This window comes from Frankia sp. CpI1-P, assembly GCF_001421075.1.
Lineage (GTDB): Bacteria > Actinomycetota > Actinomycetes > Frankiales > Frankiaceae > Frankia > Frankia torreyi.
The window spans coordinates 55,402-112,595 of sequence record NZ_LJJX01000016.1 but is presented as its reverse complement, the minus strand read 5'-3'; the positions used below and the strand labels follow the sequence as shown (position 1 = coordinate 112,595).

The 57,194-nt window shown below is 72.7% G+C and carries 36 protein-coding genes and 38 pseudogenes (2 of these 74 only partly in view); 40 read left to right on the top strand and 34 right to left on the bottom strand.

What is annotated here, in order from left to right; translation table 11 throughout:
* From FF86_RS13310 to FF86_RS13295, 7 genes and pseudogenes are all read left to right on the top strand, one after another.
* Positions 1-1,190 carry the 3' portion of an FAD-binding protein gene (locus tag FF86_RS13310; protein WP_255354331.1) on the top strand. It extends 667 nt beyond the left edge of the window, so only the last 1,190 of its 1,857 coding nucleotides appear in the window; the start codon falls outside the window, past its left edge; the stop codon is at positions 1,188-1,190.
* Positions 1,187-1,823 (top strand): annotated as a pseudogene (locus FF86_RS47655) (thiamine pyrophosphate-dependent dehydrogenase E1 component subunit alpha); the annotation flags it as partial. The gene FF86_RS13310 and the pseudogene FF86_RS47655, both read left to right, overlap by 4 nt.
* A gap of 1 nt (position 1,824) precedes the next feature.
* On the top strand, positions 1,825-2,215 hold a 391-nt coding region (locus tag FF86_RS47650), incomplete at its 5' end, for a thiamine pyrophosphate-dependent enzyme (protein WP_242418694.1).
* Positions 2,212-2,294 (top strand): annotated as a pseudogene (locus tag FF86_RS62310) (hypothetical protein); the annotation flags it as partial. The gene FF86_RS47650 and the pseudogene FF86_RS62310, both read left to right, overlap by 4 nt.
* Before the next feature lie 7 nt (positions 2,295-2,301).
* A pseudogene (locus tag FF86_RS47645) lies at positions 2,302-2,347 on the top strand (hypothetical protein); the annotation flags it as partial.
* Position 2,348: 1 nt separating this feature from the next.
* Positions 2,349-3,222 (top strand): alpha-ketoacid dehydrogenase subunit beta (locus tag FF86_RS13300; RefSeq protein ID WP_242418693.1); only part of this gene is annotated, 874 nt, incomplete at its 5' end.
* A 131-nt stretch (positions 3,223-3,353) separates the two neighbouring features.
* The gene (locus FF86_RS13295) at positions 3,354-3,584 is read left to right on the top strand and encodes a lipoyl domain-containing protein (RefSeq protein ID WP_044884991.1); all 231 of its coding nucleotides are present in this window, start codon (positions 3,354-3,356) and stop codon (positions 3,582-3,584) included.
* A gap of 472 nt (positions 3,585-4,056) precedes the next feature.
* Here FF86_RS13295 and FF86_RS47635 read toward each other — a convergent pair.
* Both FF86_RS47635 and FF86_RS47630 read right to left on the bottom strand, forming a co-directional pair.
* Positions 4,057-4,448 (bottom strand): annotated as a pseudogene (locus FF86_RS47635) (SDR family oxidoreductase); the annotation flags it as partial.
* Between the two features lies 1 nt (position 4,449).
* A partial coding sequence (locus FF86_RS47630) for an SDR family oxidoreductase (RefSeq protein ID WP_242418692.1) occupies positions 4,450-4,884 on the bottom strand: 435 nt, incomplete at its 3' end.
* A gap of 461 nt (positions 4,885-5,345) precedes the next feature.
* Between FF86_RS47630 and FF86_RS13285 the strand changes: the two genes are divergently transcribed.
* On the top strand, positions 5,346-5,579 hold a 234-nt coding region (locus FF86_RS13285), incomplete at its 5' end, for a hypothetical protein (protein WP_396229860.1).
* A gap of 38 nt (positions 5,580-5,617) precedes the next feature.
* Here the strand turns inward: FF86_RS13285 and FF86_RS66085 are convergent.
* Positions 5,618-5,797: pseudogene (locus tag FF86_RS66085) on the bottom strand (dehydrogenase); the annotation flags it as partial.
* Position 5,798: 1 nt separating this feature from the next.
* Here FF86_RS66085 and FF86_RS35715 point away from each other — a divergent pair.
* Positions 5,799-6,083: pseudogene (locus FF86_RS35715) on the top strand (hypothetical protein); the annotation flags it as partial.
* A gap of 64 nt (positions 6,084-6,147) precedes the next feature.
* On the opposite strand, the gene FF86_RS13270 reads toward FF86_RS35715, so the two are convergent.
* The 5 genes and pseudogenes from FF86_RS13270 to FF86_RS13260 all read right to left on the bottom strand — a co-directional run.
* The gene (locus FF86_RS13270) at positions 6,148-6,597 is read right to left on the bottom strand and encodes an SRPBCC family protein (RefSeq protein WP_052681053.1); all 450 of its coding nucleotides are present in this window, start codon (positions 6,595-6,597) and stop codon (positions 6,148-6,150) included.
* Positions 6,598-6,672: 75 nt separating this feature from the next.
* Positions 6,673-7,472: pseudogene (locus tag FF86_RS47625) on the bottom strand (NAD(P)/FAD-dependent oxidoreductase); the annotation flags it as partial.
* A gap of 1 nt (position 7,473) precedes the next feature.
* Positions 7,474-7,841: pseudogene (locus FF86_RS47620) on the bottom strand (NAD(P)/FAD-dependent oxidoreductase); the annotation flags it as partial.
* 1 nt (position 7,842) lies between these two features.
* Positions 7,843-7,923: hypothetical protein (locus FF86_RS47615; protein ID WP_242418710.1), on the bottom strand; the 81-nt coding region annotated here is incomplete at its 3' end.
* A gap of 60 nt (positions 7,924-7,983) precedes the next feature.
* A partial coding sequence (locus FF86_RS13260; protein ID WP_242418691.1) for a carotenoid oxygenase family protein occupies positions 7,984-9,615 on the bottom strand: 1,632 nt, incomplete at its 3' end.
* 2,724 nt (positions 9,616-12,339) lie between these two features.
* On the opposite strand from FF86_RS13260, the gene FF86_RS13250 reads away from it, so the two are divergent.
* Positions 12,340-14,904: a hypothetical protein gene (locus tag FF86_RS13250; RefSeq protein WP_128423292.1), complete on the top strand. Its 2,565-nt coding sequence runs from the start codon at positions 12,340-12,342 to the stop codon at positions 14,902-14,904.
* Between the two features lie 37 nt (positions 14,905-14,941).
* Here FF86_RS13250 and FF86_RS13245 read toward each other — a convergent pair whose 3' ends face one another.
* Positions 14,942-16,828, bottom strand: coding sequence for a hypothetical protein (locus FF86_RS13245; protein WP_044884983.1), 1,887 nt, complete (start codon positions 16,826-16,828; stop codon positions 14,942-14,944).
* Between the two features lie 324 nt (positions 16,829-17,152).
* Between FF86_RS13245 and FF86_RS13240 the strand changes: the two genes are divergently transcribed.
* The 5 genes and pseudogenes from FF86_RS13240 to FF86_RS13225 all read left to right on the top strand — a co-directional run bounded on the left by FF86_RS13240 (position 17,153) and on the right by FF86_RS13225 (position 20,891).
* Complete coding sequence (locus FF86_RS13240) at positions 17,153-18,754, top strand: CATRA conflict system CASPASE/TPR repeat-associated protein (protein WP_044884982.1); 1,602 nt, start codon at positions 17,153-17,155, stop codon at positions 18,752-18,754.
* Positions 18,755-18,987: 233 nt separating this feature from the next.
* A pseudogene (locus FF86_RS66080) lies at positions 18,988-19,430 on the top strand (caspase domain-containing protein); the annotation flags it as partial.
* A gap of 1 nt (position 19,431) precedes the next feature.
* A pseudogene (locus FF86_RS47610) lies at positions 19,432-19,941 on the top strand (caspase family protein); the annotation flags it as partial.
* Entirely contained in the window at positions 19,938-20,414 is a 477-nt protein-coding gene (locus FF86_RS13230) for a hypothetical protein (protein ID WP_044884980.1), read from the top strand. The pseudogene FF86_RS47610 and the gene FF86_RS13230, both read left to right, overlap by 4 nt.
* Positions 20,415-20,447: 33 nt before the next feature.
* Positions 20,448-20,891 (top strand): hypothetical protein, encoded by a 444-nt coding sequence (locus tag FF86_RS13225; protein WP_128423291.1) that lies wholly within the window; start codon positions 20,448-20,450, stop codon positions 20,889-20,891.
* Between the two features lie 337 nt (positions 20,892-21,228).
* Here FF86_RS13225 and FF86_RS13220 read toward each other — a convergent pair.
* The 4 pseudogenes from FF86_RS13220 to FF86_RS47595 all read right to left on the bottom strand — a co-directional run.
* Positions 21,229-21,810 (bottom strand): annotated as a pseudogene (locus FF86_RS13220) (hypothetical protein); the annotation flags it as partial.
* 620 nt (positions 21,811-22,430) lie between these two features.
* Positions 22,431-22,679: pseudogene (locus FF86_RS47605) on the bottom strand (3-(3-hydroxyphenyl)propionate hydroxylase); the annotation flags it as partial.
* Between the two features lies 1 nt (position 22,680).
* A pseudogene (locus FF86_RS47600) lies at positions 22,681-23,715 on the bottom strand (FAD-dependent monooxygenase); the annotation flags it as partial.
* A gap of 1 nt (position 23,716) precedes the next feature.
* Positions 23,717-23,980: pseudogene (locus tag FF86_RS47595) on the bottom strand (hypothetical protein); the annotation flags it as partial.
* Between the two features lie 213 nt (positions 23,981-24,193).
* Between FF86_RS47595 and FF86_RS13210 the strand changes: the two are divergent.
* Positions 24,194-25,009 (top strand): SDR family NAD(P)-dependent oxidoreductase, encoded by an 816-nt coding sequence (locus FF86_RS13210; protein ID WP_044884978.1) that lies wholly within the window; start codon positions 24,194-24,196, stop codon positions 25,007-25,009.
* A 51-nt stretch (positions 25,010-25,060) separates the two neighbouring features.
* Here the strand turns inward: FF86_RS13210 and FF86_RS13205 are convergent, their stop codons facing one another.
* The 6 genes and pseudogenes from FF86_RS13205 to FF86_RS62305 all read right to left on the bottom strand — a co-directional run.
* Complete coding sequence (locus tag FF86_RS13205; protein WP_044884977.1) at positions 25,061-25,462, bottom strand: thioesterase family protein; 402 nt, start codon at positions 25,460-25,462, stop codon at positions 25,061-25,063.
* 150 nt (positions 25,463-25,612) lie between these two features.
* Positions 25,613-26,341, bottom strand: coding sequence for a TetR/AcrR family transcriptional regulator (locus tag FF86_RS13200; protein ID WP_044884976.1), 729 nt, complete (start codon positions 26,339-26,341; stop codon positions 25,613-25,615).
* Positions 26,338-27,399 carry a phosphotransferase family protein gene (locus FF86_RS13195; RefSeq protein ID WP_044884975.1) on the bottom strand — a complete coding sequence of 354 codons (1,062 nt, stop codon included), beginning with the start codon at positions 27,397-27,399 and terminating at the stop codon, positions 26,338-26,340. Before FF86_RS13195 ends, FF86_RS13200 begins: the two co-directional genes overlap by 4 nt.
* Positions 27,396-28,174, bottom strand: a pseudogene (locus tag FF86_RS47590) (acyl-CoA dehydrogenase family protein); the annotation flags it as partial. The gene FF86_RS13195 and the pseudogene FF86_RS47590, both read right to left, overlap by 4 nt.
* A gap of 30 nt (positions 28,175-28,204) precedes the next feature.
* Positions 28,205-28,690 (bottom strand): annotated as a pseudogene (locus FF86_RS47580) (acyl-CoA dehydrogenase family protein); the annotation flags it as partial.
* Position 28,691: 1 nt separating this feature from the next.
* Positions 28,692-28,740 (bottom strand): annotated as a pseudogene (locus FF86_RS62305) (hypothetical protein); the annotation flags it as partial.
* A 236-nt stretch (positions 28,741-28,976) separates the two neighbouring features.
* Between FF86_RS62305 and FF86_RS13185 the strand changes: the two are divergent.
* The 5 genes and pseudogenes from FF86_RS13185 (at position 28,977) to FF86_RS13170 (ending at position 32,610) form a co-directional block, all read left to right on the top strand.
* Entirely contained in the window at positions 28,977-29,942 is a 966-nt protein-coding gene (locus tag FF86_RS13185) for an LLM class flavin-dependent oxidoreductase (RefSeq protein ID WP_242418690.1), read from the top strand.
* A 61-nt stretch (positions 29,943-30,003) separates the two neighbouring features.
* Positions 30,004-30,514 (top strand): annotated as a pseudogene (locus FF86_RS47575) (SDR family NAD(P)-dependent oxidoreductase); the annotation flags it as partial.
* A 1-nt stretch (position 30,515) separates the two neighbouring features.
* Positions 30,516-30,861: SDR family oxidoreductase (locus FF86_RS47570; protein WP_242418689.1), on the top strand; the 346-nt coding region annotated here is incomplete at its 5' end.
* A 73-nt stretch (positions 30,862-30,934) separates the two neighbouring features.
* Entirely contained in the window at positions 30,935-31,429 is a 495-nt protein-coding gene (locus tag FF86_RS13175; RefSeq protein ID WP_044884972.1) for a nuclear transport factor 2 family protein, read from the top strand.
* Positions 31,426-32,610: a cytochrome P450 gene (locus FF86_RS13170; protein WP_044884971.1), complete on the top strand. Its 1,185-nt coding sequence runs from the start codon at positions 31,426-31,428 to the stop codon at positions 32,608-32,610. Before FF86_RS13175 ends, FF86_RS13170 begins: the two co-directional genes overlap by 4 nt.
* 76 nt (positions 32,611-32,686) lie before the next feature.
* On the opposite strand, the pseudogene FF86_RS47565 reads toward FF86_RS13170, so the two are convergent.
* Positions 32,687-33,147: pseudogene (locus FF86_RS47565) on the bottom strand (ABC transporter substrate-binding protein); the annotation flags it as partial.
* A gap of 1 nt (position 33,148) precedes the next feature.
* Positions 33,149-33,769 (bottom strand): ABC transporter substrate-binding protein (locus tag FF86_RS47560; RefSeq protein ID WP_242418688.1); only part of this gene is annotated, 621 nt, incomplete at its 3' end.
* 486 nt (positions 33,770-34,255) lie between these two features.
* On the opposite strand from FF86_RS47560, the pseudogene FF86_RS13160 reads away from it, so the two are divergent.
* Positions 34,256-34,510: pseudogene (locus tag FF86_RS13160) on the top strand (nuclear transport factor 2 family protein); the annotation flags it as partial.
* Positions 34,511-34,625: 115 nt separating this feature from the next.
* Here the strand turns inward: FF86_RS13160 and FF86_RS62300 are convergent.
* From FF86_RS62300 to FF86_RS66075, 4 genes and pseudogenes are all read right to left on the bottom strand, one after another.
* A pseudogene (locus FF86_RS62300) lies at positions 34,626-34,712 on the bottom strand (hypothetical protein); the annotation flags it as partial.
* Between the two features lies 1 nt (position 34,713).
* Positions 34,714-35,594: D-alanine--D-alanine ligase (locus tag FF86_RS13155; protein WP_242418687.1), on the bottom strand; the 881-nt coding region annotated here is incomplete at its 3' end.
* 124 nt (positions 35,595-35,718) lie between these two features.
* Positions 35,719-36,849, bottom strand: a pseudogene (locus FF86_RS13150) (PLP-dependent aminotransferase family protein); the annotation flags it as partial.
* Positions 36,850-37,032: 183 nt separating this feature from the next.
* Positions 37,033-37,182 (bottom strand): annotated as a pseudogene (locus tag FF86_RS66075) (DUF1028 domain-containing protein); the annotation flags it as partial.
* Positions 37,183-37,300: 118 nt separating this feature from the next.
* On the opposite strand from FF86_RS66075, the gene FF86_RS13145 reads away from it, so the two are divergent.
* From FF86_RS13145 to FF86_RS66065, 3 genes and pseudogenes are all read left to right on the top strand, one after another.
* The coding region (locus FF86_RS13145) for a Zn-ribbon domain-containing OB-fold protein (protein WP_242418686.1) at positions 37,301-37,753 on the top strand (453 nt) is incomplete at its 5' end.
* A gap of 437 nt (positions 37,754-38,190) precedes the next feature.
* Positions 38,191-38,814 (top strand): annotated as a pseudogene (locus FF86_RS66070) (thiolase family protein); the annotation flags it as partial.
* Position 38,815: 1 nt separating this feature from the next.
* Positions 38,816-38,925, top strand: a 110-nt coding sequence (locus FF86_RS66065) for a hypothetical protein (RefSeq protein WP_396229864.1), incomplete at its 5' end; no start/stop codon positions are given.
* A gap of 37 nt (positions 38,926-38,962) precedes the next feature.
* Here the strand turns inward: FF86_RS66065 and FF86_RS13135 are convergent.
* The 4 genes and pseudogenes from FF86_RS13135 to FF86_RS13125 all read right to left on the bottom strand — a co-directional run bounded on the left by FF86_RS13135 (position 38,963) and on the right by FF86_RS13125 (position 41,802).
* Entirely contained in the window at positions 38,963-39,754 is a 792-nt protein-coding gene (locus FF86_RS13135; protein WP_044885028.1) for an SDR family NAD(P)-dependent oxidoreductase, read from the bottom strand.
* 195 nt (positions 39,755-39,949) lie between these two features.
* Positions 39,950-40,536 (bottom strand): annotated as a pseudogene (locus tag FF86_RS13130) (3-hydroxyacyl-CoA dehydrogenase family protein); the annotation flags it as partial.
* Position 40,537: 1 nt separating this feature from the next.
* Positions 40,538-40,795: 3-hydroxyacyl-CoA dehydrogenase NAD-binding domain-containing protein (locus tag FF86_RS62295; RefSeq protein ID WP_255355778.1), on the bottom strand; the 258-nt coding region annotated here is incomplete at its 3' end.
* The gene (locus tag FF86_RS13125) at positions 40,792-41,802 is read right to left on the bottom strand and encodes a hypothetical protein (RefSeq protein ID WP_055866424.1); all 1,011 of its coding nucleotides are present in this window, start codon (positions 41,800-41,802) and stop codon (positions 40,792-40,794) included. The genes FF86_RS13125 and FF86_RS62295, both read right to left, overlap by 4 nt.
* A 131-nt stretch (positions 41,803-41,933) precedes the next feature.
* Between FF86_RS13125 and FF86_RS47550 the strand changes: the two are divergent.
* Both FF86_RS47550 and FF86_RS47545 read left to right on the top strand, forming a co-directional pair.
* Positions 41,934-42,518: pseudogene (locus FF86_RS47550) on the top strand (AMP-binding protein); the annotation flags it as partial.
* A gap of 1 nt (position 42,519) precedes the next feature.
* The coding region (locus FF86_RS47545; RefSeq protein ID WP_242418685.1) for an AMP-binding protein at positions 42,520-43,616 on the top strand (1,097 nt) is incomplete at its 5' end.
* Positions 43,617-43,735: 119 nt separating this feature from the next.
* Here FF86_RS47545 and FF86_RS47540 read toward each other — a convergent pair.
* Together FF86_RS47540 and FF86_RS13115 are read right to left on the bottom strand one after the other, a co-directional pair.
* Positions 43,736-43,951: pseudogene (locus tag FF86_RS47540) on the bottom strand (zinc ribbon domain-containing protein); the annotation flags it as partial.
* Between the two features lies 1 nt (position 43,952).
* Positions 43,953-44,950 (bottom strand): annotated as a pseudogene (locus tag FF86_RS13115) (RNA-guided endonuclease InsQ/TnpB family protein); the annotation flags it as partial.
* Positions 44,951-45,045: 95 nt separating this feature from the next.
* Between FF86_RS13115 and FF86_RS13110 the strand changes: the two are divergent.
* Positions 45,046-45,663 carry a TetR/AcrR family transcriptional regulator gene (locus FF86_RS13110; protein WP_044884964.1) on the top strand — a complete coding sequence of 206 codons (618 nt, stop codon included), beginning with the start codon at positions 45,046-45,048 and terminating at the stop codon, positions 45,661-45,663.
* Between the two features lie 246 nt (positions 45,664-45,909).
* Here FF86_RS13110 and FF86_RS62290 read toward each other — a convergent pair whose 3' ends face one another.
* Complete coding sequence (locus tag FF86_RS62290) at positions 45,910-46,038, bottom strand: hypothetical protein (RefSeq protein WP_255354330.1); 129 nt, start codon at positions 46,036-46,038, stop codon at positions 45,910-45,912.
* Between FF86_RS62290 and FF86_RS66060 the strand changes: the two are divergent.
* From FF86_RS66060 to FF86_RS13080, 10 genes and pseudogenes are all read left to right on the top strand, one after another.
* A pseudogene (locus FF86_RS66060) lies at positions 46,037-46,187 on the top strand (hypothetical protein); the annotation flags it as partial. The gene FF86_RS62290 and the pseudogene FF86_RS66060 overlap by 2 nt on opposite strands.
* A 1-nt stretch (position 46,188) precedes the next feature.
* Positions 46,189-47,798, top strand: a pseudogene (locus FF86_RS13105) (ABC transporter permease); the annotation flags it as partial.
* A gap of 1 nt (position 47,799) precedes the next feature.
* Positions 47,800-48,496, top strand: a pseudogene (locus FF86_RS47535) (ABC transporter permease); the annotation flags it as partial.
* On the top strand, positions 48,493-49,245 hold the full coding sequence (locus FF86_RS13100; RefSeq protein ID WP_052681050.1) for an ABC transporter ATP-binding protein: 753 nt from the start codon (positions 48,493-48,495) through the stop codon (positions 49,243-49,245). The pseudogene FF86_RS47535 and the gene FF86_RS13100, both read left to right, overlap by 4 nt.
* Positions 49,242-50,066 carry an ABC transporter ATP-binding protein gene (locus tag FF86_RS13095; protein WP_044884963.1) on the top strand — a complete coding sequence of 275 codons (825 nt, stop codon included), beginning with the start codon at positions 49,242-49,244 and terminating at the stop codon, positions 50,064-50,066. The genes FF86_RS13100 and FF86_RS13095 overlap by 4 nt, the downstream gene beginning before the upstream one ends.
* Positions 50,063-50,505 (top strand): annotated as a pseudogene (locus FF86_RS47530) (acetyl-CoA C-acyltransferase); the annotation flags it as partial. The gene FF86_RS13095 and the pseudogene FF86_RS47530, both read left to right, overlap by 4 nt.
* Position 50,506: 1 nt before the next feature.
* Positions 50,507-51,043: pseudogene (locus FF86_RS47525) on the top strand (acetyl-CoA C-acyltransferase); the annotation flags it as partial.
* 1 nt (position 51,044) lies between these two features.
* Positions 51,045-51,298, top strand: a pseudogene (locus FF86_RS47520) (acetyl-CoA C-acyltransferase); the annotation flags it as partial.
* Between the two features lie 81 nt (positions 51,299-51,379).
* A complete protein-coding gene (locus FF86_RS13085; RefSeq protein ID WP_044884962.1) occupies positions 51,380-52,597 on the top strand; it encodes a CaiB/BaiF CoA-transferase family protein in 1,218 nt (405 codons plus the stop codon).
* 158 nt (positions 52,598-52,755) lie between these two features.
* Positions 52,756-54,059, top strand: a pseudogene (locus FF86_RS13080) (phosphotransferase family protein); the annotation flags it as partial.
* A 450-nt stretch (positions 54,060-54,509) separates the two neighbouring features.
* Here FF86_RS13080 and FF86_RS47515 read toward each other — a convergent pair.
* Together FF86_RS47515 and FF86_RS13070 are read right to left on the bottom strand one after the other, a co-directional pair.
* A pseudogene (locus FF86_RS47515) lies at positions 54,510-54,876 on the bottom strand (amidohydrolase family protein); the annotation flags it as partial.
* A 1-nt stretch (position 54,877) separates the two neighbouring features.
* Positions 54,878-55,682: amidohydrolase family protein (locus FF86_RS13070; protein WP_242418684.1), on the bottom strand; the 805-nt coding region annotated here is incomplete at its 3' end.
* 241 nt (positions 55,683-55,923) lie between these two features.
* Here FF86_RS13070 and FF86_RS47510 point away from each other — a divergent pair.
* Both FF86_RS47510 and FF86_RS47505 read left to right on the top strand, forming a co-directional pair.
* Positions 55,924-56,743 (top strand): annotated as a pseudogene (locus tag FF86_RS47510) (ABC transporter substrate-binding protein); the annotation flags it as partial.
* A 1-nt stretch (position 56,744) separates the two neighbouring features.
* Positions 56,745-57,194: pseudogene (locus tag FF86_RS47505) on the top strand (hypothetical protein) (its annotated part continues 124 nt past the right edge of the window); the annotation flags it as partial.

Sequence of the window (57,194 nt, the reverse complement as noted above, 5' to 3'; positions counted from 1 at the left end):
TGGGAGTCACGTTTCGCCCGCTCGCCGAGGCCCGCGGCCTCGTCGTGGAGAACGGCCGCGTGGTCGGCGTCGACTACGACGCGCCACCGCCGGGACGCCAACCGGGCGGATGGCACCGGACGTACACGGAGCTCGCGGCGAAGGCCCACGTGTGGAATCCGGCGCTCGGGGCCCGACTCGGCGCGGTCGGGGTCGCCGCCGCCCGCCGGCGTTCGGTGCCCCGGCGGGTCCGGGCGACCGGCGGGGTGGTGCTGACCACCGGCGGGCACGGCTTCAACCGGGAGCTCGTCGCGCGCCACGCCCCCGCCTGGGCTGGGCTGACGGCGCTCGGCACGGCCGGCGACACCGGGGCCGCCCTCGACCTCGCCGCCACGGTGGACGCCGCCACCTCGCACCTGGAGAAGATGTCCGGCTGGCGGTTCCTCTCCCCGCCCTCGGACTTCATGCGCGGGATCGCCGTGAACGACCAGGGCGACCGCTTCGCCAACGAGCAGCTCTACGGCGCGACCTTCTCGGCGCCCCTCGTCGAGGAGCAGCACGCCCGCGGCTACCTCATCGTCGACGCCGAGACGTGGCGTCGGGCCCGGGGCCAGATCCGCACGCAGTCGGCGTTCTTCCACCTCCCCCAACTGGCCTACCTGTTCGGCCCCGCCGGCCACCGGCGCGCCGCGACTCTCGGCGAGCTGGCCCGCCGGGTGGGCATCGACCCGGCTGGTCTGGACAAGACGGTCCGGGAGTACAACGACACGGCGGCGGCCGGCCTGCCGGACCGGTTCGGCAAGACCGGCGAGTTCCACCGTGCGATCGGCGACGGCCCCTACTACGCGGTGGACGTCTCGGCCCGCACGTCGTCGCTCTACCCGTTCCCGTTCATCACCCTCGGCGGCTTGGTGGTCGACGGGGACAGCGGCGCGGTTCTGCGCCGCGACGCATCGATCGTGCCCGGCCTGTACGCCGGCGGTCGGGCGGCGGTCGGCCTGTGCAGCAACAGCTACGTGTCCGGGCTCTCCCTCGCCGACGCCGTCTTCTCGGGCCGGCGCGCCGGTGCACATGCGGCGGGCAGAGCCGGCCATTTCGGTCAAGCCGTCCATTCCACGCAGTCGGGCCACTCCGCGCAAGCCGGCGGCCATTCCAGTCAAGCCGGCCGTCCCGGCCACGCCGTTCACTCCAGGCAAGGGGAGCTCACGTGAGCATCTCGGCACCCCCGGACTCCGCCGACGCGGTCGACTTCTCCGCGTCGCCGGGGATCGACGTCCAGCTCGGCCTGTTCCGCACCGCCACCCGGATCGCGCGGTTCGACGAGAAGTACCGCTCCCTGATGACCAGCGGCGCAATCGGGGGCATGTACTACTCGCCGCGCGGGCAGGAGTTCGCCGCCGCGTCCGTCGCCGCCCACCTGCGTCGCGACGACTACGTCGTCACCACCTACCGCGGGTTGCACGACCAGATCGCCAAGGGTGTGCCGCTGCGCGAGCTGTGGGCCGAGTACCTCGGCAAGGCGGCCGGCACCTGCGCGGGCAAGGGCGGCCCGATGCACGTCACCGCGCCCGAGTACGGGCTCATGGTGACCACCGGCGTCGTCGGGTCGGGCCTGCCGATAGCCAACGGGCTGGGCCTGTCGGCCCAGCTTCGCGGCACCGACCAGGTCACCGTGGTCAACTTCGGCGACGGTGCGTCCAACATCGGTGCCTTTCACGAATCGTTGAATCTGGCGTCGATCTGGCGCCTGCCCGTCATCTTCGTCTGCCAGAACAACCAGTACGCCGAATACACCCCGCTGCGCGAGGGAACGTCGGTCGACCGGATCGCGAAAAGGGCGGCCGNGTATTCCGTTCCCGGGGTCACGGTGGACGGCAACAATCCGATCGAGCTGTACAACGCCGCCGGCGCCGCGGTCGAGCGGGCCAGGTCCGGCGGCGGCCCGACGCTGCTGGAGGCGATGACCTTCCGGTTCTGCGGCCACATCATGGGCGACCAGCAGGTCTACATGCCCGCGGAGGAACTGCGGGCCGCCATCGCCGCCGACCCGCTGGTCCGCTTTCGGGCGCAGCTCGCCGTCCACGTCGGCGAGGACGAGCTCGCCGCGGTCGAACGCGCCGCCGCGGACGAGGTGGCGGACGCCTGGGAGTTCGCGCGGACCGCCGAGCTGCCCGCGGTGAGCGAACTGACCACCGACGTGTACGCGGACACCGCGCAGGACGGAGTGACGGCATGACGACCGCAGGGACGGCGACGCCCGAGACGGCCCGCACGCTCGGCATGGTGCAGGCCATCAACGAGGCCCTCGACGTCGCNCTGAGNACCGACCCGGCGGTCTTCGCGCTCGGGGAGGACATCCAGGAGCCCGNCGGCGGGGGGTTCGGCGTCCACAAGGGCCTGGGCGTGAAGCACGGCGCGCACCGGGTGCGCATGACCCCCATCTCCGAGCAGGCCATCATGGGCGCGGCCATCGGTGCGGCCATCTCGGGCCTGCGGCCGGTCGCCGAGATCATGCTGATGAACTTCGTGCACGTCTGCATGGACCAGCTCGTCAACCACGCCGCGAAGCTGCGCTACATGTCCGGCGGCCGGACCCCGGTGCCGCTGACCGTGCGCACCGCCACCGGCGCGGGCGGCGGCTTCGGCGCGCAGCACTCGGACATGCTCGAGGCCCAGCTCGTGCACGCGGCCGGGCTCAAGGTGGTGGTGCCGAGCAACCCGGCGGACGCCAAGGGCCTGCTGCTGTCTTCCATCTTCGACGACGACCCGTGCGTGTTCGTCGAGGTGACCGGGCTGTACTTCGCCGCCCGCGGCCCGGTGCCCGAGGGGGACTACCGGGTTCCGCTGGGCCAGGCGAACATCGCCCGCGCGGGCGATGACGTCACGGTGATCACCTACGGACGCCAGGTGGCCGACTGCCTGGCGGTCGCCGAGCAGCTCGCGGGCGAGGGGGTGGGAGTCGAGGTGATCGACCTGCGCACCCTGCAGCCACTCGACACCGCGACCCTGCTCGGCTCCGTCGCCCGGACCCGCCGGGCCGTGATCGTCCACGAGGCGGTGCGGCGCAACGGCTTCGGCGCCGAGCTCTCCGCGACGATCCACGCCGAGCTGTTCGGCCAGCTCGCGGCACCCGTCGTCCGGGTCACCGCGCCCGACACGCCGGTGCCCTACGCGCGGTCCCTCGAGGAGGCCTACATCCCGAGCCGGTCGCGGATCGCGGCGGCCATCCGATCCACGCTCTGACCGAGCCGGCGATCCGTGCACGGATCGGTGCCCCGGACCGTGCACGGATACCTGCACCCAACCGTGCGCCCAACCATGCGCCAAAGCAGGCACCGGCCGAGGGCCGCGAACAGTCGAAGGAGACACGCCCGGTGGCGGAGGAACTGCGCATTCCCCAGCTCGGAGTGACGATGACCGAGGGCATCATCGGCGAATGGCTCGCCGACGACGGCGCCGCCGTCGAGGCGGGCCAGCCGCTCTACGTCCTGGCGACCGACAAGACCGAGACCGAGATCGAGGCGCCCGCCGCGGGCACGCTGGAGATCCTCGGTGTGCCGGAGGAGACCTACCCGGTGGGCACCCTGGTCGGCCGCATCGAATGACCGCGGGGCACCCCTGCGCCGGATTCACGTCCGTCGTCAGACACGTCCGTCGTCAGACAGGTCCGTCGTCAGACAGGTCAGGCGTCGACACGCTCGAAGGCGGAGACGCGCCGGTTTCCGCCTGGTCCGCTGCCCGCGCACGACGACCAGCAACTGAGGTGACCGTGACAACGACGTCAGCTGCGGCCGTTGCGTCCCGAAACCCGATGCGGGTGGGCCTGCGGTGCGACATGCGGGTGCCGGCCGAGTTCGGGCGCTCGACACAGGAGCTGTACGGTGCCGCCGCGGCACCACGGTCCGGGTGACACCCGTGCCGGTGCGGCAGCCGGGGCCGCCGGTGCTTCTGGGCGGCTCGTCCCGCGCGGCGGCCCGGCGCGCGGAACACATCGCCGATGGATTCGCGCCGATCGACGCACCGCTGATCGACTGATCGCGGGGTTCCCGCCCGGCCGGGCGGGAACCCCGCCGCGGTCTACCAGGCGGGGTGCAGCTCGCGGGCCCGGCAGAGGTCCTGGGCCTCGATCGTCGTGCCCAGCAGGGAGTCGGCGTCGGGGCTGTCCAGCAGCCAGCGCACGGTCGCGCCGATCGCCGAGGGGGGAGCGGCCCCGACGAGTTCCCGGCCGTAGTCGCGTACCGAGATCTCGTTGCGCTCGGTGGCGACGAAGCCGGGCTCGACGTTGAACACGCGCAGCCCACGCCCGGCGTATTCGGTGTGCAGGACCCCGACCAGCGGGTTTCCCGACGCCTTGCCGACGGCGTAGGCCAGCCCCCAGCCGCCCTGCCCGGCCGGGGCGGGCGGGACGAGCCACGCTGCGCCGGAGGTGATGGTGACGACGGCCCCGCCGCCGCGGGCGAGCATCGCCGNCAGCAGCGCGCGGGTGAGGATGACCGGGGCGATGCAGTGGGCCTCGAACATCTTCTCGTAGGCCTCGAGCGGGGTGTCGAGGAAGACGTCCATGATCCCGGGGCCGATGTAACGCCCGTTGTGGACGATGACGTCGACGCCGCCCCAGGTGTCGAGGAGGCGACGCGCGGCCGCCTCGACCGACGCCCGGTCGGTCAGATCGCACGGCACGATCAGGGCCTCGCGACCGCGGGCCTCGACCTCGGCGGCGGTCTCGGCCAGGCTGCCGGGTAAGGGTCGGGAATCGGTGTGGTGCACCGTCAGCGCGTTGTCGCGGATCTCGCCCGGCTGGACGGTGCGGGCCGAGACGGCCAGGTCGTAGCCGGCGTCGGCCAGGGACAGGGCGATCGCCTTGCCGATGCCCCGGCTCGCGCCGGTGACGAAGGCTGTAGCCATGGAACCTCCAGAGCAGAATTGGATCATCGTCAACCTATCGCCCTGNGGTGATCGCCGTCACGTCTGGCGGGGAGCCGGGCGACCTGCTGCGGCTGCTGGCGAGCCGGGTGCAGTTCCTGGTGGGCGCAGGGATCGCGTGCCCGGTGGCGCGACGACGAGCTGAGCAGGGTCGAGCGGCGCAGCTCGCCCGGTCCGAGCTGGTGTCCTGGACGACGCACAGNCGGCTGACGACCCGACCCCGGGGGCGGCCGACCTTGACAGGACGATCCGCTTTCGCCAGAATCGAATGTATGTTCGATCTCTTCGGAGTCCGGCCCCGCCTCGCCCCCGAGGGTCGCATCGCGCCCAAGAGCCACCTCGCGCCCAGGGGTCACGCCGCCCCTACGGATCATGCCGGTCCTACGGGTCGCGTCACGCCGGACGGTCGGATCCCGTCGCAGGTGGTCGGTCCCGGCGATGGNCGCCCGCTGTCGGACCGGGCGTCCTGCGGCCTCCCGCCGAGCGTGGCGCGGGTGGCGGCGCGGATGAGACTGTCCGCGGAGCTCCTCGCCGCCATCCTCGAGGTGGAGGGACGATCCCGGGCCACCCTCGACGACATGGAACGCGCGGACGCCCTCGCGGATGTCCTCCTCGCCCGCCGGCGGCAGCGGATCAACCGGCATCGCCCCGAGCTTGCCCGGACCGGTAATCCGTGACCACGGCCCGGCGGGCTGATCGCGGGCAGCCGGGCACGTCACCAGGGCACCACCCCCGCGTCGTCGAAGAAACCGCCGGTCGGGCCGTCGTCGGGCAGGGTCGCGAGCCGGATCGCGATCGCCGCGCCCTGCTCCGGGCTGCGGACGCCGCGGAAGCCGTTGAGGCCGGTCGCGGTGAATCCGGGGCACGCCGCGTTGATCAGGATGTTCGTGTCGTGNAGTTCCTCGGCGTACTGGACGGTGACGGCGTTGAGGAACGTCTTCGACGGCGCGTACCCGGACGGCCCCGGTCCGCCGGTTCGCGACCACACGCAGTTGCTGCAGCTCATCGCGCTCGGTCGCGCGTGCGCGATCCTGCCGGACTCGTGCCGAGCCCACCTGCGCGGCGACCTCGCCGCCGTGCCGGTGCTGGACGCGCCGACGGTTACGACGGTCATCGCGTGGCCACCGCACAGCCGCTCCAGAGCCGTCGCCGGCCTCGTCCGGACCGCGACGCGTCTCTAGCCAGGGCGGCCGGGCGGCCGGCGGGCGTTCCGAGCGGACCGGAGGAGGCGCCGGCCGGGCGGGGTCATTCCACGGGGTCGGCGGCAGGGTCGGCGGCGCCCTCGGTCAGCAGGCGGGCGAGGTTGGCGAGCCCCTCGACGGACTGCGCCCGCATCGCCTCGGCGAACGCGGGGCCCAGCTCGGGGAAGTCCACCGTCCGGCGAAAGCGGGTCCGTCCGTCGGCCAGAACGGCGAGGTCGTAGCCGATCCGCACCCGGCCGGCGTCGACGTTGGTGGTCAACTCCAGCCGGTGCGGACGGTCGCAGCCGACGATCGTCCAGGTCACGGTGTTGTCGACACCGGCGACAGTGACCTGCTCGCCGATTCGGTCGCCGAGTTGGGCCGGGCGGTCGACCTCCCCCGCGACACGTCGGGCGGTCGGGTGCCACCGCGGCCAGTACCCGGCCGTCGTGGTGAAGTCGAACACGGCCTCGATCGGCCGGTCGGTGACGAGCTCATCGCTTACCTGCGGCATGACAGCTCCCGAATGGCTGGTCAGGACTGAATGGCCGGTCAGGACCGAGTGGCTGGTCAGGACTGGGTGGCTTGGTCAGGACGGGGTGACGGGCGCCGGAGCGGGGGGCAGCAGGCGCAGGGCGGGGGGCATGCCGACCTCCTCGTAGAGGTCGGCGAGGCGATCGGGGGCGAAGAACTCCTCGCCGGGGTAGCCCCCGCCGACCATGGCGAAGAACTTCGCGCGGTAGGCCGGGCTGCGCGTCGCCGCGGACAGCGCCGCGTGCAGGAACGGCGGCAGCGTGAGTGCCGCCACGGCGACGGTGAACGCGAAGGTGCCCGCGCTTTCCCGGTCGCGTTGTGACGCGTAGTCCGCGACGGCCCCGTCGATCGGGGACTCGTCGGCCAGCCCTCGGTGCAGGGCCTCGGCGAGCAGCTCGGCGTGGCGGAAGGCGTCGGTGATGCCCCAGGCGGTGAGCGGGTCCTTGTGGTAGCCGGCGTCGCCGACCAGGGCCCAGCCGGGTCCGTGGGACCGGCGGTAGAAGCTGTCGGCGTAGCGCAGCCCTCGGAAGCGTTCCGTCCGCGTGGCGGCCCGCAGGTCCGCGCCGAACTCGGGCACGACGGCGGCCAGCACGGACCGGAAGCTGCCCTCGACGTCGGCTCGGAACTCGCCGTAGGCGTCCCGACGGCGCATGACCGCGACCATGGTGCGCCCGTCGTGGGTGGGGCAGCTCGCGAACTGCCGCCCGTGCGCCGTCCGGTTGTGGAAGCCCCAGTCGAGGCCGTCGAAGTAGGAGTAGTAGACGAACCCGCTCGCGGGCACGTCGCGGTAGACCTCCGCGCCCACCAGCCGGGCGATCGCCGATTCGACACCGTCCGCGCCGACGACGAACCGCCNGGCGAAGGCGTGCTCGGTGCCGTCGGAGTGGTATCCCCGGATCCCCGCCACCCGGCCGTTGGCGACGATCGTGGCGGTGACGGTGAAGCCCTCGATCACCTCGGCCCCGGCCGCGCGGGCCGCGTCGACGAGCAGCGCGTCGAGCACCGTGCGGCGTGGGCAGAGGACCTCGGTGATGCCGTCGATCGCCTCGGCGAAACCCTCGGCGTGGATGCCGTCGTAGGAGAAGGTCATGTGCCGCACCGGCGGCACCCCCGTCGCCCGCAGGCGGTCGAGCAGCCCCCAGTCCCGCAGCCGGGCGAGGCCCGTCTGGTGGATGAAGTGCGTCGACACGGTGTCGCTCGGGAAGGTGGCCCGGTCCACGACCANCACCCGGTGGCCGCGGCGGGCCAGCAGCATGGCCAGCGGCGAGCCCGCGCAGCGCGCCCCGACGATGATCACGTCGTACATCGCTTCCTCGCTTCCTCGCTCCCTCGTCGTGCCTCAGCCGTACTGCTCGAGAACCCGGGNGATCACCGTGCGGGCGGCCGCGGGCAGGTCCCTCCAGCTCGGGTCGAGGTCATCGGCGAAGGAGCGCCGGTAGTCGGCCGGGCGCGTACGCAGCGTCGGGCTGTAGGCGGAGTGGAACTGGACGGAGAGCTTCAGCCCGGGTGCGCCGGCGATCGCCACCGGTCCGGCCCCCAGCGCCAGCGCGTCGAAGACCTGCAGTTCACTGCGGTCGGCGTGGTGCACGACGATGACCGCCCAGCCTGCGCCGCCCGCCGGATCGGGCACGTACACCGGCGACTCGCCCACCGTGCCGGCGGGGAACGACCAGGAGGACTGCTCCGTCATCGCCTCCGCGTCGAGGCAGACCAGCGAGGACGGGATCTCCTGGGACGGCAGCCGGTGCACGGGGACGACGCGCCAGGGGTGCGCGGCGTACAGGTCGACGATCCGGTCGACGAGCATCTCCGGGTCGCATCCCCAGTACGCCTGCCAGAGGTACCGGCCTCGTTCGAGCGCGCCGCGGCGCAGGTCGCGGCCGTACAGCAGGGTCGCCCAGTGCTGGTGCGGGGCCAGGAACAGCCGGCTGTCGCGGACCTCGCCCGTCCGACCGTCGATGACGTAGCGCCCGACGGGCGAGGCGTCGACGGGCGCCGAGATGAACCCGTGCAGCCCCGGGGCGAGGGCGGCGCCCGACCGCCAGACCCGGTCGGTGGCGGCCAGGCTGTAGTTGAGGTCCCAGCCGTTGGAGTGCGCGATGTACAGCGTCACGTCGTCGCCGTCCTGACGGTAGTCGGCGAAGTGGTGGAACGACTCGTAGGGGACGCGGGCGTGGGTCACCGGGACCGTGCGGCCACGCCGGGCCGCCGTCAGGTCCCGTTTGGCGACGAGGTAGATGTCGGTGAACGGCAGGTGCGGCTTCGTGCGGTTGCGGCCGGCGACGCTGCCCGGCTCCTGCTGGAAGCCGATCTCGGTGACGATGACGTAGTCCTGCGTCACCGTCACCTCGTGGACGCCCTGCACGAGATGCGCGCCGGGCACGCACCACGTCTCCACCGCCCCGGCGCCGTCCCAGCGCGCCACCCACAGCGTGCCCTCGACGTCCGTCGTCGACGTGCCCTGCGGGCGCAGCCGCGTATTGCACCACCACATGCAGCCCTCGTCGAGATCCTCGACCGGATGGGCCGCCGTCCGCACCCCGGCGAACAGCGGGTGCGCCGCCACCTCCGGATACTCGTCGACGCCCCCGAGGAAGCTGTGGAAGTCGAGAGTGATCGGGTCGACCTCGACCGGGCGCTGGCTGATGCCGGTGAGGATCAGCCGGTCACCGAACAGGTGCGGGGCGACGTTCGTCAGCGACGGCCGCGCACCGAGGGTGAGCGCGGCGAAGTCCGCGGCCGGCAGGGCCTGGCGCAGAGCGGCGAACAATGCCAGGTCGGGGGTGCGCACCCGGCTCGTCCGCCAGTGCCGGGCGCCAAGATCGACGTGGGTGAGAATCCCCGGTCCGGCGAACATGAAGCCGACCTCGGTCGGCTGGGCGGGGCCGATGAGATACAGGTGCCCGGCGAGGCCGGCCGGCCATCGGCCCGCCGTCACGGTCAGGCCGAGGTCGTAGTCGGCGCTCGTCTCGAGGGCATGGTGAAGAGCGTGGCCCACGGTGTACCCCTTCGCCGGGTGGCGTGCGGCAGCGCGCCGTCCGCGAGCCGCCCCGCGCCGGGTGCNGCACGCGCGGCCGACGGTCGGCGTGCCCCGACGCTACGACCCGCCGCCGGGTCCGTCCGGTGCGGATCAGGGTTTCCAACCGTGCCATAGGGAGCCGAACCGCCGCCTCGGTCAGGGGTACCAGGTTGGTGGGCCGGGGTAGGCGAGTGCGGGGCCGGGTTGGGGGCGGAAGTAGCGCCCCGATGGTCTGCTCCACAGCAGGCAGAGGGCGGTCGCGGCGACGAGGAGGACGGTCAGGTCCAGCAGGCGGCCGCTGAGGGTCGTCTCGACGAGCAGTCTGATGAGGATGCCGAAGGTCGCCACAACGAAGTAGATGGTGGCCAGTATCCGCCCCCAGTGACCGCCTCGGCGGCATCCGAGCACAGCCGAAAGCCAGAGACCCTCGCAGATCAGGCCGCCGGCCACCAGGAGCACGAGACCGCCGACGAGGCGCGCGTACGCATCCTGGGCGGTGAGTGCGTCGCTGTGGCCGGCGAGGTGGCGATAGCCGAAGTAGCGGGTGATCCCGATGTCGACGACGTCCGCCAGGGTCAGAGCCATGCCGAGGTACATGAGCCGCAGCGCGGTCCGCACGGACGCGGGCATCGCGGTCGCCCGCGTGGGCGAGTCGAAGTGCTGTTCGGAATCCCCGGCCCACATCAGCCCGACCCCGGTGACACCCGCCAGCGCCGTCGCCGCGTCTATGGAGCTGACCCATGAGTGTGCGCGGGTGTCTCCGAGCAGCTTGGCCAGCAGGAAGAGGGTGCCGAGCAGGCAGCCGCAGGTGGCCAGGACCCTGCCCCAGTTGTTTCCCTTCCGGCAACGGAACGCGACCCAGGTCCACGCGGCCGTCGCCGCGAGACCGCCCAGCTCGAACCAACTGATTGTCATNGCGGCCTGGCTGACGACGAGGTCACTGTTACCGATCGGGTCCTGGCTTGCCTCGCGCAGCGCGGCGTTGCCGTAGTTCCGGCTCAGCATGGGCACGGTGACCAGGGTGTTGAGAAGAGTCAACACGATTCCGGCGTACATGAACCGCAGCCCGACGCGGACGGTCGCCGCCATCGGCCGGTGCCGCGCGGCCGCCGGTCGGGCGTCGGCGAGCCAGGGGGCCGTCCGCTGCCACGCCTTTGTCGCGTAGTCCAGGCAGCCGCGCACGGCAAGGACATAGGTCCATTCGGTGCGGGTGGCCGCGCCCCAGGCACGCCAGCCCTCGCCAGGAACGTGCACCAGCAGATGGGCGGCGCCGGTCGGGTTCGCCGCGCGTGCTCCGTCGAAGAAGGCCCAGCCGGAGACCGCGTTGCAGAAGGCGGTCCAACCCTGCTCGCTCTCCCGTTTCCGTCGAGGTGGCAGCAGGAGGATGACGCGCTGGTGGGGCAGTCTTTCCGCGATCATCCGGAGCTCCCACAGTAGTCCGCAGTTGATCTCTGTCGGGGTGGCGGAGATCACGACAGCCAGGCTGTCCGCGGCGTAGGCCTCGACCTGATCCTTCCAGTTGACGTGCGGGAGATGCATTTTGGCGGCACCGAGTGTNCGAAGCCGGATGTTCGGGTCGTTGGCGGCGATCAGCGGGCCGTACTGGTTGAGTCGCCAGGCGAAGGTCTCCTCGAACGGTCGNGTCCGGCGAAGGGCCAGCTTGCCCACGAGGCCGCGCCTGCTGGGGCCGGCCGCCTCGATCCTGAATTCGTCGTCGCCGAAGTTGCGCAGGTACAGGATCGGTCGGCGCGGATCACGCTGCAGCAACGTCTGTGCCTCCTCGGTCAGCAGGCGCAGTCCGAGCCGGTCGAGGGCAACCGCGGCGGCTCCGAGCAGGGCGAGCATGGCTNCGGCCAGGCCATAGCGGAAAATCTCGCTCAGCAGAAAAGAGCCCGCCACGCTGGTGAGCGAGGGGCCGGCTCCGTCGGCCTGGCTCTGGCCCACACTCCCGAGCGTGATCAGGTCACCCACCTGGAACGCCGCGGCGGTGAAGACCGCTGGGAGGATCAACAGCTTGGCGATGAAACGCAGGCCAAGACCGATGGCGCTGCTGGGCCGGCGTTCGTCGGTCTCATAGACCTCGTCGGAGTAGAGCGGGTCTCGCAGAGCACGGCAGAGCGGAGTGAGCGCCAGTCCGCCGAGTATCAGCGCACAGACTGTCGCGAAGAACGGGACGCCTCCGCTGGGGCTCCGGTCGCCGGTCAGGTTTTCTGCCGCGCCGAAGTAATCGGCCACGAAGACCACAACGCCGCCACCGACCATCGTCCGGCGCGTGACCACCACCGTCGCCCACGCCAGCGAACGTCGCCGGATCCGGCCGACCTCCGAACCGACGTCGGTCCAGGACGGTGAGGCCGGGGGCAGGTCGTACGTCTCCCTGCGCCGACGTGCGCGCACGGCCCTGACCGCGATGAACACCGCGATGGCGATGAACGGAAACAAGAAGATCGTACTGGCGATGACGCTTTTCATTGCTCGGCCCCCGTAGTCAAGCAATCCCCCCGGATTACCTTAGCTAGGAAAGCAGCAACCGTGGCGCCTCGTCAGGTGTCGCCTGGGGTGGCCCTCCCGGTCGGGAGGAAGATCGTCCCCGGCTATCCTGGCGAGGTGCTGGGGGGAAAATTCTTTCGTATCGCGCGGCCGAGGGCGAAACGGCCTGGTCGCTGGTCTCTGGTCGCTGGTGCGGTCGCCGGCGTGATGCTGGTGACCAGCACCGCGGCGGCCTCGCCCGCGCTCGCCGCCTCGACGGGGACGTCGTCCCCGACACCGGCGATGATCGACCAGCCGCAGGTCGAAGGCGTGGGGAGCTGGACGCTCGCCTCGCGCGTGACCGGCCGGCTCTCCGTACCGGGCGTGGACGCGGGATGCCCGGCGGCGGCGCGGGCCTGGCGCGCGACCGGCGTGACCGTGTCATTGCGGGTGGTCACCTGCCGGACGGCGACGGACGCCGGGGTCTACGCCTGGCGCTTCCTGCGCCCGTTTGACCGCGACCCTGTTCGGCTGAAGCGGCACGCCGACCGTGTTCTGATCCTGATTCCGCCTCTCGACCGCGGCCTGCCCAGGCTGACCGGGGAGGTCCTCGAATCAGGTCGGACCGTTGTGCTCAGCTCGGTCGAGCTGGCGGACACCTCCCACCTCGACGCGACCGCCGTCCTGGACACGGTGACCGCACAGCAGTCCGCGCTCCTGCCCGATCCGCCGGACCGGGGCGGCCCACCAGACCCGCACTCGTCGACCGGCTTCCTCTCCGGCCTGCTGACCCTCGGCTGGTGGGCGCTGTTCTTCCGACCGTATGCGCTGTTCAACGCGGTCTGGCGAAGCCGCTACGCGACGCGGCGGGGCGACCCGCGCTGGTACGACGTCACTCGCCTCGCCCGTCGCCTGGCCTGGGCGCGCCGCGTGCGGGTGGCCGCGCGCGCCGCGACGGTGGTGCTGGTCGTGGGCATGGTTCTCGCTGCGCGGGTGCAGATCTGGTCGCTGTGCTCGGCGGCGGTGCTCGCGATCGTCGCCTGGGCGCCGCCGCCGGCCATGTTGGCGCCGAGGACGGCGCGCGTCGCCGCGGTGATGCGGGCGACCACCCGCACACTCCCCGGCCGGGACGCCCGGTACCGGGCGCTGACCAGCGCGGCCACGGTGCTCCTCGGCGCCGGACTCACCATCCTGGTCGCGCAGTACCTGCTGTCGACCGGCGGGCTCGAGGACGCGCCGATGCTCCGGGGTGGCTGGTTCGACCCGACCTACCTGGACGCGACCTCAGGCACGAGCCGAGTGTGCGCGCTGGTGCTCTGGCTCGCGCCGATCGGGCGGGCCGCCAGCGCCGGACCCCTCGCCGGAGCCCTGTGCCTGGCCACGGCGGTCGTGGCACGGCGCCTGGCCGCCCGCATCGCCCTGGCCGCGCCGCCGGTGCCAGCCTCGACCGCGGTGCCAGCCCCGACCGCGGTGCCAGCCCCGACCGCGGTGCCAGTCCCGACCGCGGTGCCGGTGCCGAGCACTGCGGCTGGTGGAGCGTCGGGCCCGTCGCTCGGGCCGCCCGTCCGCGCGCTCTGGCCACCGGACGAGTTCCGGCTCGCCGCCCGCGTGGTGGCCGCGCCGCTCGTCGATCGCTTCGCCTGGCCGCGCCGTCGCCCGTTCCGCCCGTTCGCACAGCAGTGGCTGGGGCGGCTGGGACCGTTCGCGCCGTTCGAGCGGGCGACGGAGCCGAGCGCGGCCGTGGTCGCCCTGGTGGGTGGGTCGGAGCATCTCGCGGCGGTGGACCGCGCCGCGCCGCGGCTCGACGCTGCGGCGGCCAACGCGCCTCTGTGCCTCGTTGTGCCGCCGCTTTCGGCCAAGGACCTGACCCCGCGGTGGCGGCTGTTCCTCACCGCCGCCGCCGGGCAGCCTCGGCTGGCTGGGCTGCTTCACTACGTTCGCCACGCCGGGCCACCGGAGCGGCTGGAGCAGGTCGTCTACTCGGGGACGCTGGTGGCGGTCCAGGCCGCCGACGGCTCCTGGCGGGTATGGGGCGCCCGCCGCCGCACCGAGTGGACCTACGCCGTCGCGATGAGCCTCGCCGCCGAGTTCCTCCTGGCCGAACGGGGATACGACCGGTCAGCGGTCGCGCGCCTGGCACTGACCGAGGCCCCTGCGGCCCCGACGGGACCGGGGATGCCGGAGGTGCCGGAGGCTCCGGTGATGACGGGACCGGCGGCGACGCGGCCCGGGGGCGCCCTCCCGCGTGCCGGCGAGGGGACGGCACCCGGCGCGTCGTGTGACTGGGATCCGCTGCGCGGCGCGCCGGTGGCATCCACGGTGACCGACGTGTTCCGCGACCTGGCCAGCAGGACCGAGGGACGCCCGGTCGACACCCGCGATGTCCTCCTCGCGCTACCCGCCGTCGACCACGGCGCGGACTGGCGGCGTGTCTGGATCGACACCGCTGACCCCGACTACCTGGCAGGGCTCCACGTCGCCGACGCGGATTCGGCGCCGGCCCTTGCCTACGCCGGTGCACGGCTGACCGGGACCTGCCTGCGTGCCCTGCGGCTCGCCGGCCTGATAGCGGCCCACTGGGAGCTGGGGCCGGTGCCGCCGGCAGTACTGGCCCTCGCGGTTGTGGTCGACCCGGACGGGGCGGCCGTGCAGGCGCTGGCCGCCGCCGGCCTGAGCGAGCGCGACGTCGTCGGCCTGGTCCGGGACGCCGTGCTCGGCATCAATCTGGAGAACCTCGACGAGCGCCTGCCGGAGTTGGCGCGGGCGGCCGGCATCCTGCCGCGAAGAGATGTTCCCTAGCGGCAGCCAGGCGTGGGCCGCCACGGGGCGTCGACCACTACGCGGCCGGTGCGATCCGGCCCGATGCCGGGCCCAGGGCGCGGGCATAGTCGATCGCGGAGGACAGCGCGGCGGCGTACGTCCACTCCGTGCGCGCCCCGGCGCCCCACGTCACCCAGCCGACCGCCGGGTCGAGCACCATGACGATGGCTCCGCTGTGACCGTCGTCCCGGTAGGAATCCAGCGCGCGGAAGCGGGGGTAGACCCGGGCTGCGGCCACGAACAGGCTCCAGCGGGTGACGAGGTCCCTGCGGGGGTGCGGGCCGAGGACGAGGAGTACCGGCCCGATCGCGCGGTCGCGGTCGAGCAGAGCGAGTTCCCAGCGCAGGCCGGGCTGTACGGCCTCGGGCGTCGCGGCGACCACCACGGCGCTCGCCGCGACGGCGTACCTTTCGACCACCTCCTTCCACGCCTCCCCGTCCTTCCCGGTGGGCAGGGTCAGCCGCGCGGCGCCGATCGTGGGTAGGCGGCTGCCCGGCGGCTTGGCCGTGACGACCGGCGCGAGCCGGTTGAGGTGGCGGGCGAGGATCTCCTCGAACGGCTGGCGGGCGAACGGGTTGAGGCGTTCCACCAGGCTGGTCCGCCCGATCGCGCTGGGGGACATCTTGAGCTTGTCGTCACTGAAGTTCCGCAGATACAGGACGTACGGCGGCGGCAGGTGAAGCTTCGAGGGAAGCGCGAAGCGCCGGCCGGCCCGGCGCAGCAGCGTCGCGGCCGCCACCAGCCCGACGGCCGTGGCCAGCGCGATCTCGAGAGCGTACTGCGGCGGCAGGGTCAGCGTGAACACGAACAGCCGCAACACCGGATTGAGGCCGGCCACGTTGACGTAGCGCAGGTCGAGCGAGCCGTCCACGAACAGCGGCGACTGGGAGATGCCCGACGCGAGCGCCGCTACCGGGACCAGGACCGCCAGCACCGCCGCCGCGAGCAGGCCGACGCTGACGATCCCGAGCACGAGGCTGATCCAGGCGCTGCGCGACGCGAAGACCCGCAGGCCGCGTACCCGGGCCGGCCGCCAGCCGCCGATCCTGCCCAACGGCCGGATCCACCCCAGGATCGCCAGCACGAGGAGACCCAGAACTGAGCCGATACTGATACTGCCCGGGGCCGCGGTCGCGGCGGCGAGAAGGAGGAACAGGGCTCGCGCTGTCGCACGCAGCCGGACCCAGTGCTTCAGCCGGCTGGCGGGTCGCGTGACGTCGATCCACCGACTGTCACCGGCACGGACGCCGTACCGTTCGCCGCGCAGCGGCCTGGTAGCCATCGCCCACGGACCGATGATCGTGAGGTAGGCGACCAGCAGCGCGGCGAGGGTCTGGTTGACGCGTTTGGAGCTGATCGCCCGCCACTGCGAGACGATGTCGGTGTTCGGACCCGGGGTCAGCCGGGCCTGGGCCGCCGCCGTCCGCTCGACCACGTCCACCTCGTTGAGGGTCGAGCCCGGTGGCGCCGCGGCCCCGACGACGATGAGCAGCCGACCCCGGGCCAACGCGTCCAGCGAGCAGGGGCCGGATCGGCTCTGGGCGCAGACCAGCAGGAGCGAGTGGTCCGGAAGCTCCGTCTGCGTGTAATGGGCGTGGTTGACGGCCTGAACCGTCAGCGACCAGAGCGCAACCGCAGCGTCCTGGGCCGTCTGGCAGTCGAACAGCGTCACCGTCACGCGGAACCCGGCGACCCCGTCCCAGCGTCGCAGTTGGCTCGGGCACCGTGCCGAGGTGCCCGCGAGAATCGTCTGGCCCGGCCCCTGCCCGACGAACCGCCAGCCCGCTGGCCCGGCCGCCGGCATCGGCGGCGGTGCGGTGATGAGCCGGGGCGCCGAGGTGGTGGTGGGGGTGGTGGCTGCGGAGGCCTCGGCCGGCGCGGTGAGCCAGCTCAGGCTGAACATCGCTGCCAGGACCGCGGCGGCCAGACGGGCGCCGATCCTGGCGCGCCTGCTTCCGTGGCCTGGCCGTCGGCCCGATCGTCGGCCCGGTCGTCGGCTTTCTCGCCGGTCCGGTGTCATCGCCATGCTGCCCCCCGTTATGGCGCGACGTGCTGCCGGATCCCGCCCTGAGCCGACCGGACCCGCGCGATCGGAGCACCTCGGGGGCAAGCACGTCGGCGACGGCCGCGGCCTCGGCCGTGGCTGATCGAGTCCCGCCGTGTTCCCGCCACCGTCGAAGGTCGACAATAGCTGCGTCGATCATCGGTCTCGGCGTGGGGAGGGTGTATGCGCTCGGCCGAGCTCGTCGTCCATCTGGTCACGCCGTTCGACGAGGGCCCGCTTGGGGAACGGGCCTACGCGCGGATGCGCGGCCTGTGGTACGCCTGCCGCGAGGTGCTGGGCCTGTCGCAGCCGGCTCACGTGGTCGGCGTGCCGGCCGACCTGCCCTGTTCCCTGCCCGCCGCTCGGGCGGGCGACCTGCTCGCTGTCCAGCAGGCACCCGATGACGGGCGTGGCGTGTTCCAGACGGTGCTGCGGCGCCAGCACGCTCTGCTGTGTCTTTCGGCGATCCTCGCGCCCGCCGAGTCGCCGCGCCGCTCAGGGGACGGTGCCAGCGGAGACGGTGCCAGCGCAGACGGTGCCAGCGGGGACGGCGAGGGCGGCGCGTCCACCCGTGCGTCCGGCGGCGAGACCGTGGCCGTGAGTCGAGGTGGCTGGTCGGCGCTGGACGCTCGCTGGGAGACGGCAAGCGCGCCGTTCCGCTCGGAGTTCGTGGACGAGACCAGGATCTACCAGGCGCTGCTGCCCGAATTCGACGTCTTCGCGCACTACCCCCACGCGGCGAGTCCGTCCCTGGCCCGGGCGTGCTCGGCGGCGTTACCGGAGTTCACCCGTGCCGCGGGCTGGGAGGCCCGCGGGGGCACGACCATGTCGGGGTTCGCCGTCTGGGAGCCGGGGGGCGGTGGGGACTACCGGACCCTCCGTCGGCTGGTCGTCCTGGCCGCTGCGGCGCGCGAGGCCGCGCTGGGTACCTGGACCTGGTCGTCCGGGGACACCGCGCCCCCAGCCCTGGCGCTCTACCTGGCGCAGGCCGCGAAGATGCGGCTGCAGGGCCGGGTCTGGTCCGCCGGAACCACTGCCGACCGGCTGCGCCACCGCCTGGACGGCACGGCGAAGGAGATCGGCGGACGGCTGGCCCAGACGGGCCTGCTCGGCGCCGGCCCGTCCTCGCGGCTCGTCAACAGCGTGGACGCGGACCTCGCGGGACGGCTCGCCCAGCTTCGTACCGACTCCTTCCATGAACAGACCGTCCGGATGACCATCGACGACCTGCGCCGCAACGTGGAGGTCGCCGCCGCCAACATGCGGGCGCTCACCGCACGGGAGGTCATCCCGACCGGGTATGCCGACCCGTTCGGCGACGACCAGCGGTGCGCCGAGCACCTCCTGGGTGTGCTGGCGGACGGCGCGGGCTACCTGCGGACGGCGGGGCGGCGGGCGCGCGAGGTGGTGCGTGTCTGCGAACGGCTCGGCGTCGTCTCCGAACCAGTGGACGGGGCCGTGTTCGACCTGCAGCTCGCCGGCGAGGACCGCCTGACGCTCCTGGACGAGCTGGCCGACGTCTACGCCGACCTGATCAGGGCACGCCAGCTCCTCGAGGAGCTGGGCGTACCGCGTCGCCGCCTGCCGGCGGAAACGGGACTGAGTGCGCGGGCCTGGTGGGGCGAGGTGTTCCACGAGCTGGAAAGCGGGCTCGTGGCGACGCCGTACCGCGACCTGCTGCGTGCGGTCCTGCGGCACTATCGCCACAATCAGGTCTTCCGGGCGATCGCCGACCGATACAGCGCAGGCACGTGGGCAGATCCGCCCGGCACCCCGGCGGAGTGAGCGCGACGCGCCCGCCCAGAGAGCGCTTCGACTCGCCGTCCCGCTGCCCAGGCGGCGGCACCTGAAGACCGGGCTGGCGACGCGGCGCCCGGTGGCCGGTGGCCGGCGGGGGGCTTACGGACACGGACCGCACGAGACTACACTCTGCGGTACATCATCTGGAGCGCCGGAAACGGCGNCCAGAAGCAGGATTTACGGGGGTTAATCTTGTTGACCAGGCATTCGGGTGGGCTGTGGTGAAGCGCGCCCTGCTCGTGGGCATCGACGAGTACGACAGTTTCCGGCGTCTGCGAGGGTGCTGTGGTGACGTTCGCGCGCTCGAGCCACTGCTCCAATGGAACGAGGACGACGAGCCCAATTTCAGTTGCGTCTCACTCACCAGCGACCGCGAGCTGATCACCCGGGACGACCTGCTGGCCAACCTGCAGAGACTGCTCGCCCCGGCGGCCGACGTCGCACTGCTGTACTTTGCCGGCCACGGGTACCCGGAGCAGAACGACGTCGTCCTGACCACCATGGACGGAACCGAAAAGACGCCGGGCGTCCCGCTATCCCAGGTTCTCGCGCTGGTTCAGCAATGCTCGGTTCCCGAGGTCGTCATACTCCTCGACTGCTGCTTCTCCGGTAGGGCCGGCAGCGTGCCGCAGCTCGGATCCGCCTCCGCGACATTGCGTTCNGGTGTTTCGATCATCACCGCCGCCCGTGGTGACCAGACCGCTGCGGAGACCGCTGGGCGTGGGGTCTTCGCTACGCACCTTGAGCATGCGTTGAAAGGGGGCGCGGCGGATCTGCTGGGCAGGGTGACCCTCGCGGGGCTATATGCCTACCTTACCGAGATGTTCGGGCCCTGGGACCAGCGTCCCACGTTCAAGGCCAACATAGACCGACTTCACGAGCTCCGGCAGATACGACCTGACCTGTCGCGCAAGAAGCTGCGACAACTGGCCGAAATCTTTCCGGAGTCGACCTACCATCTACCACTCGACCCGTCCTACGAGCCGACTGAGCAGCCGCACGACGACAGACATGAGGCAGAATTCTCGTTGCTCCAGGCCGCGCGCGCCGTGAAACTGGTCGAGCCGGTCGGTGAGGATCACCTCTATTGGGCCGCCATCAACTCGAAGGCCTGCCGGCTCACCCGGCTGGGCGAGCACTACTGGACACTCGCACGCCAGGGGAAACTATGACCACCGTCGGGTTCTCCGGTCATCAGAACCTGCCGCCCGAGGGCGTTCCGTACATCACCCGCGAGATGCAGGCGTACCTCGCCTCGGTCGGGCGCCCGCTGGTCGGCCTGAGCTCGCTCGCGGCAGGAGCCGACCAGCTCTTCGCGCGAGCCGTGCTCGCGGCCGGCGGCTCGCTTCGGGCGATTATTCCCAGCCACGACTATGCCGCGACCTTTCAGGTGGAGACAGATATCGCCGCCTATCGTGAGCTGCTCGGGCTTGCCGACGAGTCGTGCCTGCTGGATTTCGGGGCCGCCTCCGAAGAGGCGTTCTTCGCGGCGGGCCGTGCCGTCGTCGATGAAGCCGACGAGCTTCTCGCGGTCTGGGACGGACTGTCGGCCCGCGGTCTTGGTGGTACGGCCGATGTCGTCGCCTACGCCGGTCAGCTGGGAAAGCCGGTCACGGTCGTGTGGCCGGCGGGCCTACGGCGCTGACGGGGTGGTGATCCCATGTCCGCGGAGGGACGGATGACCAACAGTAAACCGGACGTCCAGCCGTGGCCGGACGAAGACTCGCGAGCGTCGGCCGCGCGGACGCTCCGCTCGGCGGCCCGCTGGTCGCTGCCCCCGCACCACTGGCAACGGCGCGACGCCAGAACCAGGACGGTCGCGACGGCCCTGCGCCAGCTTGAACAGGCACTCGCGGACCAGGACCCGCGCTTGTTCGCCGCCGCGGTCCGCGACCTGAGGTACTTCGCGGACCGCGCCCTTGGGGACACCGACACCCGCGCAGTCCTGGCCGGAAGCATCCCGCTCGCCGTGGACCCCGCAGACCCCTCCGCCGGTCTCGTGAACGGACCACCGACAGAGCTTCGGCTGCGCATCGACGTACTGATCACGGCGTTGGACGTCCCGGCCGAACTCGGCTCCGCCACGGTCACGGCACAGTCCCCGAGCCGGATCGATGAGTAGCCCCGTGCGGACTTTCTGGTACGCGCTGAGGCCCGGCGCGGGGTGACGCGGCGCGGCGGGTCCGTGTCCGCGCTCCGACCGTAGCCGAGACGCCGTCGCGGTCAGCTTTTGCCTGCTCTTCACCTCCGGTGCGAGCGACGCGCCGCGCTCTGCGAGAGCGTTCGGTGGCCGGTCGGGTGGAGTCCGCGAAGGGGATGGGGACCGGCCATCCTCCGACGCCGGGGGCTATCGGGCGTCGGGGGCTATCGGGCGTCGGGGGCTATCGGGCGTCGAAAATCTGGATGCGGCTGGTTGCGCGCAGCGCGAAGATGCCGATGCAGTCCGCCTGGCCGGTGGNGGGTAGCCACGCGTCACCCAGGTGGCTCGCCACGGAAACGCTGCGGCCGGACGCAATGCTGGTCTGCGCGATCCGGTTTCCCGTGGCGTCGAGATAGTAGAGCTGGATGAGCTGGGAGCTGCGGTTTTCCACCACGAGTTGCACCGGCGCCTGGAACAGGGACCGGATCCGGCCCTCCGACGAGCACGGGTACTGACTCGCTCCGGCGAAGGTGTACTGCAGCGGCCGGGGACCGGCCGGTGCCGTCCCGATGGGCGGCCGATATGGCGAGGTCGCGGCCCCGCCGACGGTGGCGAACGGCCACGGCGGAGCCGTCCGCGCGGTGGGGGACGGGCCGGCGTCCTCGGACGGCGTCGGGGTGGGCGATGGCGACCGGGTGGCAGATGGCGACCGGGTGGGAGATGAGGTGGGGTAGGAGATGGTCGGGGCCGGGGTGGGAGTGGGCCCGTCGGGCCCGGCCGTCAATCTGGTCGCGACGCCTACGCTGAAGGTCACCACCGCGAGAATGCCCGTGACCACCGCCCAGAAGGCGACGGCCCTGCTGCCGAGCAGGCCGCCGTCGGAACCACCGGAACTGCTCACAGGCCCCCCAACCCATGACGCACGGCCGCCGCGGATCCGGGAATCGACTGTGACCGCGCCGGATATCGCCGCCCGTGAAGTGATCTGATCGCACTGTACCCGCTGCCTCGGAGGCATCGGAGCGGTGCTGGATGGCACAGCGCGACGGAGCACGTCGGACTGGGCCCGTCGGACTGGGCCCTTTTCGGTACTACGGCGACGGGTTCGCCGCCGCGGCGATGAGGTCGACGGAATCGGTGCAATCGACCTGATCGAGATCCGGACGGGGCGTGTCCCGGAAGCCGGCAGGCGTGGCGAATCCCGGGAGATCAGTTCCCCGCGGTGGCGTCGGGAAGATACCGAGCAGGAAGCGGTCGGGTCGGACGACGGCGACTCTCGGCGCGTTCACTCTCGGCGCGCTCGGTCTCGGGGCGAGGGCCCGTGATGCAGAGCTTCCGTCCACGCCCGGGCTCCCCTGGCCCACGCGGCTCACGCGGCTCACGCGGCTCACGCGGGCCAGGGGGCTCACGCGGGCCAGGCGGGGGGCGGTCAGGAGGCGTACCAGGGTGCCGTCCAGGTCCTCGAAGACCGGGCAGGTCACCTCGGCGACCGCTCGCAGACCGCCGGGTGGCACGACAGCNAACGCGGTGGCGCCGCGCCGGTCCGCCCAGGCGCGCGCCGTTGGATCCAGGCCGGCGACGGGGTCACCGCCGAGGCCGATCAGTGTCCACCCGTCGGTAAGAAGATCGTCGAGCTGGCGGCGGTGGCCGTCGAGGGTACGCAGGCGGGGATTGGGCAGGACGAGGCCGGCGCCCGGCAGCGGGCCGGCGACCCGGCCGGGCAGACGGGGGCGCTGTTGGGTGGCACCGCCACGCAACGCCTGGCGCAGANCCGGGGTCCGGCCGAGGGTGAACAGGAGGGTGCGGGTGAGCCGGGAGAGGGCCGGGTCGGTCGTCTGCAGGACGCGGCCGATCCGGAGCGATCCGGCGATCACCGTCTCGACGTGCCGGCGTCGTTCCCGTTCGTAGCTGTCGAGCAGGTCGTCGCGGGCAAGGCCGCGCAGGATCTCGTCGAGTCGCCAGGCGAGGGCGGCGGCGTCACGGACGCCCGCGCCCAGGCCCTGCCCGCTGAACGGTGGCATGCTGTGCGCCGCGTCGCCGGCGAGCAGGACTCGCCCGCGCCGCCAACGGTCGGCCGTACGGGCGTGGAAGGTGTAGACGGCCGTGCGCGTGACCTGGACCTGGTCCGGGTCGACCCAGGGGCGCAGCAGCGCGCGCACGCCGGCGGGCGCGGCCATCTGCTCCGGATCCTCGCCGGGGAGCAACATCCACTCCCACCGGTGACCGCCGGGCATGGGCATGCTGACCGACGGGCGCCGCGGATCGCAGCTGTAGGTGAAGTACGGCAGGTGCGCCAGCGGCGCCGGGGTGGTGACGTCGACGACGAGCCAGCGTTGCGTGAAGGTTGATCCCTGGTAGCCGATGCCGAGCATGCGTCGCACGGGGCTCGCGGCACCGTCGCAGCCGACGACCCACCGAGCGCGTAGCCGGCTGCCGTCGTCCAGCTCGACGGTCACGGCGCCGTCGTCGCGGCCGTGGCCGTGGCGGGCCGCGTTCCCGGTGCCGGACCTGGTGTGCTGGTGCAGGGCGGTGACGGCGCGGCCGAGGTGAAGCCGGACCGTCGGCAGGGTGGCGATGCCGGCGCGCAGGTCACGTTCGAGGGTGGGCTGGTGGAAGAACGCGGCGGCGGGCATGCCGAGCTCGCTTTCGCCGAGACCCAGCTCGATCAGGACCCGCCGGCCTGGCCCGAGGATCGTGCTGCGCTCGGAGGCGTGGACGTGGTCGATCAGGTCACCGAGGCCCGGCAGCCGGACCAGGAGGCGCAGGACCTCCTCGTCGAGGCTCACCGCGCGGGGCAGTGGTACGGNCTCGTGCTGCGGCTCGACGACGGCCACCGACAGCCCGCGTCCGCCGAGCAGGGCGGCCAGCACCGCGCCGACCGGGCCGTAGCCCGCGATCAGCACGTCGACCTGCGGGTCGTCCTGGACCTGCGGGTCATCCCGGAGTTGCGGGTCATCCCGGAGCTGCGGGTCCTTGTGCGATCCGGCCGGCCGCGGTGATGGCAGCGACAGTGCCGGTCGCCCTGGGTCCAGCACCTGGACATCGTCGTCCACAGGTTCGTGTCCCTTCATGTGGCCGTTCCGCGAACCGTCCAGTGACGGAAGGTAGATGACCTTTCTGCGCTGCGCAACGGCCGGCTCCGCTGTGGCACGNAGTCTGTCCGTCAGCGGATACCGAAAGGCGAACGAACGCCTCCATCGGGTCCGCGAGGACGGTGAGCGCCCTTACCTGCACGGTTCAGGCCGACGTCGACGTCCGGGGGTGATTCCCGGCAGGATGCGGACATGAGGATCGAGCAGGGGCAGGTCGCAGTGGTGACGGGGGCGGCCAGCGGGATCGGGTACGGGCTGGCCGAGGCGCTCGCGGCCCGGGGCGTGGCCGTCGTCCTGTCCGACGTGCAGACCGACGCCGTCGAGCGGGCCGCCGCCACGCTCGCCGCGACGGGGGCCACCACGCTCGCGGTCGCGGCCGACGTCGGCGACGCCGACCAGGTGGGCGCCCTCGCCGCGGCCACGATCGACCGGTTCGGCCGGGTGGACCTGGTGTGCAACAACGCCGGGGTGGTGAGCCGGCCGGCACCGATGTGGGAGCAGAGCCTGGCCAGCTGGCGCTGGCTGATCGACGTGGCGCTGCTCGGGGTGGTCCACGGCGTGCACCACTTCGTGCCGCATCTGATCCGCCAGGGCGGCGGCCACGTCCTCAACACCGCCTCCGTCGGCGGCCTCATGCCGCTGCCGACGCTGACGCCGTACAACGCCGTCAAGCACGCCGTCATCGGGCTGACCGAGACGCTCAACCTGGAGCTTCGGGGGGTCGCTCCCACCCTCGGCGCGAGCGTGCTGTGCCCGGGGCCGGTGGCGACGGCGCTCGGCGAGACGTCGCGGGCGAACCAGCCGGCGGGGGCGGCGACGCCCGACCCGACGGACACCCTCGCCGACCGGGCGGCGCAGCGCGGCGCCGGCGTCCTGCTGCCGGCGGACGTCGCCCGGATCGCGCTCGAGGGCGTCGAGGCCGACCGGGTCCACATCCTCACCAACCCGGAGACGGCCGCGGGGGTGCGGGCGCGCGTCGAGGCGCTGCTCGCCGACCTCCCCTGGTAGGCCCCCGTTCCCGGGGACGGGACCGGGCCTGGACGACGCCCGGCGTGGTGCTCAGGCGAGCAGGAGCCGCTCCAGGCCGGCCCGCTGCTCGGGGGTGAAGGGCATCGAGTGCAGCCGGTCGTCGTCGACCTTCACCAGGGTCGCGGTCAGGCTCGCCGCCGGGTGATCGTGCTGGGTGAGTTCCAGGGCGAAGGTCAGCGAGCTGGTGCCGAACTTCGCCAGGGTGACGTCGAACAGGACGTCGCCGGTGAACAGCTCCCGGCGGTAGCTGCTGGCCACGTCGACGACGGCGAGGTCGGCGGGGGCGAGCAGCCCCGAACAGGTCGTCGCGAGCGCCCGCGCCCAGGCCTGCGAGGCGATCTCCAGAGCCAGGAAGAAGGGGACGTGGCGGTGCTGGCTCAGCACGCCGTCGCGGTCCGGCCGGTGCGTCACCGGCAGCGTGTACCGAAGCATCGCCCGCGGTGCCTCGCTCCCCCTGAAGGCCGCGCGGCACGGCCGCGGGCACTACCGATCCCGGGCCGCCCCGGTTGCTCGACCCGCCCGGGCTCGACCCGATGAGCTGCGCGTTCGGCCCTCATCCGGCGGTCGCGCCGCATTCCGACCCTACCGGTCGGCGGGGCTCGGCGTGCCGGAGTGGATGTGCCGGCTGGTCTGCGCCGAGACCGGGGCGGCGAGGATCGCCGTCACCAGATCGACGAGGTGACTGGCGAACAGGCGGTGGTCCGGGCGGTGGTGCTCCCGGGCGCGGGTGGCCAGCTCCCCGTTGAGGAAGCGGATCGCCGCGAACCGGCGGTGCAGCGGCGGGCCCACCGCGGCGGGCGGCAGAAAGGGCGTGACCAGGGCGCGCCAGCGGACCATGCTCGGCGCGGCCGACGCCGCCGCGAAGCTGGCCGCGAAGCGTTCGGGGCGCGCGGTCACCTCGGCGATGATCTGCAGGTACTCGGGTCCGCCGTCGTGATGGTCCAGGCGGGCCGCCTGGGGGAGCACGAGCGCGGCGGCCAGCGCGCGCAGCCCGGGCTCGCCGGCGGGCTCCCCAGCGGGCTCCCCGTCGAGCTCCCCAGCGGGCTCCCCGTCGAGCTCCCCGGGGGGCTCCCCGTCGAGCTCCAGGGCGTCGAGCAGGCCGAGCCGGTGGGTCTCGATGTCCCGGTGATGCCGGTCGATGATCGCGGCGAGGACGGCCTGCCGGTCGCCGAAGTGGTACTGCAGCGCGCTCGTGTTGAGCTGCCCGGCGGCCTTGCTGATCTCACGCATGCTGGGGCCGTCGATGCCGCCGGCGGCGAACAGCCGCTCGGCGGCCAGCAGCAGGTCGCGGCGGGTGTGCTCGCCGCTCATGCCGTCGCGATCCGCGCGCTCGCCCGGGCGAACAGCCGCCGGGCGGTGGCGCGCAACTGCCGGCCGACGGCGGGGTCGGCCTGGCCGGCGCAGGCGCGGGCGTAGGTCCCCTCCAGGATGATGCCGATCTTGTAGCCGGCGAGGACCTCGTACCAGGGCAGGGATCGCAGGTCCCGGCCGCTGATCTCGCCGTAGCGGGCGACGAGCTCGGCTGCCGTGGGGAACCCGTCCCAGGGACGCACGCCCGGTGCCCCGGGCGGCGGCCCCTCGGGACCGGGCCAGGTGGTGAGCAGGCCGCCCAGGTCGAGCAGGGGATCGCCGATGGTCGCCAGCTCCCAGTCGATGATCGCGGCGAGCGCCGGGCGGTCCGCCGTCACGAGCACGTTGGCGAGATGGTAGTCGCCGTGCACCAGCCCGGGGCGGAAGTCGTCGGGCCGGTGGGCGTCCAGCCAGGCGCCGATCGCGTCCAGCTCCGGCGCCTCGGGTCCCGGGTAGCCCGGCAGGGTGCGGTAGCCCTCGAGCTGACCGCGCCAGCGGCCGACCTGCCGTTCCAGGTAGCCGGCGGGTTTGCCCAGGTCGGCGAGGCCGGCGCCGGCGTGGTCGACGGCGGCGATCGCGGCGGCCCCCTCGGCCATCGCGAGACCCAGCCGGTGTCGCCAGCCCGCCGAGGTCCGGTAGCCGGCGGGCAGCTCGACCGTCGGATTGGCGCCGTCGACCGGTTCCATCAGGTAGAACGCCGCGCCCAGGACGGCCTCATCGGAGCAGGCGGCGATCAGCCGGGGATGCGGAACGTCGGTGGACGCCAGGGCGGCGAGCACACGTGCCTCCCGGCGCATCGTCCGGTCGCTGTCGGGCCGCTTGTGCACCGGCGGGCGGCGCAGCACGAACCGCAGCCCACCGCGGTCGAAGCGCACGAGCACGTTCTGGGTGCCGCCGGCGAGCCGCTCGACGGCGGTGATCGGCCCCGCCGGCAGACCCTGACCGTCCATCCACGCGGCCAGCCGGCCGAGGTCCACCCCGGGCACGGTGCCCGCCGGGTCGTCCGCGCCGCCGTTCATGCCGGCGCGGGGGCGGCGCCGTTGACGGGACCGCCGTTACCGAGCCCGACGCCGACGTTGTCGTTGTCGATGTCGTTGTCGTTGTCGACGGTGCCGAGGCGGCCCGCGAACTGGCGGAGGGCGGCCTCTCGCAGGGTGGGCAGGTGGTCGCTCGGGAACAGCGTCTCGACCGCGCGGTGGTCCTTGAGGACCTCGCGGGCGATCGTGACCCGGTGCACCTCGGTGGGACCGTCGGCGAGGCCGAGCAGCTCCGCGGCGACCAGCATCTCGACGAAGTTCATCTCGTTGGAGATGCCGAGCGCGCCGTGCAGGTGCAGCGCGCGGCGGGAGATGTCGTGCAGCACCTTCGGCATCGCCACCTTCACCGCGGCGATGTCGCGGCGGACCCGACGGTAGTCGTTGTGCTTGTCGATCAGCCAGGCCGTGCGCAGCACCAGCAGGCGGAACTGCTCGATCTCGATCCAACTGTCGGCGATCTGCTCCTGCACCACGCCGAGCGAGGCCAGCGGGCCGGAGCGCACCTGGCGCGACAGCGCCCGCTCGCACATCGCGTCGAAGACCCGGCGGGCCATGGCGATGGTCCGCATGGCGTGGTGGATGCGGCCGCCGCCGAGCCGGGTCTGGGCGATGGCGAACGCCCGACCGCGCTGCCCGAGCAGGTGATCGGCCGGGATGCGCACGTCGTCGTAGCGGACGTACCCGTGCGCGCCGAGCTCGGCCGCCTCGTGGCCGAGCGCCACGTTACGGATGATCTCCAAGCCGGGAGTGCCCGCCGNCACGATGAACATGCTGGCGCGCTCGTACNGGCCGGCGTCCGGATCGGTGATCGCCATGACCAGGAAGAAGCTGGCGTAGCGGGCGTTGGTGGAGAACCACTTCTCGCCCCGCAGGACCCAGGTGTCGCCGTCGAGGTGGGCGGAGGCGCGGAACAGCGTCGGGTCGGCGCCGGCCTGCGGCTCGGTCATCGAGTAGCACGAGCTGATCCGGCCGTCGAGCAGCGGCTGGAGGTAGCTGGCCCGCTGCTCGGGCGTGCCGAAGTGGGCGAGGATCTCGGCGTTGCCGGAGTCCGGCGCCTGGCAGCCGAACACCGACGGCGCCCAGCGTGAGCGGCCGAGGATCTCGTTGAGCAGCGCGAGGTGTACCTGCCCGTAGCCGGACCCGCCGAGCTCGGGGCCGAGGTGGGCGGCCCACAGCCCGCGCTCCCGCACGGCCTGTTGCAGCGGACGCACGATCGCGTTCGCCACCTCGTCGGTCTTGTCGAACGGCTCCCGCAGGACGTGATCCAGCGGCTNGACCTCCTCCCGCACGAACGCGTCGACCCACTCGAGCTGCTCGGCGAACNCCCGGTCCGTCTCGAAGTCCCACGCCATGACGTCGATTTCTAAGCCACCTGCTTTAGAACGTCAAGCGGAGGACTTAGGGGCGGGTCCGTTTGCGATCAAGGGGCGGTACGGGGGGCGGGCTGTTCCGTCGACCGTTGGGTTGACAAAAATCGGGAGCGATCTTACGGTCGGCGAATCCTCGCGGCGACGGTGCCGGGGGACCGGCCGCGCCGGTGCTGGAGGGAGATCGCCCCCGTGGACCTCTGCCTGTTCGCCCGGCCCGGCCTGGCTCCCGGCGGCGACTTCGACGCCTTCCTCGCGATGGCCCGGCAGGCTGACGCGGCCGGGCTGCACTCGCTGTGTTTCGGCGAGCACCTCGTGATGGCGCCCGACACCTCGCGCTACCCGTACGGGCCGTGGGGCCACCCGCCCGACACCGCCTGGCCCGATCCGCTGCTGTCGCTGGCCGCGGTCGCCGCGGTCACCGAGCGGATCCGGCTGTCGACCGCGGTGCTGCTCGCCCCGTTGCGGGCCGGCCTCGTGCTCGCCAAGGAGGTCGCGACGCTTGACGTGATCTCCCGCGGGCGGGTCGAGCTCGGCGTCGGGACCGGCTGGCAGCCCGAGGAGTACGCCGGCGTCGGGCTGGCCTGGGCGCAGCGGCGGCACCGCTTCGACGAGGTGATCGAGACCTGCCGGCTGGCCTGGGGCGAGCAGCCGTTCTCCCTGCCGCTCGCCGCCGCCCGCGGTGACGCCGCCGGCCGTGACGCTGCCGGCCGTGACGCTGCCCGCGGTGACGACGCTGGCCCTGGCGCCGGCCGCCTCGAGGGCCTGATCGCCCGGCCCGTGCCCGTCCAGGGCCGCATCCCGCTCTACTACGGCGTGGCCGCGACGGCGGCGAACGTCCGCCGCATCGCCCGTCTCGGCGACGGGTGGACGCCGGTGGGCGTCACCCCCGAGCAGGTGCGCGCCGGCGTGGCCGCGCTGCGCTCGGCGTACGCCGATGCCGGGCGCGACCCGGCGACGCTCGTCGTGCGGGTGCCGCTGCCGCCGGTGCTCGACGCGGCCGGGGGGATCGACGCGGCGCGCACCGTCGCCGCCGCCGAGCCCTACCTCGAGGCCGGGGCGACCATGGCCGTCGCCGGCCCCAACCACCGCCTGCGCTCGGCCGCGGAGGCGGGAGAGCTGATCGAAGGCCTTGCGGCCGCGGCGAAGGCACTCTGAGCAGCCACTTCATCACAACTGTTGCGCGGGCCCATCGGAAGATCCAGGATCGGAGATCATCATGAGTCTGCGGGGGAGGGTGGCACTCGTCACCGGGGCGGCGTCGGGCATCGGCGCCGCTACCGCGAGGGTGCTCGCCGCCGACGGGGCCAGGGTCATCGTCGCCGACATCGACCAGCAGGGGGAGGCGGTGGCGAAGGAGATCGTCGCGGCCGGCGGCGAGGCCATCTTCCACCGGGTGGACGTGCGCCGCGCCGACGAGGTGCGGGCGGCCGTCGCCGCCGCCGAGTCCACCTACGGCCACCTCGACACGGTGATCGCGAACGCGGGCACGGTGGGCGGTCCGGCCGTGGCGCGGCGACTGGAGGACCTCGACGAGGAGCGGTGGACGGCCATCCTCGACATCAACCTCGCGGGCACCATCCGCACCTTCGCCGCCGCTGTCCCGGCCCTGCGCCGCGCGGGTGGCGGGGCGATGTCGGCGACCGCGTCGATCGCCGGGCTCACCGGCGTGGCCGGGCAGGCCGCGTACAGCGCGTCGAAGGGCGGCATCGTCGCCGTCGTGCGGGCCCNCGCCTTCGAGCTGGTCACCGATCGGATCCGGGTCAACTGCGCGTGCCCGGGCGGCGTCGCCACCAACCTGCTGGCGAACACCGACGTGCTGCCGGTACTCATGGCCCAGGCCGAGGCGCAGGCCCGGGCGGACGCGGCGGAGGCGCCGGCGTCGGTGTCGGCCTCGGCCGGGCCGGTCGGCGGGCCGGGGGCGCAGGCGCTGATGAACCGGGCCGCGGACCCGGCGGAGGTGGCACGGGTGCACCGCTTCCTGGTCTCCGACGAGGCCTCGCTCGTCAACGGGCAGGCGGTCGTCTGCGACGCCGGCAGCTCGGTGGCGAACCTCTGGATGGTCATCGACCGCTGATCCGGCGTAATCGCTGATCCGGCGAAAGCGGTGATCGGACGACAACGCTGATGGGACGAAAAGGAGAAGCTGCATGCCAGACTTACCGGACGACCGCGGGCCGGCCGAGATCGGCTGGCGCGCGGGCAGGGTCCTGTACCGCTACTGCCGGGCGATCGACCAGGGCGACGCGGGCGCCCTGCGGGAGGTCCTCGCCCCGGACGCCGCCCTCGTGGTGGCCGGCGGGACCGTCGAGGGCGGCCCGGGAAGCGAGCAGGTCTTCGCCGGGCGCGACACCGTGGTGGACATCCTCGCCTCGCTGTTCGACCAGCGGCAGTGGGCCCGCCACCTCGTGTCCAACCTGCTCGTCGACGTCGAGCCCGACGGCTCCGTCGACGTGCGCAGCTACTTCCAGTACTGGCTGGGCCGGGCCGACGGCACCGCCCACGGTGTCGGCGATTATCACGTGACGATGCGCGAGGCCGACGGTCGCCTCGCGATCACGACCCTCTCGGCGACCATCCTCGAGGAGATCACTCTGCCCGCCGCGGCGCCGGCGGTCTCGACCGCGGGAGCAGCGAGCGCATGACGATCCTGGAGACCGAGTCGATCGACCTGTACTCCCTGGCGAGCTTCGAGCACGGGCATCCGTACGGGCTCTACGCCCGGCTGCGCGAGCATGATCCCGTGCACTGGAACGACGAGCCGAACGGGCCGGGCTTCTGGGCCGTCACCCGCTGGGAGGACATCCGCGCCGTCAACCGCGACGACGAGAACTTCTCCCACTGGCCGGTCTCCATGATCGAGGACTTCATGGAGACCGAGGACAAGTCGATGGTGAACCTCGACCCGCCGCTGCACACGGTGATCCGCCGCGCGGTCGTCCCCGGGTTCATGCCCTCGGCGGTGCGCCGCCGGATGACCCGCTTCGTCGACGCCGCCGAGGCGATCGTCGCCGAGATCCGCCCGGCCGGCGGGTGCGATCTCGCCGTGGACGTGGCCGGGAAGATCGCGGCCTACGTGACGGCCGACGTGCTGCGCATTCCCCGCGACGACGCGGTGCGCCTCTACGAGTACATCGAGATCGGCCTCGGCGGCGGCGCCTACACCGAGCAGGAGCGCCAGGGCGCGACCGAGGCGTTGATCCAGTATTCGATCCAGGTGTGGGAGGACCGCCGGGCGAACCCCGGCGACGACGTCTGTTCGATGCTCGCGGCCTGCGAGCTGGACGGGGCGCCGATGAGCCTGGAGAACTTCTCGGCCAACATGACCCTGCTCATCGTCGGCGCCGGCGACACCACCCGGCACCTGATCGGCGGCGGCCTACACGCCCTGTTCACCCATCCCGACCAGCGCGAGCTTCTGCTGGCGGACCTGGACGGCCGGATGCCCGCCGCCGTCGAGGAGATGCTGCGCTGGGTCACGCCGGTGGTGTACAACCGCCGGACCGCCCTGCGCGACGTCGAGATCGGCGGGCGGCGCATCAGCGCCGGGGACAAGGTGTGCGTCTACTACGGCGCCGGCAACCGGGATCCGGGGGAGTTCACCGACCCGGAGCGGTTCGACATCACCCGCACGCCCAACCGCCACCTCGCCTTCAGCGGCCTCGGCCAGCACTTCTGCCTTGGCGCCCACGTGGCCCGGGCGGAGGCGATCGCGATGATCACCACGTTGCTGCGGGCCTTCCCCGACATCCACCCCGACGGCGAGATGGAGTGGACCCGGTCGAACTTCGTCATGGGCCCCGCGCACCTGCCCGCCACCTGGTGACGGCGCCCCCCCCCGGGGGGGGGCGGGCTCTCCCCGGTCGGGTGACCGGGGAGAGCCCGCGCCGGGCGGCGGACCGCTACGGGGTGATCTCCCGTCCGCAGCGGTCTCGGTCGACCACGTCGAAGGCCGTGCCCGTAGGGTTGACCTGGACGAACGAGTAGCAGTTCGTCGTCCTGCCGAGCCCGTGGGCGATGTCGATCGGCGCGATCAGACCGTCCGCGTCGTAGTCCGTCACCGACCGCAGCCCGTCGATGAACGCCCGCCGGGTGGGGCAGGGCCCGGCCGTCTCCAGCCCACGGATGAACATGTCGGTGTCGACGTAGGACATCAACGCGAAGTCGTGCTGCGCCTGCGGGATCTGGGGGGCGAAGCGGGTCACCGCCTTCTCGTAGGTTTCGACGGCGGCGCCGCCGAGTTCGAACGGGCGGTAGAAGACGGGGATGACGAGCCCGGCCATCTGCGCGCCCGCGGTCTCCAGGAGTTGCCGGTCATAACCGGTGACCGCCATGACGAGCCCCGGTAGCCGACCGGCGCCGCNCAGGGCGCTCAGCACCTGGAGGTAGTCGGGCGGCTGGATGAGGAAGATGACCGTGTCGGCGCCCGACTCGGCGATCCGTCGCGCGGTTTCCGCGGGATTGTCGGCCTGCGACGAGTAGCTCAGGATGCCGGCCAGGTCGAGCCCGGCGGCCCGGATGCTCTGGTCGTATTTCGAGGTGAGCTCCGAGACGCTCGCGGACAACGCGGCCTGAACCAGCAGGACGCGTTTTCCCCCACGGTTGTGCACGAAGGTGCCGAATGTGTCGACCGCGTTCCCGTCGGTATAGGAGAACGAGAACATGTTCCGGTAGTGCGACCAGATGTTCTCGGTCGCGATTCCGGTCACGGGGACGCCACGGTCGGCGAGGTACTGGGCGCTGCCGCTGGCGGAGAAGGAGGACTCGATGACGCCGAAGACGTTCTGCCGTTCCACCAGGGTGCGGGCACCCTGGCTGTTCGCGTCGGCGGTCCCGCGGTCGTCCTGCCAGTCGTAGACGATCTTCCGGCCGTGGACGCCGCCGCGCTCGTTGGCCAGGCCGATGCGGGCGTCGATGCCGGCCCGGGAGGAACTGAAGGTAGGCGCGAGAACACCGGAGTCGGGATAGAGCAGCCCGATTCTCACCTCGTTCGGCGTGACTCCGGGACTGACGCACCCGGCCGCTTTCGCCTCATGGGACGCACAGCCGGTCAGCGTCGCGGCGGCGAGCAGGGCCAGTGCGGGGGCTAGGCGGGAACAGCGGCGCATAAGAGGGGAAACTCCGGGGTCGGACGGTCGTCGGGGGAAAGGGCATGGGTCAATTCGCCGTGCGTCCGGTCGAGCGGACGGGCGCCCGGAATGGGGCCGCCAGGGAATGCGGCATCGCCGCCGGCGGCGGCCGCCGGGCGGGAATGCGGTATTGGTATCGAACGGGTATCCGTCATCTCGGCAGCTTAGGGTGCACGTATACAGCAGGTAAACCAATATGCCGGCGGGGCATGAGCGGGATTTCCGGCCGGCCGCGGGCCGCCGGGCGAGTGCCCACCAGGGCATCGTCGCGGGTCGGCCGGCAACCACGGCCCGCCCGCGTCACGACACGCCCGGTTCTCTTCGGCGAAGCCGCCTGGCTGCCGCGCGACCATCGCGACGCAACGCGGTGGCCATCCGGCGGACCGCCATTTCACGGTGCTTCGGACCAGCGGCGGCGGGGATCTGTGGGTGAGCGAGTGCGTGATCAGCTACGACGGCGTGCCGTCCCACCCGGTGAGCATCATGGAATTCTCCGGCGGCCTCGTCGTCCACGAGACCCAGTACTTCGCCGACCCCTTCGCCCCGCCCCCGTGGCGGGCGGCACTGGCCGAGCCGATGCCACACCGCTCGCCCTGATGCGGGCGCGGCTGTCAGGCCAAGGCCGGGTGGGTTGACCGCGTTCCGCNGGAGTGTCGGTCGGAGTGTCTGTCGAGCCGGCGCCGCGATCGGCCGCCGCGGTCAGCCGTCGCGGTCAGCCGGCGTGAGCGGCGTCGCGGCGCGTGCGCGCTCGGGCCGCCAGGTCGCGGCAGAGCACGGCGAAGTCGAGGCCGGCGGCGTGNAGGCCCATCGGCCAGGTGCTCGTGTCGGTCATGCCGGGGGCCACGTTCACCTCCAGGAACTGCGCGACGCCGGCCGCGTCGACGATCATGTCGGTGCGGGACAGGTCGCGCAGGCCCAGCACGCGATGCGCGGTGACGGCGGTCGCGGCGGCGGCGCGCAGCACCGCGTCGTCGAGGCGGGCCGGGGTGAAGAACGCGGTCGCGCCCGCCGTGTAGCGGGCGGCGTAGTCGTACACCCCCGCGGCCGGCTCGATCTCGACCGCCGGCAACGCGACCGGCCCGTCGCCGGTGTCGACGACGCCGACGGTGATCTCGATGCCGGCGACCGCCCGTTCGATCAGGGCCGAGTCGTGGTAGCCGAAGCAGCTCATCAGCGCCTCGGCGAGTCCGCCCGCGTCGTCGACCCGGCTGACCCCGAACGCCGACCCGCCCGCGCGGGGCTTCACCACGACCGGCAGTCCCAGCCGGGCGACGATCCGCTCGATCAACGCGGCGGCGCCCAGGTCGTGGAACGCCTCGCGGGGCAGCGTCACCGCCGCCGGCGTCGCCACCCCGGCGGCGCCGACGGCCGCCTTCGCCGTCGCCTTGTCGAACGCCACCCGGCAGGCCGGCGGCGCGGCGCCCACGTAGGGCAGGTCGTAGAGGTCCAGGACCTCGCGGATCGTGCCGTCCTCACCCGACGTCCCGTGCAGCACGGGGAACACCACGTCGGGCGGGTCGGCGGCCAGCGCGGGCAGCGTCGCGGCATCGACGTCGGCCAGGTCGGCCTCGACCCCGATGCGGGTCAGCGCGTCGCGCAGCCTCCCGCCCGATCGCAGCGACACCTCGCGCTCGGGCGAGAGCCCCCCGGCGAGGATCAGCACACGGCCCAGATCGGTCATCATCGCGTCCTTCGCGGTGTCGGGCACATCAGGGCCGGTCGGCGACGGGGTCATGGGCAGTCGGCGACGGTGTCATGGGCAGTCGGCGACGGTGTCAGGGGCAAAGGTGTCCCGAAGGGCCAGNTCGTCCCGCACGACCCGGCCCAGCCGGCCGACCCCGTCGCGGATGCGCTCGGGTGGTGGGTAGCAGAACGACAACCGCATGCTGCTGCCACCCGACCCGTCGGCGTAGAACCCGGCCCCGGGAACGTAGGCGACCCGGGCGGCGATCGCCCGCGGCAGCATCGCCCGGGTGTCCACCCCGCCCGGCAGCGTCACCCAGACGAAGAACCCGCCGTCCGGCCGGGTCCAGGTGGCGCCGGCGGGCATCGACTCGGCCAGGGCGTCGAGCATGGCGTCGCGACGCTCCCGGTACATCTCCCGGAACACCTTCACCTGCTCCGCCCACGGCTGGGTCGCCAGATACCGTTCGACCACCAGCTGAGTGAACATCGACTGGGACAGGATCGCCGACTCGGCGGCCAGCACCAGCCGGGCCGCCACCGGCGCCGGGGCCAGCGCCCACCCGACCCGCAGTCCCGGCGCCAACGTCTTCGAGAACGATCCCAGGTACACGACGTCGTCGGGGGCGTCGGCGCGCATCGCCCGCACCGGCTCACCCGTGAACGACAGCAGCCCGTACGGGTTGTCCTCGACGACCAGCACCCCGGCGCGCCGGCAGATCTCCAGCACCTCGGCCCGCCGCGGCGGCGTCAGCGTGATCCCGCCGGGATTCTGGAAGGTCGGGACCGTGTAGAGCAGCTTCACCCGGGCGCCCTCGGCGGCCAGCCGCTCCAGCGTCTGCGCGAGTGCGCCCGGCGACAGGCCGTCGCCGTCCATCGGCACGTGCACGATCCGTGCCTGGTAGGCCGCGAACGTGTTGATCGCCGTGACGTAGGTGGGCCCCTCGGTGACGACGACGTCGCCGGGATCGACGAACACGCGGGTGAGCAGGTCGAGCGCCTGCTGCGAGCCCGCCGTCACCACCACGTTGTCGGGATGGGCGTCGGTGATGCCCTCCATCGCCATGACGTCGCAGATCCGTGCCCGCAGACCCGGATCACCCTGCGCCGAGCCGTACTGCAGCGCCACCGCCCCGCGGCTCAGCACCAGCTCCGACACGGTCGCCGCGACCGCCTCCAGCGGCAGCGCGTCGACCGCCGGCATGCCCCCGGCGAGCGACACGATCTCGGGCCGGGAGGCGACCGCGAACAGCNCCCGAACCTCACTCGCGATCATCCCCTGGGCGCGCTGCGCGTACCGATCCCGCCACCGATCGAGAGTCACGCCCCGCGACACTACCCTGCCCCGCAACGGATGACGCCGTCAGCGCCCGGTGTCCGGCGACGCCGGGGCGTGCGCCAGATTCCCCACCGCCGCGGCGCCCCGCCTGCACCGCCACGGCGCCCACTCCCGGACGCGGGTGCGGGACGCCCGCGCCCACGGCAAGGACCCGGCTCGCGGTCGCGACTCCCAGCCGACCGGTCTCGGGATCACGCGCCACGATCGAGACCGTCACCCATACGACCCTGACGGTCGACGCCGCCATCCCTACTCGATCCCTTCGCTATCCCTCCGCGGGGTCGGCGACCAGGCCCTGGATATATGCTCGACTCGCGAGTCGAGAAAAAGTTGCCGGGCGGCTGGGGGTCAGGATGGCTCGGATNAATCACGACACCGTCGAGCTGTGGCAGGGGTGGCAGCGGCGGGAGCTGCGCGTCGACCGCTGCAAGGACTGCGGCACCTGGGTCTTCCCGCCGCGGCCGTTCTGCCCCGGCTGCTGGTCGGATGCCCTGGTGGGGACCGCGCTCGGCGGGGCGGGACGGCTGGTGTCGTACTCCCTGCCCCGCGTCGCGCCCGGGTCGCCACCGGTCGTCAGCGGGGTCGTGGCACTGGCCGAGGCGCCGGGCGTCCGACTGTTGGCCCGCATCGTCGGAATCGAGCCGGAGCGGGTCGCGCTCGGGATGCCGCTGGCGTTGGGCTGGTGGGAGGACGACGGCGGCGTGTATCCGCAGTTCGGGCCGGTCGACGCCGCCCCGGCCCGGCCGGACGGCGGTGCGGTTGGCGGTGTTGCGGACGAGGGTGCTGCGGACGGCGGCGCGGGGGAGGCGGGGGCGTGAACGGGTGGGAGCGGGCCGCGATCGTGGGGATCGGGTGGTCGGAGCTGGCGCGTGACAGCGGCGTGGGGCCGGGCAGTCTCATCGCCCGGGCCGCCCGGGCGGCGGTCCTTGACAGCGGGGTCGCGCGGGACGCGATCGACGGGGTCATCGGCGTGTACGGCACGGACTCCCCGACACTGTGGCCCGGGTACGTCGTCGACGCGCTGGGATTACCCGACGTCCGCTGGTGGGACACGGCGCAGCCGCCGTCGGTCACGGCGCTGTCCACAGCGGCGAACGCGGTGCTGACGGGCAACTGCGACTACGCGCTGTGCTACCACGGCAAGTATCGGTGGGCGAACACCTCGGTCGTCGGCCGNGGTGACCCGCTGCGCCAGGCCCCGGCGCACGAGTTCGACCCCGGCCTCGACCACGCGCTGGTGGAACACGGCGGTTCGATGCTGTGGGCCGCGCGGGTGATGCGGGAGCACATGGCGCGCCACGGCAGCACCCGGGAGGACTTCGCCCGGATCTCCGTCAACAACCGGACGAACGCCGCCCGCAACCCCCGGGCGGTCTTCCGCGCCCCGCTGACCGTCGAGGACTACCTCGCCGCCCCGATGATCGACGATCCGATGTGCCTGCTCGACATGGACGCGCCGATCGACGGCGCGCTCGCCGTCGTGGTCACCACCGAGCGCCGGGCCCGCGACCTGCCGCACCCGCCCGTGCTCGTCGAGGCGTTCGCCAGCGCCCTGCCGGAGCGCAACGACGGGCTGCTGTGGCCCGAGGCGGACGGGCTCGCCGCCCGCCGCGCCGTCGCCAACCTGTTCGCCCGCAGCGACCTGACCCCCGCCGACATCGACCTCGCCTACCCGTACGACGGGTTCACGATCCTGGCGATGCTGTGGCTGGAGGCCCTGTACACCGGGCCGGGGGAGGGCCCGGCGCTGCTGCGCGAGTCGTGGTCCGACGATGAGCAGCGGCTGCGGCTGCACGGCCGGGTTCCGGTGTGCACGCACGGCGGCAACCTGAGCGAGGGGCGTGCCACGCAGGGGTTCGGCTCCGTGATCGAGGCGGTGNAGCAGTTGCGTGGCGACGCGGGGGATCGCCAGGTCGACGCCGCCCGCAGCGCGGTGATCACCGGTGGCATGGCCGGCACGAACCGCTCGACGATCCTCGTCAGCGGCTGACCGGCCGCCCGCCGAGCCACCGCCCCGGCGGCTCGGGTCAGGCCGGGAGGTGCCGGCTCGGGAGCGGGGCGCCGCCCCCGTCGACGACGAGCGTCTGGCCCGTGAGGTAGGACGCCGCGTCGGAGCACAGGAACAGCACGACGGTCGCGATCTCGTCGGCGCTCGCCCAGCGCCGCAGCGGGATGCCGGCCGCCGTCGCCCGGCGAAACCGCTGGTAGCCCTCCTCGCCGAGGGCCGCGACCAGCGGCTGCCAGATGTCGGTGTCGACGAAGCCGGGCGCGACCGCGTTGACCCGCACCCCCCGATCGCCCCAGGCGGTGGCGAGATTCTGGGTCAGGGTGTTCAGCCCGCCCTTCGTCGCCGCGTAGACGGCCTGTTCGACGTCCCCGCCGTAGGCCGCCGCCGACGACATCGTGACCACGCATCCCCGCGTCCGCAGCAGCGACGGCGCGAGCCACGAGGTCAGCAGGATGACGTTGCGCAGGTTGAGGTTGAGCTGCAGGTCCAGCGGCTTCGCGGTGATGGCCTCCGGCGGCTGGTGCCAGCCGAGCCCGGCGTTGTTCACCAGGATGTCGACGTCGCCGAGCTCCTCGAGGGCCTGGTCGGCCACCCGCCGCACGTCGGCCTCGACGGTGAGGTCCGCGCTGATCGTGACCGGCTTGTTGACGAGCTGGTCGGCGACGGCGGCCAGGCCCGCGCTGCCGCGGGCGACGACGGCCACCCGCGCGCCCGCGGCGTCGAGAGCACGCGCGCACGCCGCGCCGATGCCCCTGCTGGCGCCGGTGACCACGGCGGCGCGGCCGGACAGATCGAAGGTGAGACCGGGCATCATGCGCTCCTGAAGATTATTCGTCCCTGATGCAGTTCTGTCGTCGTGCTTGGTCCGGGCAGGGGGAGTCGGGGAGGCTGCGACGGGGTTGCCCGGCGCCGCGGAATCTCCATGATCGCCCGGCTGGGGCTGGGCTGGATGGCGCGGTTCCGCGGAACACCGTGATCCACAATGGATCGGGAGTCCGCGAGCTGGCTACGTCCAGCCTGCCGTGGCGCCCTGGATCATCGTGAATGGTCCGACGGGCCAGCGGAAGCAGTCGACCAGCAACTGGTCGACGTCGCGTTCGGTGCTGACCCCCTCGGCGACGATCCGGCGCGCCTCGGCCACCGCCGCCCAGTAGACCCGGTTGGCGACGTAGCCCCAGGACATCGGGGCGTCGCGCACGACGACCGGGTTCTTGCCCAGCCCGTGGGCGAGCCGGGTCACCGTCTCGACGGCGTCCGGGTCGGTGTGCTCGGTCACGACGATCTCGGCGAAGCGCATGATCTGCGCGGGTGACGACCAGTGCCAACCGAGGACCCGGGTGGGCCGGTCGGTCGCCGCGGCCAGCGCCCCGACTGGGAAGCCGCTGGAGTTGGTGGCGAGGACCGCGCCGGCGGCGGCGACCCGGTCGAGCTCGCGGAACACCCGGACCTTCAACGCGAGGTCCTCCGGCACGGCCTCGATGACCACCGCCGCGCCGGCGACGGCCGACAGCTCGGACTCCCAGGCGATCCTCGCGGCCACCCGGTCGACGTCCGCGGCGGCCAGCTTCCCGCGCTCGACCGCGGCCCGCAGCCNGAAGCGGCCCTCGACGAGCTGGCGGCGGGCGCGCTCGCGGGCCGCGCCGCTCGTGTCGACGCAGACCACCGCGCAGCCGGCCACCGCCGCCGCCTGCGCGATCCCCGCGCCCATCACCCCCGCGCCGATCACCCCCACGGTCCCCACGGCCGTCACGGCTTCTGCGGCTCCCGTGGTCCGTGCGGCTTCTGCGGTTCCCGAGGTCTCCGGCCTCGCCGAGGTCCCGGCGGCGCCGGCCGAGTTGTCGCCGGCGGTCATGCGGCGGTCGCCAGCCGGGAGGTCAGCGCCGCCACCTCGGCGCCCGCCTCCGCCAACAGCCCCTCGGGCGGTCCGGTGGCGGTGAGCGGCGGCCATGCCCGTCGGTCGGCGACGATCCACAGCTCCTTCGACCCGGCCGGGCCGGAGCGCGACGTTCCGTGCCAGGTGCCCTCCTGCTGGAGCCGGAAGCCGAGCCGGCCGAGCTCGACCTCGCCGGCGCCGTCCGTCCGGTCACCCGATCCGTCCGTCGATCTGCCCGTCGAGCCGGCGGCGGTGCCCGGCGCGCCGATCCGGCAGGATCCCTCGACGACGAGCCGGACCAGGTCGGTGCCGAGGCGGAAGCCGGGCAGCGCGGCGGCGCCCGGCGGCCGGTCCCAGCACAGCAGGAGCACGCCGGACTCGCGGTCGCCCAGCGCGACGGCGGCCAGGCGGCTGCCGTCGCTGAGCGTCGACCATCGGGTCGTGTCGGTGAAGCCGGCGTCGAAGTGGCTCGGGCGCAGGACGGCGCCGAAGCTGTTGGCGATGGCGTGCGGGACGTCGGCGTCGCGGGGGAGCATCGCCACCCCCTCCAGGCTGACGTCGTCGGCGAGGGCGGTGTCGGCGAGCCGCTGGAGCTGCGCGTCGGTCAGGTAGGGCTTGAGTCCGCGCCGGTCGGCCATCAGCAGGAGCTGGTTGGTGCCGACCTCGTCGGTCCAGTACTCCGGGCCGTAGAAGGCGTCGGCCCGCTGGAGGCGGAACTCGCCGTGGGCGTAGCTGGTGCCGCCCACCCGGATCGGCTCGCCCAGCGCCATCCGGAAGCTGTCGCTCTTGTGCAGGTGCACGGGGGCCTTGCGAGGGAAGATCCGGCCCTCGATGGACATCGCGACGACGGGGCCCGCGTCGGGGTCACCCATCCGCAGGACGGCCCCGCTCAGCAGGCCGTCCTCGGGTAACGGGCGGCGGATGTCCCGGATGGCGCCGTCAACGTGGCCGTTGTGCCAGGTCGCGGATCCGAGGAGAGTGATCACGAGGGACCCCCTGGGGACGTGTGTTTACTCGACTCGCGGGTTGACATTAATACGGCGAGGCTCCTACGGTCTGCGGGTCGTCGCCGCGAGGATCGAGGAATGACATGCCGATCAGCTCCATCGCCGACCTNATCCGTACCCATGGCGCCGAGTGCGGTGGCCAGCCCGCGCTCACCGCCGACGGCCGCACCGTCACCTTCGCCCAGCTCGACGCCCGCTCGAACCAGGTCGCCCAGGCGCTGGCCGGGGAGGGGATCGGTGCCGGCGACCGGGTCGCCTACCTCGACGCCAACGCCGCGCAGTACTACGAGCTGCTCTTCGGCGGGGCGAAGCTGGGGGCGGTGAACGTCGCGGTGAGCTGGCGGCTGGCGCCGGTCGAGATCGCCGCGATCATCGCCGACGCGCAGGCCTCGGTCCTCATCGTCGGCGCGGCGTTCGCGGCGACCGTCGAGACGGTCGAGGCGGAGCTGCCCGGCGTCAAGAAGATCATCGTGGTCGGCGGCTCGACCGGCCACGAGGTCCGTCCCGAGGTCGGCCACGAGGCCCGCCATGAGGCCCGCCATCAGGACTACGACGAGTGGGTCGCCGCCGCGCCCGCGCTCGATCCCGGGCTGCGCGCGAAGCCCGACGACGTGCGGATCCAGCTCTACACCTCGGGCACCACCGGCCTGCCGAAGGGCGTGATGCTGACCGAGCACAACCTGCTGTCACTGCTGNGGATGGCCGGGGAGACGCTCGACCTCGGACCCGGCAGCGTGAATCTGGTCGCCATGCCGCTGTTCCACATCTCCGGCAGCGGCTACTCGCTCAGCGGCTTCCACGCCGGCTGCCACACGGTGCTGCTGCGCGAGGCCCATCCCGACGCGATCCTGCGCGCGGTGGCCGAGCACGGGGTGACGAACCTGTTCGCGGTGCCCGCCGTGCTGCGCACGATGCTCGGCGTGCCGGGCATCGCCGAGCTGGACCTGTCGTCGTTGCGCACGATCGCCTACGGGGCCTCGCCGATCTCCCTGGACGTGCTGGTCCGGGCGATCGAGACGTTCCGCTGCGACTTCGTGCAGGTCTACGGGCTGAGTGAGACCGCGGGCACCGTCACCATGCTGACGCCGGAGGATCATCGCCGGGCCCTCGATGCCGCCGGGACGGGCGTGGGCGGGACGGCGGAGCCCGGGGCAGTGGGCGCGGGCGGGACGGCGGAGGCGGCTGGGACGGCGGCCCCTCCCGGGTCGGCGGGTGCAGCCGGGCGGTTACGCTCGGCGGGACGAGCGGTGCCCGGGGCCCGGGTGCGCATCGTCCCGCCGCACACCGGGGCCGAAGCCGCGCCCGGGGAGGTCGGCGAGATCTGGATCCACTCGCCGCAGAACACCCCCGGGTACTGGAACAATCCGCGCGAGACCGCGGCGCTGCTCGAGGACGGCTGGCTGCGCACCGGGGACGTCGGCTACCTCGACGAGGACGGCTACCTGTTCATCCACGACCGGGTCAAGGACATGATCATCACCGGGGCGGAGAACGTCTACCCGGCCGAGGTCGAGAACGTCCTGATGTCCCATCCCGACATCGCCGACGTCGCGGTCATCGGGGTGCCGAGCGAGCGCTGGGGCGAGACGGTGAAGGCCGTCGTCGTCGCCGAGGCGGGCCGGACCCCGACGACCGCCGACGTCGTGTCCTTCGCCCGCGCCCGCCTGGCCGCCTACAAGTGCCCGACGTCGATCGACCTCGTCGACGCGCTGCCGCGCAATGCCGCGGGGAAGGTGCTCAAGCGTGAGCTGCGTAACCCTTACTGGTCTGGACGCGCTCGGTCCGTAAGCTAGACCTCGCCGACGGGCAATCTACCTGCTGGTCGGATGGTCGATATCGCCTCGGGGCGTGCGGAGCCCTGCGGAGGAACGCTTGACATCCTCCCTCGCGTGAACGCGGGGGATTCCAACTTCTACACGTCCGCCGGGAGAGGGGGTGTGCAGCGTTGAGGTTCGCGGTTCACGGGCCGCCTGTCGGCGTCGCCTCCCCGCGCAGTCACCCACGTGGTTGCCCACTGATGTCCCAGGGCGATGTTGCGTGCCGCGTTCACGTCGGCGTTCGCCTGCTGCCCGCAGGCCCGGCACCGGAAGGCGGCTTGGCTCTCGCGCGCCTGCCGGTCTCGGGTTCCNCAGGTGTTGCAGGTCTGCGACGTGTAGGCAGGGTTGATCTTCTCGACCCTGCCGGGGGCTTTCTGTTCCAGCCGGCGGACGAGCAGTCCCCAGCCGTGGGCGAGGATGCTCCGGTTCAGCCCGGCTTTCTGCCGCACGTTCCGCCCCGGTTCGGCGAGGGTGCCCCGCGCCGAGCGGGTCATATTTCCGATCGGCAGATCCTCGACGCGGATCAGGTCGTACCGGCGGGCAAACGCGGTGCTGGTCTTCTCGACCCGGTCCTTGCGCCGGTCGACCTCTCGGGCCTTCACTCGGCCGATCTGCGCTTTCAGGCGGGTCCGCCGGTTCGATCCGGATTTCGCTCGGGCGAGCCGGCGTTGCAGGCGGAGCAGCCGAGCCTGTTCCCCGGGCCGCAACCCGGGACAGTGCAGCAACGCGCCCGTCGACAGCGCGGCCGACACGGTCACTCCCCGATCCACCCCGACAATCGTGCCAGTGCCAGTGCCAGTGCCCGGGATCGGGTCGGGCACGGCCGCGAACGCCACCTGCCAGCGGCCCGCCCGGTCCCGCGTCACGCGGTAGGAACGCGCCTCCGGAACAGCACGGGACCGGCGGAACCGCACCCACCCCACCTTCGGGATACGCACCGCCGACCAGCGACGGTTCAGAACATGCACATCGGTGGGTTTCACCGCGACGATCCGGAAACCCGCCGACCGGCCACGCTTGCGCCACGACGGCCGGCGATGCGAACCCCGGAAGAGGTTTGCCATGGCCGTGGCGAAATCGCGCAACGCCTGCTGCTGCAAAGTCTGCGAACCTGCGGCAAGTCACGGATTCTCCCGGCGCGCCGCGGTCAACTGGCGGGACTGCTCGTGGTAGTTCGGTGCCGGGCCGCGGCGCGGATTCCACCAGGACTGCTGTTCCACGGCGAGGTTCCACGCGTACCGCGCCTGCCCGCAATGGTCTTCCATCACAGCCGCCTGTTCGGCGGTCGGACAAAGCCGGTAGCGGGACATGTCTCCATTCTACAGAAGGGATATCGACCGATGAATAAGATGAGACGGCGTTTCCTCCCTGCCATGAACGGCGGGGTCTCCACGCCGCAATCCCGATGAACACGACTCAGTCCGACCCGCCGCGCAAGCGTGGCCGCCCGCGCAACCTCGAGCCCAGCCAGGAGTACCGCGATCGGCTGGAGAACATCGTGCGGGTGGCGGCGGACGTCTTCCAGGCTCACGGGTACGAGGCCGGCTCGCTCGACGACGTGGCCGCCGCGATGGGCCTGCGCAAGGCCAGCCTCTACTACTACGTCAAGCGCAAGAGCGACCTGCTCCGCCTGGTCTTCGAGCGCGCCATCACGGTGGCGCTCACCGAGGTCGAGACGCTCGCGCACCTCGCCAACCCGCGCGAACGGCTCGCCGCGCTCATCCGCCACCAGGCGCTGCTGGTCACCCGGGATCCCGCCCTGTTCGCCGTGTTCTTCGACCAGCGGGCCGGCCTGGAGCACGCCGACCTCGCCGACGTCGGCCACAAGGAGCACCTCTACCTGCGCCAGTTCATCCTCGCGGTCGAGGCCGCGATGGCGGACGGGTCGATCCCGCCGGGCGACCCCAGGCTCGTCGCGAACGCGATCATCGGCATGACGAGCTGGTCCTACAAGTGGTTCGACGCCCGGCGCGACTCGCCGGAGGCGTTCGCCGACACCTGCGTCGCCCTCGTCCTGCGCTGAGCCGGGCGGGGCCGGCACCCGCCCGGCCGGCCGGGAGATCCGGCCGATCCGCCACCCCGGGCCACGCCCCCGCCGGCCGGTCCGCCCCGCCGGGGCCACTCGCCAGTGTGACGCGGATTAATTTCTACTCATGGGTTGACATAAATCTACCGCCCGCATACCTTGCTCCTACCTCGCAGGCCGCAGCGGTCGGCGGCCCCGCCGGGAACGCGATCGGCGCCCCGGGGAGGTGGTCGGTTCAGGCGGTCACGGATGGCCGTCGACGCGCCGGCGGGCCTGGACGCGGGGCCGGCCGAGCCCGCCGGCCCGCCCGCGCGCCGCCGCACCGGCGGCCGGGGCCTGCCAGCCCGCCGGGAACAGGAGCTTGGACGACATGACGCGACCCCGAACTCCCGCCGCACGATTACGCACGGCCGTTCCCGCCCTCGTGGTGGTGGCCCTGCTCGCGGTGATCCTCGCCAAGGGGGATTACCGGGCCAACTTCTTCTCCGGCGGCGGGTTCGCCCTGGGGGCGCTGATCGCGGNGATCGCTCTCGGCGTCGTCGTCACCTACCGCGGGTCCGGGGTGGTCAACCTGGCGGGGGCGGCCGTGGCGATGTACGCCGCCTACGTCTACGCCGACCTGCGGGCCCACGGCGACCTGTTCCTCCCCCCGCTGCCCAACCCGCTCGCGCCCATCGAGGGCCTCGTGCACCTGGCGGGCGACGACGGGTTCTCCGTGCCGCATTGGCCCACCTCGGTGTCCTTCGGCGCCGCGATGGGCTTCTGGCCGGCCCTCGTGCTCGCCCTGGTGTTCTGCGCCCTGTTCGGCCTGGTGCTGCACGTCGCGGTGTTCCGGCCGCTGCGGCACGCGCCCGTCCTGGCCAAGGTGGTCGCCTCGGTCGGCGTGCTGCTGTTCCTGCAGGCCGTCGTCGTCCGGCGGTTCTCCACGACGACGCAGGTCGTCGGGCCGCTGCCGTTCGTCGACAAGACGCAGGTCGACCTCGGCCTGTTCAAGATCACCCAGGAGCAGCTCTTCGTCGTCTGCCTGGTGCTCGTGCTCGCCGTGGCGCTGTGGGCGCTGTTCCAGCGCAGCCGCTTCGGCCTCGCCGTGCGGGCCGCCGCCGAGAACGAGAAGGGCGCCACGGTCCTCGGCTTCTCCGCCGACCGGCTCGCCGCGGCGACCTGGGTGCTGTCCACCGTCGTCACCGGGCTGCTCGGCATCTTCGTCGCCTCGGTGAACTCCTCCGTCGACCCGAACACCATGCCGGCGCTGATCGTCCCGGCCGTCACCGCCGCCCTGGTCGGCGGTTTCACCTCCTTCGGGTGGACGACGCTGGCCGCCTTCGGCCTCGGTATGCAGGTCTCGCTGGTGACCTTCCTCGGCGCGAACGAAAGCTGGTTTCCGAAGGCCGGCGGGTTGCCCGTGCCCGGGGTCGACCTGCTCGTGCCGCTCGTCGTCATCGTCGCGGTGCTGGCCCTGCGCGGGCAGTCGCTGCCGACCCGCGGGGTGCTGGGGCCGGGCCGGCTGCCGTTCTCGCCGACGGCGCGGCCGTGGGCGCTGCGCTACGGCGGGCCGGGGCTGGCCGTCGTCGCGCTGATCCCCGGGGTGTTCTTCCTGTCGCCAGCGATGCGCGACGGGCTGACGAACACGCTGACCGGCATCGTCATCTGCCTGTCCATCGTGGTCCTCACTGGTTTCATCGGGCAGATCTCGCTGGCCCAGACCAGCTTCGCCGGCCTGTCGGCCTACACCGTCGCGAGCCTGTCGACGCACCACGGCTGGCCGTTCCCGCTGCCGATCCTCGCCGGGGCTGCGGTCGCGGTCGTCGCCGGCGTGCTCGTGGCGCTGCCCGCACTGCGGGTGCGCGGGGTGCACCTCGCGATCGCCACCCTCGCCTTCGCCGTCGCCGTCGACAAGGTCGTGTTCGCCAACTCCTGGATCAACGGTGGTTTCGACGGCGCGACCGTGACGACGCCGGCGCTCATCCGCTCCCAGGACACCGCCACCCACCACATCCTCGGCGTCACGATCGGGGACGGCACCCAACCCAACCCGCTGACCCTGGTGTTCTGCCTGGTCGTCGTGGTCGCGCTGGGCTACCTCGTCGCCAACCTGCGCCGATCGCTGACCGGGCGCCAGATGCTGGCCATCCNCTCGAACGAGCGGGCCGCCGCCGCCGCCGGAGTCAACGTGGCCGCCGTGAAGGTGTTGGCGTTCGGGGTCTCGGCGTTCATCGCCGGGGTCGGTGGCGCGGTCATCGCCTACCGCACCGGCAACGTCACCCCCGACAAGTTCCTCTACGACAAGTCGCTGATGTTCTTCGCGTTCGCCTACCTCGGGGGGATCGCGAGCGTCAGTGGCGCGGTCACCGGCGGCCTGCTCGTCGGCGGTGGGCTCGGCTTCACGGTCCTCAACCGGGTGTTCGGGCTGCCCGACGAGTTCGTGCTGCTGCTCGGCGGCCTCGGCCTGGTCGTCACCGCCGTGCTGAACCCCGAGGGCGTCGCCGGCAAGGCCCGCACGGACCTGCTGGCCCTACAGCGAAGATTCCGACCTCCCACCCTGGCGGACCCACCCACCCTGGCGGACCCACCCACCCCGGCGGACCCACCCACCCCGGCGGACGTGGCAACACCGACCACTGGTCCCGTCGCGTCCACCGAGCCCACTGCGTCCACCGAGCCCACTGCGTCCACCGAGCCCGCCACGACCGTCCCACCTGCAGCGTCCGTCCCACCTGCAGCGTCCACTCCGGTCGCCGCGGCCACCCCGGCTGCGTCCGGGTCCCCTGCCGGCTCCCGGGTGAGCGGGTCGGCCGGGGCGGCGCCCGCGGTGGCGGGGGAGGCCCGGTGAGCGAGTTGCTGCGCACCGAGTCGATGAGCGTCGTCTACGGCGGCCTGCACGCCGTCAACGGGCTGGACCTGCGGGTCGACGAGGGCCGCCTGGTGGGGCTCATCGGTCCCAACGGCGCCGGGAAGACGAGCTTCATCGACGGCATCTCCGGCTTCACCCGCACTCAGGGTGCGATCCACTTCCGCGGGAAGCGCGTCGACCGCGAGCCGGCCCACCGCCGGGCCCGCCTGGGCCTCGGCCGCACCTGGCAGTCGCTGGAACTGTTCGAGGACCTCACCGTGCGGGAGAACCTCCAGGTCGGCGCCGAACGGCAGACGGTCGGCGGGTTTCTGCTCGACCTGGTCCGGCCCGGCCGCCGCCGCGATCAGTCCGACGTGGACTGGGCGCTGGACGTCCTCGGCATCGCCCACCTCGCCGACCGGTTGCCCACCGAGATCAGCCACGGCCAGCGCAAGCTGGTCGGCGCCGGGCGCACCCTCGCCGCCCGGCCCGCGCTGATCTGCATGGACGAGCCGGCCGCGGGCCTGGACACCACCGAGTCGGAGCAGTTCGGCCGCCGGCTGCGCCGCATCGTCGAGGCCGGCGTGTCGATCCTGCTCGTCGATCACGACATGGGGCTGGTGATGGGGGTGTGCGACGAGGTCTACGTCATCGAGTTCGGGACGAAGATCGCGCACGGCACGCCGGCGCAGGTCGTCGCCGACGAGCGCGTCCGGGCGGCCTACCTCGGCACGAAGGCGGGAATATGACCGCGCTGCTGGAGATCGACGGCCTGTACTCCGGCTACGCCGGCGTCGCGATGGTCCGCGACCTGAACCTGACCGTGCACGCCGGGGAGATCGTGGCCCTGCTGGGCCCGAACGGCGCCGGCAAGACCACGACGCTGCTGACCACCTCGGGCCTCAACCCGGTGATGAAGGGCGACATCCGGGTCTTCGGCCGCTCGGTGCGGGGCCGCCCGGCGCACCGGGCGCCCCGCGAGGGGCTCGCCCACGTGCTGGAGGACCGCTCGCTGTTCTACCAGCTCACGGTCGCCGAAAACCTCCGGCTTGCCGCCGCGCGCAGCAAGGGCGACCTCGCCCGCGCGCTGTCGTACTTCCCGGCGCTGGAGCCGCTGCTGGGCCGGCGGGCGGGGCTGCTGTCCGGCGGCGAGCAGCAGATGCTCGCGATGGCCAGGGCCCTGACCTCGAAGCCACGCCTGCTGATGGTGGACGAGATGAGCCTCGGTCTCGCCCCCGTCATCGTCGAACGCCTGCTGCCGGTGCTGCGCCGCATCGTCGACGACACCGGCGCCGGAGTGCTGCTCGTCGAGCAGCACGTCCACCTCGCCCTGGAGGTCGCCGACCGGGCCGCCGTGCTGGTCCATGGGGACCTGGTCGCCAGCGGCACCACCGCGGAGATCGCCGGGCGTGCCGCCGCCCTCGAATCGACCTACTTCGGCGCCGGCGCCGAGGTGGAGGCCGGAGCCGACGTCGGAGCCGATGCCGAGGCCGGTGCCGAGGCCGAGGCCGACGCCCGCACCGGCGACCCGGAAGCCGACCCGGAAGACAACCCGGAAGGATCACGATGAGCGAGGCCTGGATTCTCGACGGCGTGCGGTCCCCCCGCGGCAAGGGCCGGTCCACCGGCTCGCTGCATCACCTGCATCCGCAGGAGCTGTTAGGCCAGCTCCTGCGTGCGCTCGCCGACCGCGTCGGCTTCGACCCGGAGCTCGTCGACGACGTGGTGATGGGCAACGGCAACGCCGTCGGCGACCACGGCGGCGACATCGCCCGGATGGCGGTGCTCGCGGCCGGCTGGCCGGAGACGGTGGCGGGCGTGACGCTGAACCGGTGGTGTGGGTCCGGTCAGCAGGCCGTCACCTTCGCGGCGATGGGCGTGGCCTCCGGGCACCAGGGGCTCGTGCTGGCCGGCGGTGTGGACATGATGTCGCGCTGGCCCGCGGAGGAGGGGCCGATGGACTTCTCGGCCGGCAATCCGGCGGTGCGGGCCAGGTTCCCGCAGGTCCCNCAGGGGGTGTCCGCCGATCTGATCGCGACGATCGAGGGGTTCACCCGCGACGACGTCGACGCGTTCGCCGCCCGCAGCCAGCAGCGCGCCGCCGCGGCGATCGAGCAGGGCCACTTCGCCCGCAGCGTGGTGCCCATCGTCAACGCCGACGGCTCCGTCGCCCTCGACCGCGACGAGCATCCCCGGGCGGGCACCACCCCGCAGACGCTGGCGAAGCTGGCGCCGTCGTTCGCGGCCCTGGGGCGCGCCGTGTTCACCGACTACGGCTACGACCGGGCCTTCGGCGAGATGGTCCGCGACGTCTACCCGGACGTGAAGGAGGTCGACTACGTCCACCATGCCGGCAACTCGTCGGGCATCGTGGACGGCGCGGCCGTGCTCGCGATCGCCTCGCCCGACTTCGCCCGCGCGCACGGCCTGCGCCCGCGGGCCCGGGTGGTGATGAGCGCGGTCGTCGGCGCGGAGCCGGTCATCATGCTGACCGCGCCCGGCCCGGCCTCGCGCCGCTGCCTGGAGCGGGCCGGGATGACGGTGGACNACGTCGACCTGTGGGAGATCAACGAGGCGTTCGCCGCGGTCCCGCTGAAGACCATGCGCGACCTCGACCTCGATCCCGAGAAGGTCAACGTCAACGGCGGGGCGATCGCGCTCGGCCATCCGATCGGCGCGACCGGCGGCATGCTGCTGCAGACCGCCCTCGACGAGCTGGAACGCCGCGACCTGTCGACCGCGCTCGTCACCATGTGCACCGGCGGCGGCATGGGCACCGCGACCATCATCGAGCGGGTCTGACCGCGCCGAGCAGGTCCTGACGCGCAGATCAGAGCCGGACGACAGCGCCGCAACGGCGATCAGTAGGTGTGGAGGCAGGCGATGGGCAGGATTCTCGAGGGCATCAAGGTCGTGGAAGTGGCGCTGTTCGGCTTCGTGCCGTCGGCCGGCGCCGCGCTCGCCGACTGGGGCGCGGACGTCATCAAGATCGAGCATCCCGAGACCGGCGACCCGGTCCGGGCGCTGTCGTCCTACGGCTTCGGCCCCGGCGACGGCGGCGTCACCACGCTGTGGGAGGTGTTCAACCGCGGCAAGCGGGGCGTCGGCATCGACATCGCCACCCCCGACGGGCTCGAACTGCTGATGTGCCTCATCGACGAGGCGGACGTGTTCATCACCAGCTTCATGCCGTCGGCCCGGGAGCGGCTCGGCATCGACGTCGACCAGGTCCGGGCGCGCAACCCGCGCATCATCTACGGCCGCGGCACCGGTCAGGGGCCCGCCGGTCCCGACGCGGACAAGGGCGGGTTCGACGGCATCTCCTACTGGAGCCGATCGGGCGCCAGCACCGCCTCGGTCCCGCCGGGCTACGACTTCCCGATCCTGCTGCCCGGCCCCGCCTTCGGCGACATCCAGAGCGGGATGTTCCTGGCCGGCGGCATCGCAGGGGCGCTGTACCAGCGGGAGCGGACCGGCCAGGGCAGCGTGGTCGACGTGTCGCTGTTCGGCGCCGGGCTGTGGGCGATGCAGGCCACCATCGCCGGCGCCGCGGCGATCGGCGCGGACAACATCGTCCAGCTCGATCGGCGCCGCCCGCCGAACCCGCTGACGAACCTGTACCGGACGGCCGACGGCCGCTTCTTCGTGCTCGGGATGTTACAGGCCGACCGCTACTGGGCCGGCCTGTGCGCGGCGCTCGGTCACCCGGAGCTGGCCGCCGACGAGCGGTTCACCACCCTGGCCCTGCGCACCGAGCACGCCGCGGCGTGCGTCGCCGCCCTCGACGCCATCTTCACGGCGATGAGCTACGACGAGCTGGTCAAGGCCCTCGACAGCCAGGAGGGCCAGTGGGCGCCGGTCGCCGTCCCCGGCGACACCCTGACCGACCCGCAGGCGCTGGCGAACGGCTACGTCCAGCAGGTCGACTACCCGAGTGGCGCACGCCTGCCGCTGGTTCCGGTGCCCGCCAGGGTCGACGGCGACCTGCCCACGCTGACCCCGGCGCCCACCCTCGGGGAGCACACCGACGAGGTCGTCCTGGCGCTCGGCCGCTCCGAGGAGGAGCTCATCAACCTCAAGATCGCCGGTGTGATCTCCTGATGACCGCCGTCACCCACGGGGTCGACCCGGGCGTGCTGCGCGCGCTGCTGGCCGCGGGACNCAACCCCGCCCTGGCCGACCCCGTCCTGGCCGAACCCGTCCTCGCCGAGGCCGACATCGTCGACCTGCACCGGCTCAAGGGCGGCTACTCCCGCGAGATGTGGTCGTTCGACGCGGTGACCCGCGACGGCGCCACGCACCCGCTGATCCTCTGCGCCGACTCGGCCGTCGGCGTCGTCGGCGCGGGCGGCCAGACCCTCGGCCGTCCCGCGGAGGCCGCCCTGCTGCACACCCTGCACACCGCGGGCCTGCCGGTGCCCGACGCGGTGGCCAGCGGCGACGGCGCCACCGGGGGCCCCGGCGGGGAACTCGGCCGCCCGTACCTGGTGATGGAGCGGTGCAGCGGCACGGCCGCGATCGGCCCGCTGCACCGCGACCCCTGGTACGTGCAGCACCGGGCGGAGCTCGCCGACTGGTTCGCCGCGACGCTGGCGGCGATCCACGCCGCCGACGTGCCGGCCGACATCCTCGGCGCCCGCCCGGATCCGGCGCGGGTCGCCGGGGTCGAGCTGGCCCGGTGGAGCGGCGAGCTGCGCGCGACCCCTCGGGCGCACACCGGTGTGCTGGACCGGGCGCTGGGCTGGCTCGCCGCGAACCCGCCACCCCCGCCCGTCCGGGTCACCCTGCTCCACGGCGACTACCGGACCGGCAACATCCTGCATGGTCACGGCGACGGCGGCCCCGACGGGCTGCGCACGGTGCTGGACTGGGAGATGGCCCATGTCGGGGACCCGCTGGAGGACCTCGCCTGGGCGCAGCTCGTCTGCTGGCGGGTCGGCACCGACCGCGTCGGCGGCCTGGTGGACCTGGCTCGCTGGCCGGACCTCTACGGCGCCGCCGCCGGCTGGGCGCCCGACCTCGCGGCCCTGCGGTGGTGGGAGGTGCTCGGTTCGGTGAAGATGGCCTGCCTGGTGTGGCGGGCCGCCGAGGCCGTTACCGTGCCCGCCGAGCGCGCCCTGCTGGAACGCCTCTTCGCCGACCTGGGCACCGAACTCGACCGCCGCCTGCTGCCCCCCGACCGCCGTCCCACCGCACCGCGCCCGACCGGACCGGCACCGACAGACGCCGTCCAGGCACACGGAGCCCAGACGGACGCAGCCCAGACGGACGCCGTTGGGGCGAACGCAGCCCAGGCGGCGGACACGGTACGGGCGGACACGGCGCGGGCGGACATGGCCCAGACGGGCGCGGTACCGGCGGGCGGAGCACAAGGCGGACGGAGCACGGCGATGACCGACGGGGGACGGCGGGCCGACGTGGGGCCCGCGACCGAGTCGTTCGAGGTGCGAGGGGTGCGCAACGGCAGCATCGTCACGGTCGTCTGGGACCGCGGCGTGCTCGACGGCGACCCGCCCACCATCGACCTCGTCGAGGTCGAGGCCGATCTCGTCGCCGAGTCCCGNCGCGATCCCCTCCAGCGTCGCCGCGACGGGGGCGCCGGTGGCGGCGCGGCCGCGGTCGCAGTGAACGATCCCGAGTCCGCGTTCGCGCTCGTAGTCCGCACCCTGGACCGGGTCGTCCAGGTGACGACCCCGGCACGGCCCCGGCCGTCGCGCTAGCCGATCGAGTCTTCTCTACCCTCCGATCTACCCTCCGACCACGAGCATGCGCCGGTGACGGCCGGTCGAGGTGGGCGGGCGGGAGGGGTTGCGGTGCCGACGTGCTCGCGGCACCGCTCCACGCATCCGAGCGCCGGTTCATTCTGATGATCTTGGTGTTCCGCGGAACCGCGCCGTGCTGCCGGGACAGGGGATCGGCGGAAGGCCCGGGCACCGTGCGGTGCCCGGGCCTTCTCGGTGCCGGTGGCCGGTGGCCCGGGCCGCGTCCTGCGGCTTGGGCCGGGTCGTGCGGCTCAGGCGAGGTCGTAGAGCTTCATGGCGTTGTCCTGCAGGATCTTGCGCAGCACGTCGTGGGGGAGGTCGCCGAGCTTGTCGTTGATGAACTGCCGGGGTGGCAGCGCCGAGCTCACCGGCCCCGGCGACATGCTCGTCGGGTGCGGGAAGTCGGTCTCGTACAGGATGTTGTCGGCGCCGACGTAGTCGATCGCCGCGCGCAGCGTGGGGCCGTGCTCGAACCAGAAGCAGGCGTAGATCTGGCGGCGGAAGTACTCGCTGGGTAGCAGGTCATACTCGGGGTGCTCCTTGGCGACGCCGCACTCGGTCCACATCCAGTCCAGCGCCTGCAGGGTGAACGGCACCCAGCCGACGCCGCTCTCGACCNAGACGAACTTCAGGTCGGGGAAGCGGTGGCACACGCCCGCGCCGATGAGGCTGCCCACGGTGCGGGCGTTGCCGAGGAAGAACGTCATCGGGAAGGTGGCGTAGTTGGCGTGGACGCCGGCCGAGGGGTGCAGCAGCTGCGGCATCGTGGTGTCCCCGCTGCCGATGTGGAAGTTCACCGACAGGCCCATTTCCTGGGCCGCTGCCCACAGCCGGTCCCAGTGCGGGTCGGTGAGCATGGGGGAGCCGAAGTCCTCGGGCGCCTGGGAGAACACCAGGCCCTTGTGGCCGAGCTCCGCGCAGCGGGTCATCTCCGCGATCGACAGGTCGATGTCCCAGAACGGCACCGCCATGACCGGGACGTAGCGGTCCGAGACCCGGCGGAAGTCCGCCAGCCAGTCGTTGTACGCCTGTAACAGCAGCAGGGCCAGCTCCATGTCGCCGAAGTCGGTGTAGCGCCCGGCGCCGAAGCCGGCGACGTTCGGGTAGAGGACCTCGGCGTGGATGCCGTACTCGTCCATGATCTCCAGACGGCCTTCGGGCTGCCAGATGCGCGGGTCGACCATGTCGAGCTGAGCGGGGAACTTCGGCGGCGGCTCCTTCCAACCGGCGATGGCGAGACCGGCGGCCGGGCTGAGCACCTTGCCACCGGCGACCCACCACTCGATGCCGCCTGCGTCGCGTTCGACGTGGGGCACACGGTCGCCGTACTTCGACGGGACCCGGGACGTCCAGAGGTCGTAGTGCTCGACGACGTGGGTGTCGCAGTCGATGACCTTGAGGTCGAGTTCGTCGATGAGATCCACGATGTACCCCTCACGCGGGACCGGGAACGCCCCCGGTCGGGACGGTGCGCACTACCTGCACGGGACGATAGGTGAGACGCAGATTACAGTCAACCGGCGGGTCGAATAAATTCGCCGGGTGATCGGAAGGTGTCGAACGGGCGGCCGATCAAGCCGTCGATCGGGTCGTAGCCCAGGGCCATCGGCCGACCTCTCGATTAATTCGATCGACTGGTGGACTAAATTATTGTGGGGTCGTACGGTGCTCCCACCCGTCGGCCACGGGGGCCGGCGCAGGTGGGAGGCGGTACCGGTGAGAGGTCGTTCTGTGGCGGGGGCGCTGGCGCTCAGTTCCCTGCTCTTAGCCGCGGCGTGTTCGTCGTCGGGTTCGTCCGGGGGCGCCGCGAACGGTGCCGGCGCTGCCGGCGCCGGGGAGGTGAGCTCCGCGCCCGTCGCCAACAGCGACAACAACGCCTGGGCGCTGCGCTACACCGGGGGCTCCGCCGGCCCGGCGAAGGGCACGCCGTACAAGATCGGATTTGTCAGTCAGGACACCTTCCTGCCGTCCGCGACCCAGGGCGCGCGGGCCGCGGTGGCCTACGTCGACGCCGAGCTCGGCGGCGTCGGCGGCCGGCCGATCGAGCTGGTCTCCTGCTCGGTCAACGTGCCCGAGGACGCCGCCCGCTGCGGCGCCCAGATGGCCAACGACGCGTCGCTGTCACTGGTGATCGTCGGCGGCCTCAGCGTCGGCAACAAGGAGTTCTACGACGCCGTGGGCGGCCGCAAGGCGATCCTCATCGGCAACGCCCTGGCCAGCGAGGACTTCGTGACGACCCGCGGCGTCGCCTACACCGCCGGCTCGCCCGGGGTGCTGATGGGCATGGCGCGCTTCGCCGTCGAGGAGCTCAAGGCCCGCACCGTGGCGGGCATCGTCCCGGACACGCCCGCCGGCCGCGCGGCCGCCCAGCAGCTCGTGAAGCCGATCCTGGACGCCGCCAAGGTGAAGTTCCGCCCGGTGTTCATCAGCCTGCAGGCCACCACCCCGGACCTGACGACGGCGTTGCAGGCCAGCGGCGCGGGCANCGCCGACGCGCTGATCACCGCCTTCCCCCCGAGCAGCTGCATCAGCATGTACGACGCGATCCACTCGCTCGGCATCAAGCCCAAGGTGATCACGACCGACCAGTGCGCCGACGTGCCGGTGCGGGCGCACCTCAAGACCGTCGGTGCCGCCGACGCCGTCCCCGACGGCTGGTACTACGCCAACTACGGCTACAACTTCGACCTGCCCGACGTCGACTCCGGGATGAAGACCTACCAGTACGCCGCGGCGAAGTACGCCAAGCCGCTGGGCAGCGCCCCCGTCGAGCTGCGCGGCTTCAGCGGGCCGACGTTCGGCACCGTGATGACCGCCGCCAAGATCGTCAACCAGCTCGGCGTGGACAAGGCCACGTCCTTCGACGTCGTGGACCGGGCGCTGCGCGGCTTCGCCGGTCCGGCGATGCTCCAGGTCGGCCCGCTCAAGTGCGGTCA

What these genes read in the sequence shown, in the direction of transcription:
- FF86_RS13270 (WP_052681053.1), bottom strand. Translation starts at nt 6,597, where the DNA reads ATGCCGCAGGTAAGCGATGAGCTCGTCACCGACCGGCCGATCGAGGCC.
- FF86_RS13245 (WP_044884983.1), bottom strand. Translation starts at nt 16,828, where the DNA reads ATGTTCAGCCTGAGCTGGCTCACCGCGCCGGCCGAGGCCTCCGCAGCC.
- FF86_RS13240 (WP_044884982.1), top strand. Translation starts at nt 17,153, where the DNA reads ATGCGCTCGGCCGAGCTCGTCGTCCATCTGGTCACGCCGTTCGACGAG.
- FF86_RS13230 (WP_044884980.1), top strand. Translation starts at nt 19,938, where the DNA reads ATGACCACCGTCGGGTTCTCCGGTCATCAGAACCTGCCGCCCGAGGGC.
- FF86_RS13225 (WP_128423291.1), top strand. Translation starts at nt 20,448, where the DNA reads ATGACCAACAGTAAACCGGACGTCCAGCCGTGGCCGGACGAAGACTCG.
- FF86_RS13210 (WP_044884978.1), top strand. Translation starts at nt 24,194, where the DNA reads ATGAGGATCGAGCAGGGGCAGGTCGCAGTGGTGACGGGGGCGGCCAGC.
- FF86_RS13205 (WP_044884977.1), bottom strand. Translation starts at nt 25,462, where the DNA reads ATGCTTCGGTACACGCTGCCGGTGACGCACCGGCCGGACCGCGACGGC.
- FF86_RS13200 (WP_044884976.1), bottom strand. Translation starts at nt 26,341, where the DNA reads ATGAGCGGCGAGCACACCCGCCGCGACCTGCTGCTGGCCGCCGAGCGG.
- FF86_RS13195 (WP_044884975.1), bottom strand. Translation starts at nt 27,399, where the DNA reads ATGAACGGCGGCGCGGACGACCCGGCGGGCACCGTGCCCGGGGTGGAC.
- FF86_RS13175 (WP_044884972.1), top strand. Translation starts at nt 30,935, where the DNA reads ATGCCAGACTTACCGGACGACCGCGGGCCGGCCGAGATCGGCTGGCGC.
- FF86_RS13170 (WP_044884971.1), top strand. Translation starts at nt 31,426, where the DNA reads ATGACGATCCTGGAGACCGAGTCGATCGACCTGTACTCCCTGGCGAGC.
- FF86_RS13135 (WP_044885028.1), bottom strand. Translation starts at nt 39,754, where the DNA reads ATGCCCGGTCTCACCTTCGATCTGTCCGGCCGCGCCGCCGTGGTCACC.
- FF86_RS13110 (WP_044884964.1), top strand. Translation starts at nt 45,046, where the DNA reads ATGAACACGACTCAGTCCGACCCGCCGCGCAAGCGTGGCCGCCCGCGC.
- FF86_RS62290 (WP_255354330.1), bottom strand. Translation starts at nt 46,038, where the DNA reads ATGTCGTCCAAGCTCCTGTTCCCGGCGGGCTGGCAGGCCCCGGCCGCC.
- FF86_RS13095 (WP_044884963.1), top strand. Translation starts at nt 49,242, where the DNA reads ATGACCGCGCTGCTGGAGATCGACGGCCTGTACTCCGGCTACGCCGGC.
- FF86_RS13085 (WP_044884962.1), top strand. Translation starts at nt 51,380, where the DNA reads ATGGGCAGGATTCTCGAGGGCATCAAGGTCGTGGAAGTGGCGCTGTTC.